This is a genomic window from Desulfosporosinus sp. HMP52, from assembly GCF_000765145.1.
GTDB lineage: Bacteria > Bacillota > Desulfitobacteriia > Desulfitobacteriales > Desulfitobacteriaceae > Desulfosporosinus.
Map to the genome: position 1 here is coordinate 1 of NZ_JMGA01000001.1, position 57,671 is coordinate 57,671.

Sequence of the window (57,671 nt, forward strand, 5' to 3'; positions counted from 1 at the left end):
ATTTTCATTGACAATCAACATAAGGACTCTACTCCTCAGCCGCTTTTTATATGTTTACGGTGCTTACTTAAACCTTGTGTATAGACAAAAGGGATAGTACGATTATAACCTCATTATTTGACATCAAACGATTGAATAATCGGTCCCTGCCAATTCTGTAGCCAGACTTGCCCCGTATATCCATTTACATTAAGTTCCACATAATCCTTGCCATTTTTTTGAACCATAAATTCATAATACCCCGGTGCTAGTTCTGGTTTTCCGATCGAGTATCCTTGTCCCATTTTGGTTACGAACTCTTGTGCGTTCTTAGTAGCCTGTTCTTCGCTAACTGTAACGGCTCCATCGTTTCCCCAATTCATATGTCCATATTTTGTGTTCCACATATTATTTGGCCCCATGTCAGTTATGATCCCTCCCCCATTCTTGAAAACCATAACTTCATAGGCTTTATCCCCTGTCTTACCCTCTTTAAACTCTACCCCATAAACATTTGTAAATTCGTGGAGTTGGGAAATAACAAGGTCCTGGTTAATCTTCTGTGCGTAAGCTTTTGCAATTGCCACGGCTTGATCAGATGAGGCAACTTTACCGTCAGTGAGATCAACTCCCAGGCTTTTAGCGTCATAGCCTCCGCCCATCATGCCATAGCCCCCCTGACCTCCCATCATACCGTAGCCCCCCTGACCTCCCATCATGCCGTAGCCACCCTGGCCTCCCATCATGCTGTAGCCACCGCCATATCCGTAAGCCCCCTGGCCTCCCATCATGCTGTAGCCACCGCCATATCCGTAAGCCCCCTGGCCCCCCATCATGCCGTAACCACCACTATATCCATCTGATTCAGGAGTAGCAATAGAATCCGGGTTATTGTTTGTTGTAGAGAGTGTTAATATTGAGGGCTTAAGAGTAGTTTCTTGAATCTGCGTTGTTGTCGCGGTCGGTATATAACCGAGGGCCTGTCCTATAGATTTTGCTTCACCCGAGCCTGAATTTAGGGCAAACGCCGTACCCGAAAGTGCCACTAAGCTTACAATTGAGAGTCCTACGATCCATTTTGTCTTTTTCATATTTTTACCTCCTTAAAGTTTACCCAAGACCACTTTCAAAGCAGCCTTGTCTTCATGTCTCAAAGTATAAGGGATCAATTCGATTATGCTGTGAATGAGTTGTGAATTTCTTATGAAAAGGAGAGCTCAAACCTTGAGCTCAGATGGAATCGTTGGTCCAATTACTGGTAAGCAACTTAACTCTCTTTATATTACTAAAGATGGCCAGTTGAATAATACCCAACCACGTCAAGAGAAGGTAAATGCTATTATCTCTACTGCAAAAAAGTATATGGGTGTTCCTTATTTATGGGGTGGAACTTCTCTCGAGGCAGGTTTTGACTGTTCAGGTTATGTCCAGTATACGTTGGTGCCAAGCGAGTATTTTAGTCATTTTAAGCAAGTTTGGCTGGCTTTTCAAATTTAGAGAGATGTCTAAGAGGCTCAGACCCTAAATATCGGTCTGAGCCTTCTTTTATCCTAAGTAGGCGAAGACCACTCCTACCCTTGGGCATGTTCTTGATATCGAGATACCTGTTCATAAACCTTTAAGTCAGATGCCCGATTCGATGGGAAATCCGATGACCGGTGAGAGTACCCATTCAAACGATTCTTCCAATTCGGGAGGATCAAAGCAAAGCTTACCCAACAAAGCAAATGATTCAATATCCTCAGGATACACTATGCCTGGCAGCCAACATAAAAGCAGTAATCCTTCAGAATCTATCCCGATGCCCATGAAAAGTAACCCAGTACGATTAACTCATGAAAAAGTTGTGAATATCTCATGAAGAAGGGACTCTGAAATGTCAGAGCCCCTTCTCAAAGATTTGTGTATTTCTCCTATATAATCAGCTAACATAAAACAGTACAATTCTTTCCTCTTTGTTTCGCCCTTAAGAGTGCTTGATCAGAAGCCACAATAAGATCGTGAATACTCTCTCCATCGTCTGGATAATTTGAAACGCCTAAAGAAATCGTGATTTGAGGGTATGATCCATTATCAAGCCCACTTATTTCGGAACGGATCGTTTCGGCCATCTTCCAAGCGTTCGTTTTATCATAGTCCCTTAAAAGCAAAACTATCTCTTCTCCACCGTACCTATATACTCGATCACCCGCTCGAACACAAGCCTGAATTGTTTGTCCTACTTTAACCAGTACGCCATCCCCAACGTCGTGACCAAAACGATTATTGAAGTCTCGAAAATTGTCTATGTCAATAAAAATTAATGAATATGAACCATTATGTTCTTCTAGGTTCTTTATATCTTCGTCAAAAGCTCTACGATTAAGTATGCCTGTTAACTTATCAGTATTAAGTTTTACCCTTAGTTGCATGTTCACCTTCTTAAGCTTATCGAGTCTCCGGACAAATAGTTCCGCTGCGATGTAATTTATTAATCCGAAAACAATACCTAATATCAAGCATTTAACTATAATACTGTTAAAGAAAGGTACAAGCATGAAGTGCGTAAGTGCTGAATGAATAATTCCTATAAGTACCATAGCAAATAACAACAAGACTCGGATCATAACCAATAATACTCCCTTAACTTTTATTTTGTTATTTATGTTATCATTGCGTTATAAAAAAGTATATAGTGCTAACGGCATTTTGAAATGTTATGGAAAGCTTAAGGTTAGGAGTAGAGGATTTTATTTTGTTTGCAACTAAGGGGGAGCATACCACAATATTATTTCATAATCCTAAAAAAGCCGGTTTACTGGAACCATACATTCAGGTTCATCGTTGTGTGGAGAATTCACCAGTGGTGATACCTCGTAAGCAGCCATTCCTTCCGCTGGAAAAGGTGTTAGCAAACCTTTGACTTCACGGCTAGGGATAGCCCCATCCAGCCAAAGCGACTCCATGCCCTGTGGCAATATTACAGGCATTCGGTTGTGTATAGGCTCCATCAACTTATTAGGTGTAGTGGTGATAATTACACATGAGTTTATAGTTTGGCCTGTAGGTGACAACCAAGAATCCCACAGACCTGCGAAAGCAAATGGTCTACCGTCTTGAAGAGTGATTCTATAGGGTTTTTTAATTCTACCTTCTTTTTTCCACTCGTAGAAACCGTCTGCCAAGACCAGACATCGTTTTTGCTCAAAAGACTTGCGAAAACTTGGCTTTTCATCCACGGTCTCTGCTCGGGCATTAATTAATTTGTTTCCAATGCTCTCATCTTTAGCCCAATACGGAATAAGCCCCCACCGAAGCATTAGTAGGTGGTTACTTCCATTTTTATGGATCACCACAGGAACTTGTTGAGATGGTGCAATGTTATAGCGTGGACCAAACTCAAACTCAAGTTGGACTATACCAAAACGTTCCATAATGTTTTTTGGCTTGGAAAAGGAATATCGGCCACACATCTTCCGTATCCTCCATATTTCGAATATTATGCTAAAGCAAACAATTACCTTTATTTTACTTCTTGGGTTCGATAAAGATTATGATAATAGCACCAGTGTTCTAATCACAAAACGCTGGTGCTATTAAAATCTTCCTAGGTGGTATCAGGATAATGTTTAACAAAAAGTCCTTTATAATTTCTTCTCAAGTAAATAAAATAATCCTTTTCTCCACTTTACTTCCCCAACCTTTTGATATCCAAGAGTCTGATACATTTTTAAGGCATATGGATTTAGAGAATACGTGTCTAATCTTATAGATTGAATTCCCTCTGTCTTCAATATCTCTTCTATCTTTACCATAGTGTCGTTCCCGATTTTTTTATTTTGGTAGATTGGGTTAACACACAGTCGATGTACAACAGCAAACTTGTCATTGTCATATCTCCAGTTGCCATTCTTATACTCTTCTTCACATTCATTATTAATCACTAAAGCTGAAGCTATTTCGCCATCTTTAATTCCAACATACATTTGTCCATTTAATACGTCTTGTTCGAGATCTGTAGAAGTCGGGTAAAGGTCATCCCATTGATTAATATTGTTGTCGTTCATTACCTTAATAGCATTCTTAAATGTTTCTGTAATTATATCTAAATCCTCATACTCTGCTTTTCTGATTAGCAAACCAACACTCCCTCTCATATATAGAAAACAAGCAATCTTTCCTACGCTTAATCCTACTAATAGTCAGATTATTATTCGCCTAACAATATGTATTTACCTTTATTTTGCTCCTTAAGTCCGATAACTGTTGATCATTCCCTCGATATCGAGATGAATTGTGCCTGTTAATCCTTTGGGATAACTAATAGAGGCACCGCCTGGCTATGGTTTAATTCAGATACGGATTTGAATCTGAATATGAATATGAACTTTCTTAGACCAACAATTAGTAGAGTTTTGTCGAAATAACGACAAGAAATTTGTCAAATTAACGACAGTAATACAGAAAGTAATGTGCTATTTTTTATTATAGAGTCAAGCCTTATAATTGGGCGGTTTATGTGGATTCAGTTGTTAGGTTTGCGGATATTTGCTGGTCCCAGATAGGAAATTCAAATAGAGATTCAAATACACGTAGGATTAATACTGATCAAATTATCAGTGTTAGGATTAGCTTACTGGAAGGGAGATCATATTTATGGATGAACGCTTACTTATATTTCAAGAAGTAGCTAAAACTAACAATATTTCGTTATCTGCTAGGAAACTTCACATAAGTCAACCATCCGTTACTTTACAAATCAAGAGTCTTGAAAAAGAATATGGAGCAGAATTTTTTCACAGATCAAATAAAGGCGTAAGTCTAACAAAAGAGGGCAAAATCTTCTACGGTTATGTTCAAAGTGTTCTGGATATCTTAGCCTCTGCCAAAGAGGAAATAGAAGCTCTATCTAAGAATCAGAAAAAAATAATTAGTCTCGGCGCAACCTTGACCATCGGCGAATATATACTTCCGCATCTTATAACATTTTTGCACAGAATTCATCCGGAAGTTGAGTTTAAGGTTAAAATCGCCAATACTGAATCCATATCCCAAGATATCTTAGAGAAAAAAATGCATATTGGCTTAATTGAGGGGCCTGTGGGCAAGAACAAAAATCTAAATGTTGAAAGTTTCTGGGAAGATCAGTTGGTAGTTGTTATTCCTAATTTCCATCCCTGGGCAGCGAGAAAAACTATTAGACTCGATGAACTCATGAACGAGCGCATCTTGACCCGAGAAGAGGGTTCCGGAACTCGTAAGGTGATGGAGATTATGCTAAAGCAGAGCGGACTTGATCCTGCGCAGTTAAATATAGCAATGGAGTTAGGAAGTACTCAAGCGATCAAACATGCCGTAGCTGCCGGACTAGGTATAACCATCATTTCCGCCTTAACTGTCAGCAAAGAAAGTGATCAAAAAGTTTTTAAGACATTACAAATAGAAGACAGCCCCCTTTATCGCCCTCTTAATATACTAACAGATGCCCGCATTAAGAAAACTAAAGAGGAGAATATCTTAATCAACCTGTTAACAAATTGTGATTTGATTCAGAGAATTTTAGGTAAAGATGATTGTGACATAGCGGAACCAGCCATTATGCCACATTTAATTGCGTCTAAATAGATAATGTAAATTGTTAAAATAAACTAGCTTTGAATCATAAATAGTTTAATCTGACCAGGCTCTATATGCCTGGTCTATATGCCTGGTCTATTATTGTTGTTTCGGACTTAATCCTCTATGAGTGTTCCAATATGTCTGATACAGTTTATTGAGCAGTTGCAGGATTTAGTAAGGCGAACTGGCTGCGATACGAGATATTAGGGTGGTTGAGATGACTACGAACGATCTCTATGATCCGCCGGTGACGTAAGCAATTTTTGAGTGATTCATCTTAACACTACTTCAAGAAATTTGTTTTTAACTTCTTCCCATTTATTTTCTGGTATAGACGTATTATACATTTTTGTTATTCTATCTTTGAGATTGGTCAATTCGATAGCAGACGTTAAATTATAACCTTTCTTACTGTTTAAGCCTTTCATTACGTAATTTAAATTTGGTAAGATATAAATTGAATATTCATTTTGTGCTCTCCAAGCGGCCCTCATTTCATGGATACAATGGATATTTTTAAAATAATTATTGGACAACATATAAAATACATTCAATCTTTGTTTAATATGCTTATTTAGATATTCGAATATATCTTCATCTCCAGGTAAACCATGCCTTTCTGAAGATGTATACAGTATGTCAGCTTCAGGAACACCTAATTGTTCTAAAACATCTACAAATGCATCACACATCTCCTTATCTACTGATGAGTGACTGATAAAAATCTTCTTCATTTTGAACTTTACCTCTTTTCTCCAAAATCTTGGCTAAAAAAATGTTCTAAACTTAGAAACCACACCATCAGATAGATGAGAACGAGAGCTAAAATAAAATCACAAATGTTGCAACTCATACCTGATTTCACTGCAGTTAACTGGGAAATAGAACTCCTACATCCGGTCCAGAGCCAGCATTAACCCATGAATAATAGCCTGCGGCCGCGGAGGGCAGCCAGGCACGTAGATATCAACGGGAACAAAGGCATCAACAGCCCCTCTAATGGCATAGCTCTCACCGAAAATCTGATCGCCGCTGCAGGCACAGGCCCCCAAGGCCATGACCAGTTTGGGAGTAGGTGTAGCCTCATAGGTCATCAAGAGCGCTTGGGTAGAATTACGGGTGACAGGCCCGGTGACCATCAACAAATCAGCGTGGCGAGGAGAGGCCACAAAGTCAATACCATATTGCTGGATATCATAAACAGGGTTGCAAAGGTGGTTCATTTCAAAATCACAGCCGTTACAAGAACCAATGTCCAAATGCCTGATATGCAGGGACCGGCCCAGGACACGGCGGATTTTATTTTTCAGTTCTGACCCGGTATTGTCAACCAGTGAACCACCTAAGGTTGCCAGTTTGTAATTAGAAGTTTGTTTTAAACAGCCGTCTTGGCAAGACTCTACACATAGTCCACAAAAGACACAAGCCTTCTGGTTAATCATTGGAGAACCTTCGTACAATGTTATGGCCTTGGTAGGACAAACATTAACGCAGAGATTGCAGCCCGTACAGGCTACATTTTGCTCTACGACCACTTCACCCCTGGAACGTTCCGGGGGTACTGACTTTTCCCAGGGTTCTGTTACATTACCGGTAACGATAACTTTTTTCCAAACCTTTAACAATGCCGCACCCTCCTATCTGTCAACACAGGCGTATGATAACTCATAGCTCTTATTAATGAGCGGGAAGTCGGGGATAATGTTACCGGGTGCTGCTACGGTTAGGGCCGGCCAGTTAGGATAAGCGGCAGACCGAGCATACAGGCGGTAAACAGTATTGTTTTCCCCCACCATCAGCCAGTGAATGTTATTGCCCTGTGGTGATTCGCACCAGCCAAACCCGCTGCTGTAAGGTTTAATAGCGGGGATAGTTGCCTTCAGGGGTCCCTGGGGCATTTTCGCTAAAATCTGGCGGATCAGGTTCACAGTCTGAGCCACTTCATCGACACGAACCCACAGGCGTGCTGCGACATCACCGTCGGTGTAGACAGGAACGTCAAATTTCAGAGCTGAATAACAGCCATAGGGGAAATCCCGCCGGATATCTACATCAACCCCGGAGGCCCTGGCGCTAACCCCTACTACCCCTAAATCCAGAGCTGCCTGCCGGGGCACAATGCCGGTAGTCTCGACACGGTTCAGGAAGGCATCGTTTCCTCTAAAGAGTTCAATCATTTCATTGAAGTCAGGCATCAGTCTGTCTAGCATTGACCTGATCTCAGCGCTTAACTGATCGTTAATGTCAAGGCGCACACCACCGGGGACAACCATGCCCCGCAGGAAACGGTGACCGGTAAGTGCTTCGTTAACCCTCATAATATCTTCTTTCAGACGGGCACCTGCCATAATTCCTACAGCAAATCCCATCCCGGCACACAGGTTGCCGATATCGCCCACATGGTTGTAAAGGCGCTCCATTTCACCCACCAGAGCTCTTAAATACTGAGCTCTCGGCGGAACAGTTACGACCGCAATGTTTTCAATAGCCTGGCAGTAGGACAAAGAGTGGGCTACGGTGCAGATACCTGAGATGCGTTCGACCTGGTAAAAAGCTCTTTCAATGGGCGCCCCTTCAATGGCTTTTTCAATACCCCGGTGCAGGAAGAATAACTTGGCATCCAAGCGGATAATGTCCTCACCTGCCTGGCTGAAGCGGAAGTGACCGGGTTCAATGATACCGGCGTGGATTGGACCTACCGGTACCGTAAACACACCCTCCCCTTCTACCCCGGCCATCGGGAACTCTTTCTTAGCAGTGGGTACAGGTGTTTTGATGTTAAAGTCTTTGCGCAGCGGGAAGATCCCCTGGGGCCAGTTCTCATGCAAGGCCAGCGGTCTTAAATCCGGGTGGCCCACAGGCTTTAGGCCAAACATGTCGTAAATCTCACGCTCATACCAGGCCGCGGCTGAGATCTTAGGTGTAATTGAAGGAAACTCCAATTTCCCTTTTTCTTTCAAGACAGCTTTTATGACCTGCATACTTTTGCCTACTGAAAACAGGCAGTAGATAGCATAATTTCCGTTTAATTGCCGTTCGTCATTGGCGAACATGGACATTAGACCATTTTGTCCGTCAGCATAGAGCTGGTAGGCAGTCTCCCTTAACTCGGCAGCCGGAATCATTTTGTAATCCTTCATGTTTCCTAACCTCCTATCACAATCTCTGCTGCCTTAGTTAAGATTTCACTCAAAACGGTTGGCAGGTAAAATCCACCGACTATCATCAGACAGATGGAAAGACCAATGGCGGTTAGAGCGAGGTACGAAACATTGGCCTGCTTCATTTTTTCAGGGACGCTGCTAAAGGTCATTTTTAAGGCGTAGTTCATCAAACCGGCAAAGACGCCGACCAGCAACAGGAGTGTTAAACCACCCAGGAGCCACATTTTGTTCTCGAACATGGCATTGATCAGCAGGAACTTACTAATAAAGATGTTCAGTGGAGGTGTACCTGTGATGGCTAATATGCCAATCATGAACATCGTGGCTACGGCGGGCATCACCCGGGCAATACCTTGGATCTCTTTAAGGTGTCTGGTTTTATACTCCTGGCTGATGATACCGACCAGGTAGAACAGAGCAGACTTGGCTATGGCGTGGTTAATGATGTGTAATAGGGCTGCATACACTGCCAGGGGGGTACCGACACCGAAACCGATGGCGATAATGCCCATGTGTTCGACGGAAGAATAAGCCAGTAATCGTTTGACATCATGCTGTCCCAAGACAAAGGGTATGGCCAGCAAGACAGATAGGATACCAAGTCCGAGAAGCACCGTATGAATAAACTCTGTACCAATGGTTCCTTGGATAATAATGATGTTGCGAATCAGAGCGTAGAAAGCACAGCTCAGAAGCGCACCAGATAAAAGCCCGCTGACTGGCGAGGGGGCCTGACTGTGGGCATCCGGCAGCCAGGTATGCATGGGGGCCAGACCGGCCTTGGTGCCGTAACCAATCAGGATGAAGACAAAGGCTAATTTAACAATGGTAGGATTAAGGGTGGCGCTGATTTGCTTTAGGTAGAGCCAATTCAGAGCCTGGGTCTCGCCACCGGCATTAACCTGGGCGTAATAAAGAATCATAGTACCCAGCAAGGCTAAACAAATACCCACTGTGCAAATCATGACGTATTTCCAGGCTGCCTCCAGGGCAGAACGGTTGAAATAGAAGGCCACCAGCAGCGCGGAAGCCAGGGTTGTGCCTTCCACAGCCACCCACATCAGACCCAGGTTTCCTACAACCAGAACGCTCACCATGGCAAAGGTAAACAAGTTAAGCAGGGCGTAGTAGCGGGGAATCATCTTTTCCGTTGCATGTCCTTCTTTTACTTCCTTCTCCATATAAGGCAGTGAAAATAAGGTGGCGGTAAAGGTAAGCAGAGCTACCACTAAAAGCAGTACAGCACTTAGGTAGTCCACATACAGAAACTCGCTGCTAAATACTTTATTTTCCGTAATCTTGCAGATTATCGCCAGTATGACACCGCTTGTCAAGGTGCTCCCTGCCAGATTGGTATAGCGGATTGTGGTAAGATTCTTTTGCGGCAGGGTAATTAACCCAATGACAATAGGCAGCACTAAGGCCGCTAAGATCAACTCGAACATAAATATCACCCCTTTAACTCGTTTAAGATGCTGGTGTCTGTGGTCTCAAAGGAGTACTTAAGTCTATGAGTGAGAATTACCAACACAACCACAGCAACCAGGATATCAAAGAAGATACCCATCTCGATAATCAGCGGTAAACCTTTGGTGATGGATAAACCTAGAAGGTACAGTCCGTTCTCCATCGTTATTAGACCGACAACCTGCATAATGGCCTGAGACCGGGCGATGATCATCAAGAGACCAATCATCGTTAAGGCGATGGCTGCTCCTAAGGTTTCTCCAGCCATATGGGGCAATACTTTATTCACAAAGCCGTAGGAAACGATGATCGCCAGAATGGCCAGGAGGAAAGAGACGTTGAAGTTAGCAATTTCTCTTTCCTGTTTTAATTGCAAGGTAACCTTCCAAAGAGAATAGACGATTAAACCAACTTTAATGACTGCCGTCAGAACGGCAGCAATATACATATGAAATTCCCCGGTCTTAAGTCCGAATATCAAACAAGCCAGAGCCACAATCACCGACTGGAACCCTAAGATACCCACTGCAGTCCGCAGAGAGGATACCCTGGTTAAAATGACCGCAGCGGCTAAGAGCAGGACCGTCAATAGTGTCATTAATCTTTCCCTCCTTGCTACATGGCAATGATCGCCAGCAGTGATAAGCAGCCGGTTGCGATCAACAAACCTGGCAATCTGAACAGACGCATCTTGTTGGTACCGGTTTCAATACCCGCCAGGACAACAGCAATTACCAAGACCTTAAGGATCAGCCAAACAACGGGCGGCAGAATACCAGCAGGGTTCCAGGGCAGAAAGAAGTTGACCATCAGTATGATGGTAACCAGCTGCTTAATCGCGGAACCCCAAAAGATTAAACCCACCGAGCGTCCGCAATACTCTAAGACCATCCCTTCGTGAACCATTGTTAATTCCAGGTGTGTATCCGGGTTGTCTACCGGGATACGTCCGGTTTCAGCCACAGTAAGAATCAGAAATGCGATAGCCGCCAGGATGGCCGACAAGGAAATTCCGGAAGATGCCGCGGCACCAGCCATTTGAGACATGACCGTGCCATTGGCCCTCAGGGCCACAGTAAGCAAGGTCAGCATCATCACAGGCTCAACCAGAACATTGATAAACATTTCCCGGGAACCACCCATCCCGCCAAAAGTACTGCCTGCATCCAGGGAGGCCAGGGCCAAAAAGAACCTGCCCAGTCCCAGCATGTAGATCAAGACAAAGATGCTGTCATAGTGCAAACCCCGGTCAAACAGGAGAGTTGGGGCCAAGGCTGCCGCTCCCAGGGCTGTGGCAAAATAAATATAGGGGGCTGCCTTGAAAATCCAGGAAACTGTCGGAGAAAATACATTATCTTTTTTGAAGAATTTTCGTAGATCGTAGTAAACCTGAAAGTAACCGGGTCCCTTTCTGCTTTGCATTTTGCCCTTGGTGTTTTTGATCACACCGGCTACCAAAGGAGCCAGCATTGCCAGCACGACCACCTGTATGAGCATGAACAATACTGACATGCTTACCACCTCACTCCCAGAATTAGAATAACTACCGTTACAAGCAGGACATAACCAATGTAATGTTGCAAATTACCGGATTGCAGGGGTTTGACACGGTTGACCAAGAACAAGATCCCTTTTTTAACCGGTTGATAAAGCCAGCTGTTAATTAAATAGCTGATCCTCACTGTCATTTTCATCTTAACCCCGTGGTAGGGATTAAGGGATTTATCGGTAGTAACATTGTCTTTTGTACGGAGAACAGTCTTATAGGCCCGGCGAACCGGTTGGGCAAAACCGGTGGCAGTGTATTCCATCCGGGCATTAGGAATAATACCGCAGGTCCAGGTTTCTCCTTCAACATTTTTCGGTTTACCATTGAAGTTGTAGACCAGCACAGCGGCGATCAGACCAACAACCAGCATACCCACGACTACCGGCATGGCGATGATGCCATTGGCCTGTGGGATGTTGAATGCCGCGGCATACCAATGATTGTTGAACAGACTGCTGACCTCAAGTCCGGCAGATTGGGATACAACAGCCTGTAAAAGGTTGAGCATCCATTGGGGCCAGACACCCAGAGCCAAGCACATTAGGGACAGAAGGCCCATCCCGGTCAGCATTGTGCCGGGAACTTCTTGGGCCAGTTCCGCGTGTTTACTGCGGGGCTTGGCCAGGAAGGTTACCCCAAAGGCTTTAACAAAACAATTCGCTGCCAGGGCACCCGTTAAGCCCAGCAATCCAATCAATATAACAGACCCTAATCGAGGAATGACACCTGTTACTGCCTGGGGCAGATAGAAAAGTGACTGGTAAGTCAGCCATTCACTGACGAAACCATTCAGTATCGGCAAAGCTGAGATTGCAGCGGCACCGGTTAAAAAGAAAACTGCGGTGTAAGGCATTTTTTTTATCAGTCCGCCCAGGTCCTCAATGTTTTTAGTATGGGTTGAATAGAGTACCGAACCGGCACCCAGGAAGAGCAGGGATTTAAAGACGGCGTGGTTAAAAACGTGGTAAAGTCCTGCTATAAAAGCCAGTCCCGCCAGGACAGGCTGATTGTTACTCATGAAGACCATACCCGCGCCAATACCCAGCAAGATGATACCGATGTTTTCTACCGAGCTATACGCCAGCAGGCGCTTTAGGTCGTTCTGCATCAGGGCATATAAAACACCAAGGACTGAGGAGATAATGGCTAAGAAAAGAACCACCTCACCCCACCAGGCAGGTCCGACACCCAAGAACTCCAGGTAGAACCGGCACAGGCCATAAATCGCAGTTTTGATCATAATACCGGACATCAGTGCCGAGACATGGCTGGGTGCCGCAGGGTGTGCTTCAGGCAGCCAAATGTGCAGGGGGATCACACCTGCCTTGGTACCGAAACCAATTAAGGCACAGAAAAAAACAATGTTACGCATGGTATTTGTTAAGGAAGCACCTTTGAACATTTGGAAGTCCAAACTGTGCACCGTCATACTAAGGATTAATAATGCCGTTGTAATAAAGACTGTACCCAGGGTGGTCATCAAAATGTACTTAAAGGCAGCACGGGTGTTAGCTGTCTTTTCATATTCATGGTTGACCAGGAAGAAAGAAACTACGGTCATGAGCTCCCAGGCGATCAGGAAATAGGCCACATGGCTGACGGTGAGTACCAGAGCCATGGATAAGATAAAACAGTTATAAAGTGCGGCCATTAATCCTAATCGCTGCTTGTAATACTCCCGGCTGTAGCCGAGAGCGTAAATACTGGCCGCTGTCCCTACAGCTCCTAAGGCCAGCAGAAAAAAAGCAGCTAAATTATCAATTCGGATGATTAATGGTCCAACCGGCAGGCCCATAGCATAAGTGAAAGTCATGCCACCGGCAATAAATACTTCAACTGAACAGGCCACAATGGCTAAACAACCTAACACTGATAAACCGTGAGCTAAAATATTCGTTACTTTTGGGCTGCTGTTCGTTAGGATGGGCATTAAAATGCCTGCGGTAAACAGCAGCAGCATTACCAGATAGATTTTTTCTATCACGAAATTCACCACCTACTTATCGGTTTGTTAAAAAATAATGAGACCAACTTGGTAATTATTTCACTAGTTTGCCAGCTCCTTCCCCTGACAAATATTTAGTTGCTTCATGGTTGTGCGATTTGACATTATACAGCATTAATTAGCAAGAACTATGCCTACAATATTAGCTTCATATGGTTTATGCCAACTACGGGCTAAACCAGCATGATTACTGGAATAGATGGGACTTTGCAGTCAGATAAAAACTTATCATTTTCTGGGCTGACTATAAATGAACGTATACGTTATTGTTATAGGTATGAAAATATTGCATGGTTTAATATGAAAAAATCCCCCGCACCACCATTCATAAGTGAACACTTACAATGATGGATCGGGGGAAGATAATTAATTCTTTCTGGCAAGGTTTTTCTGCATTCTTTCAAGACGGTAGTAAAGGGCTCGCACTGAAATTCCCAAATGTTGAGCGGCTTTTGTCTTGTTGCCCTTGTATATTCTCAGGGCTTCCTCAACCAGATCATCTATGTGCTTGTCAAGATTAATTGGGTCAGGCGGTAAAGATTTGGTTTCTTTTTTCTCCCCTGTACCCTTGGGCGTAGGATTACCCGTAGCTTTTGGAGTAAGATTGCTTAGATGCTCTAATTTTAACTCTTCATCATCAAACATAAAAGATACCCATTCCATTGCGTTGCGAAGTTCCCGCACATTGCCCGGCCATTGATAGGACAAGAGAAACTTGGCAGCCGGTTCACTGATCCTGCTGAAATGTTTACCCCGGCGTTGGGAAAAGTCCTTTAAGAACATTAGGGTATGAGGCAGTATGTCGTCTACTCTTTCACGCAAGGGAGGGATTAAGATCCGCCCTACTTTGAGCCTATAGTATAAATCTATACGGAACATGCCTGCCTCAATTTGCTTTTCAAAGTCCAAGTTTGCGGTACAAATAATTCGCACATCCGTTTTAATCTTTTTCAAGCCGCCAACACGATAGAAACTTTTTTCTTCTAATACGCGGAGAAGTTTAGCCTGCAGTTCCAAAGGCAATTCGACTATTTCATCCAAAAACAGAGTGCCGCCGGCTGCAATGTCAAATTTGCCTTTTTGCCCTTTGTTCACCCCCCCGGTAAAAGAACCGCCTTCGTAACCAAACAGCTCACTTTCAAATAAGGTTGGGGAAATGGCAGCACAGTTTATATCCACAAAGGGACCCGGGGTTTCCATGTTTCCATAGTGTATGATTCGAGCGATAACCTCTTTCCCCACTCCCGTTTCGCCTTGAATCAAGACAGGAACCGTTCGATCCGTATGGTATTGCTGGGCATGCTTGACCAGGCTTTTCATCACCTCAGAAAAAACCCCAATATTTTCAATCCCGGCCTGTTTAGCAACCAGTTGCTTAAGTTGGGTTAATTGATGTTCAGCCTCCTTAGTGGCCTCTTGTAACTTCTCATCAAAGTGCTCAGTAAGCACTTTATTTTCATACAAGAGATTCTGGTGTTCCTCAACTCGTTCCAGGATCGACGTTAATTCCTCAAAGTTAATGGGCTTGGTCAAATAATCATAGGCTCCTGCCCTTAAAGCGGAAATAGCCAGAGATACGTCGACAAAACCTGTATAAAGTACCAGGTCTGCTTTTGGTTCCATGTCTAAGGACTTAATTGCCTCAATCAGTTCTATACCTGACATACCGGACATTTTTATGTCTGATAATACCATCTGAAAGCGGTTCTCTTTGTAAACTTCCAAAGCTTCTTCGCCGGAATCACACTCGATTATAGTATGACCCTGGAGAGCTAAGTAGTTGGCTAAAAATGACCTACTCTCCCGTTCATCATCTACAAGTAAAATCTTCACAGCTTCTCGCCTCCATGATGCTTAACAACTAGGAAAGGTAATATGAATACTAGCTCCGCCACTGGGGTTATTAGCCACTGAAATCGTTCCGTTACTTGACATTACAATCGAATGAACAATCGACATTCCCAGGCCCATGGAACTGCCGGCATCCTTGGTACTAAAAAATGGTTCAAATATTTTTTGGGCAATCTCCGGGTCAATCCCTGGTCCATTATCCCTAACTGTTAGGTGGATTTTATGGTCTGCTACCCAGGTACTGATGACGATTTCTTTTTGTTCCTGTATATAGGGTTCTAAGGCCTGTACTGCATTCATTAGTAAGTTTAACACAACTTCCTCAAAACGAACAAAGCAGCCGCAGACAGGTAAAACAGCCTCTAGTTTTTTGCTTACTTTAATACGCCGTGATAAAATCTGGTTATTTACCAGGGACAAGGAATTTTCCACCACTTCGTTGATATCACAGGGTACATAATCAAAACTCTGGCTGTGTTTAAGGAAGGAACGCAGGTGGTTTACGATGGAATCGATGCGGTCAACCTGTCGGGATATATTCGTGACACTTTTTATAATTTCTTCTCCAGGCACCTCTTTCCTGGAGTTATAGAGATATAGGATTGTTTCTGCCAAAACCTTAATGGCATTTAAGGGTTGGTTAATTTCGTGAGCAATTCCTCCGCCGATAACGGCCAGGGTGGCAACCCTGGAAGCCCTTTCAGTTGCTTCTCTGGCTTCGGCAATTTTTAATTCTGCTTGTTTTTGGGCAGTTATATCTCGTCCCACAGACTGGTATTCCACGATTTTACCATGCTCATTTAGGATAGCCCGGTTCACCCACTGGGTCCAATGTACTTTGCCTTGATTGTCAACAAATCTCGGTTCCGTAACGACAACAGGGTTTTCCGGGGTCAAAGAGTAAACTTTTTTCCTTATTTCCTCCCGGTCGTCGGCCCGAATAAAAGTAGTAAAATTTTGCCCAATAATTTCTTCGACGGGTTGTCCGATAAATTTGCCAAAGGACCCATTTACAAAAGTAAGGGTTCCATCAGTGTTAAACCGCCTGATCAGTTCAACCTGATCCTCCACAATTGCCCTGTACCTGGCTTCACTTCTTTTGAGCTGCTCCTCTACTTGTTTTTGGTTGGTAATATCCCTACCCACGGATTGATACTCAACTATTTGCCCGCTCTCGTTAAAGACAGCTCTATTTGTCCACTGCTGCCAAACAACTTCCCCATTTGGTCTGATAAAGCGGCGCTCAGCGATAGCCACCGGATTCTCTTTGTTAAGGGAGAAAATCTGGCTATGGACAGTTTCTCGATCCTCCGCCGGGAATAAATTCATGAAGTTTTGGCCCAGTAATTCATCCATGGCCTTACCATAATACTTGCAGAAGGCACTATTGAGAAAGGTCAGCGTACCGTCCGGTCGAAAACGCCTGATCAGTTCAATCTGATCTTCCACCACTGCCTGGTAGCGGGCCATACTTTCTTTTAAAGCCAGTTCAGTCTGCCTGTACTTGGTAATATCCCGGGCAATCCCTTGCAGTCTGCCGTCGGAAAGTATATTAATTGTTAATTCACACAAGAAAACAGAGTTATCTTTTCGCCGGCACCATAATTCTTCAATAATTTTCTTACCTTCTTTAATTTTAGAAACAAGTTCATACCCGTTATTCAGGCCTTCCGAAGCAATTAACTCAACGAAGTTTTTCTCTCTAAGTTCCTCCTTAGCATAGCCAAACATTGAGCAAAGCCAGGAATTTATGTTTATTAGGCGGTATTCCCAATCAGTTACAAAGATGCCTACACCGGCTTGATCGACTAATACCCGGTATAATTCATTGCTTTGACGATAGGATTCCATTTTTCGAGAGATATCTATAGATTGATTCGCAGCGAGTTTAAGATTGATTTTTCTTCTGTATTGTCTCGACATTTACATAAACTCCTTTGACATGACAGTACTGTCGTTGCACGGGTTAGCCGTCTCACACCTTATCACATGCGGCTAGTCGAATGCTAACAAAATCACCAATTGATAGTGTAAGCCATTATTTCTGCCTTTTCGGGCTCATTGTGAAAGGCTAACCGGCATGGCCAGTTTATTCTTATGAACATTCCCTTTCCTCTCGCTTATGTAACCGGGAGCCTGTTTGAGGACTAGATTAAAGATATGAAAAGGATATAGTATATTAATCTTCTTTGAAAAACTGCACCGCAGTCTTAATTACCTGGTTCAATCCGTCCGGAGTCCTAATACGGTGATCTGCACCTTTGACCTCGGTTAATCTCGCTCCGAACTGCTTGGCAAAGCGCCGCGCGTCCACCACAGACGCGGTCTCATCGGCATCACCGTGGATCATAGCTAACTCTGCCTGACCCCGCTGGTAGAGTTGGAACACATTATTCGCGTCTAGGTCGGCGTAGAATTCCCTTGTGATCTTCAAAGGGCGAATATAGTCAACATCCAGCATAATGTAGCCCTGCTCCCTTAGCTTAGTATACTGCTCCGGAGAAGTAGCGTTTTTAAACAGCCCCTGCATATCCACTGCCGCACAGCGCAATAACGATCTCTTGCCTGTGTGGGTGCGCGTTGCCAGATAGATCAAATTGATGTACGCTCCGAAGCTGGAGGAGAAATAGGCGATATCCGCCTCAGGCCTGAGCTCAAGGATATAGGCTTCCACCGCAGAAAGGTCGTTCAGACAGTTAGATATTCTAAACATCTCGCCGTCTACCGTGCTATCGCCATGAGCGGGAAAATCAAAGCTATAAGTCCCAATGCCGTGTTCCGAAAGTGCTGCTGCAATAGACTTAGCCGTCGGACTTTCCTTGCTGCTGCCAAGTCCATGGCTAATGATGACAATCCTCTTCTCGTCACCGCTTAGATTGTTCACGCACGGGATATTGTAACCGTTTAATCCACGAATGCTTTCTTTTTGCATGACAGCCTCCTTCATTCGCCCAATAAGTATTTGAATACTTAAACCTCATTATAAAATATTTCGACAAGCAAATGACATATCCTCTCTTTGACACATTTCATAAGATGTTAGTCACGACCCAATATTCATACAGTGAAAACCTATCCAAGCCAATATAAAAAAATCCTTGCAACGCTAATAGAAGCACCGCCTGGCAGTTTATTGAGCAGTTGCAGGATTTAGTAAGGCGAACTGGCTGCGATACGGGATATTAGGGTGGTTGAGATGACCACAAACGATCTCTATGATCCGCCGGTGACGTAAGCAATTTCCCATAGAAAAGGAGCGCCTTTAAACTGCACTCAGTTCTTTAGGCGCCTCCTTCTTTTACTTATTCCTAGACATTGGAATATATGATTTCCCTTTATTAACTGGAACCAGGCATTAGACAAAGAAAGCTATAGTGTTCGGTTTTTTAAGGTAATATTATCGTTAACAATTCTTCAAAACAATCAATCACATAATCATACTCTTCAACCTTACCAAAGCCATATCTGGCATATACAAAGGGAATTTCCGCCACTTTGGCTGACTGAGCATCTCCCATGGTATCTCCTACATAAATAGGTTTTTTTAGTTCATTTCTTGCTATGAGGATTTTATTGGTTTCCCCTTTTGACAGCCCGGTTACACCCCAACATTCAAAATCACTGAAGTATTTATTTAAGCTATGGGCCTTAAAGAAGGCCTGGATATAGCCATCCTGACAATTACTGACTATGAACAATTTGTATTTTTCAGCTAACTTTACAAGGGTTTCTTCTAATTTAGGGTATAATATTCCGCCATGTTTCTCTAAATGAGCTTGTTCTGTTTCACAGAATTCTTTCATTAATTTCTTTTGACTAGGTTCATCTAATTCCGGGAACAACTTTTTGCCTATTTCATCCATTGGCAGCCCCATGCAGCCCTGCATATCTTCAGGGGTTACTCCCTTTATAATGTTAGGATAATTGGCTAAGACCGTTTCCCAGGCCTCACAAATTCCTGCCATGGAATTCCAAAGTGTGCCGTCTAAATCAAAAATAATACTATCAATCTCCATTTTCTTACCATCCTTTAAATTGCTACCGATCCAATATGTTTGCTTCGCAGGAGAATAATAATAAGAGAAACAATCTATCGATTATGAAAATGCGTTGTCTCCCTTTTAAATAGAAGGAAACACCGCACTCAAATCTACCATTAAATCTGGAAATATTGATACATTTATTGTTTCATCTTCTGTGTATATTTCTGGCCTACCATACCTACCGTTACTTTGCAATATGAATACACTTACAAGCTTACCTTCTGGCTCAACAATCCAGTATTCCACAACTCCAGCTTTTTCATATTGATTAAACTTGGTAACCCTGTCATGTTTAATCGAAGATGGAGAAATAATTTCAATTATCAAGTCGGGTATACCCTTACAGCCTTGTTTATCAATTTTAGATTGGTCACATACAACAGTAATGTCAGCTCCTTTCTGCAAATCCATGTAGCCGAGATAATAATGGGTACTGGAACTTTTCGGGCAGTACTTCCTCTATAAAACTACCTTCTAACAGACTTAGAAACATCGGTGATCATTCTAATTATAGTGATACTTGAATCAACTGTGGTATACTATAAGCAAAGAGGAGCCATGTTGCTCGCATGACTCCAATATAACAACCGCTTCTAGAGCGGTCGGCGTCAAAAGTGCGGAATAGACCGAACCTTTGTTGTGAGGCGGTCTATTTCCGTTTATGGAATGAAAGTATTAACACTCGCCCGGCAAGCCTTTTTCTGTTATAGGTAAATTATAGCATACAAGCACTCGATTTGGGTGCTTTTAACTATATCTAAACCAGGTTTGTATCATCTGTATACCATCTCCACTCTGCTGGGCATATATCTATCACAATATTGATATGGTTGATAGTACTTTGACTTCACCATCAAATGTTAACATCAATATCCCCCCATAAGTGCACAAGCTTAATCCTTTTTCCTCTTTACTAAATTTAATCCCTTGATCCCCCAATGAATAAGCCCAGTCAACTGCTTCATAGCCGGGTATTCCAGCGTCCTTACAACATCCTGCAAATGACTCCGGATCTTTAGATGCTGGGGACAAACTTTCTCACACTTTCCACAACCGCTGCAGAGTGAGGCATGGCTGGGTACACCCCCGACTAAACCGCTTGTCATGAGAAAATAATGAATTTTTGTCCGTTTGGTCTGAAAAAGATGCTTATCATTATAAATCCCCAGGCAGTTTGGAATATCGACGCCCGACGGGCAAGGTAGACAATATCGGCAGCCTGTGCAGCCAATCTTGAGCAGTTTTTGATAAGCATCCTTAACTCTTTCCACGACAGCCAGTTCTTCCTGTGCTAAGGAATTCGGATAAGCCTCCCCTGCTGTGCGGATATTTTCCCTAATCTGTGCTTCTTCGTTCATCCCTGACAACAACATGGTTACCTCAGGGTGGTTCCACACCCAGCGCAAGGCCCATTCGGCAGGTGTCCTTTCTAATTCGGCCTTACTCCAGATTTTTTCAACCTCCGCAGGTATCCTGCCCACTAATCTCCCTCCTCGGAGAGGTTCCATGACAACGACACCCAGCCCTTTGGCAGCTGCATACTGAAGGCCTTCAGTTCCTGCCTGGTAATATTCATCAAGATAATTGTACTGGATTTGGCACATGTCCCAGTCATAGTCATCGACAATCAGCTTAAAGTTTTCTCTGTCCCCGTGAAAGGAAAAACCAGTATGAATGATCTTGCCGTCCCTCCGGGCGCTTTGCAGAAAATTCAGAATCCCGAGGCGTTTCATTTTTTCCCAGGAAGCAAAATCCGTTAGCATATGCAGGAGGTAATAGTCGATCCGATCCGTCTTAAGCCTCTTCAACTGGGTTTCCAGAACCTCTTCCATTCCTCGCCGGGACTGGATCAGATAGGTTGGCAGCTTGGTGGCAATTTTCACTTTGTTTCTAATCCCCTTGGAAAACACCTCACCCAAAAAGCTTTCACTTTTCCCGCCATGATAGACATAAGCCGTATCAAAATAATTGACACCATTGTCTATCGCCTGAAGCAGCTGCCTTTCTGTGCGTTGGGCATCGATTCTCCCGTTGATTTCCTGAAAACGCATGCAGCCATAACCTAGAATTGAAACCTTGTCGCCTGTATTGCCCATTTCTCTATAAAGCATATCTATTTTCCTGTCCTCTCATCTCAATTCAGCATGAGTTGCAACGATCCCTTTGATACAAATAGTTCGCTAAAATAACCATATAGAAAGGATTGCTGTCGGGATTAACAGGTATAAGGACTTAACCAGCAGTCCATTTTTGTTGCACTGCAAAGGGGCAATCATCAAAACAGCTAAAGCGCTAAAAAACAGGAGCAAAACATAATGCAAATGCAGGAGATTGAATAGTTCGAGCAAAGAAAGAGTAATCAAAAACCAGCTCGCTGCCAGGGTAGTGGGAATACCTGAAAAATACTTTTTGCCCTCAATTTCCTCCATCCCCTCCAGATTAAAATGGGCCAGTCGGCTTACCCCCGAGAGGATATAAGCGATGAGAATCAGAACTGACCCTAGGGAATTCAACCCCAGGAAATAGGCAATAAGCGCAGGCACGATGCAAAAGTTGAAAAAGTCTGCCAAACTGTCCAGTTCTTTGCCAAAGTCTGATTCCATCCCGAATTTCCGGGCGGCAATCCCATCAAGCCGGTCAAGCAAGAGGGTGAAGGCGTAAAGGGTTAAAGCAAACTTAAGCTCTTGCTGGAAAATCAGGGTCAAGGTGATAAAGCCGATAGCCAAAGAGCATCCGGTGATGGTATTGGGGATATTCAGGTACTTTAGATAAACAGATTTTCTCTTCAAGCCAACCCCTCCCTCTCCCTTAGCTTAGAACTTTTTGGTGAGTCTTTTGGTCTAGGTATTCTAAGATATCCCTTATTGTTTTGAATTGGCTGATATGGGCATCGGGAATCTCGATTCCAAAGGATTCTTCAAGATCACAGACCATTTCCACTATCTCTAAGGAGTTTAAGGATAAATCATGGATTAAATGACTGTCCTGATGGATTTTCTCAAGGTTTGCATCATGGTATTTCGTGATGATTGCCACGACTTGATTAAACATAGCTTAATTCCCCTCATTTCCTGATAATCTTCTTGGTGGTGGTCTTCTCGAATTCAGTTTGCCTGATTCTAAATTGGCTGATGTTTTTGTAAGCCGGCAGGGCCTTATTAAGCAGGTTAATTTCCTTAGCTAGTTCTTGCTTAATATTCTCCAGGGGCTGACCTTCCCTGTATTCTTCAGCTAAATAGACCTCGGCAACTATATAAAGCTCTTGATCTTCTTGATTACTATCGGCATAAACTAAGGCTTCGTTAACAGAGGGAATATTCATTAAGAGCATTTCCAGTTCTTCAGGATAGATGTTTTTCCCATTACTGAAGATGATGATGTTCTTAGTCCTGCCAGTGATAAATAAAAATCCATCTGCATCCAGTTTGCCAATATCTCCTGTCCTAAACCACCCATCCAGGAAAGCTCTGTCAGTTTCTTGCTCGTTTTTGAAATAGCCCCTCATAACACAATCTCCGCTGACCAGGATCTCCCCTTCCCCATCTTCATTGAGGTTGTGGAGCTTTACTCGGCAACAGGATAAGACCCTTCCAACACTGCCGTCTCTGTAATACTCGTTGCGGTTGACAGCAACAATAGGTGAGCATTCTGTTATGCCGTAGCCGTTGAGTACATTAATGCCAAAGCTTCTAAATCCCTTGACATACTTTGGATCCAGGGGTGCCCCGCCACAGACTATCAGCTTCAATTCTCCGCCAAAGGCAGCAATAACATTTCTAAAGAGGATTTTTCTAAGGTCAATTCCTACGGCCAATAAAGTATCACTTATTCTGCAAACTCTTTTTAGGAGCTTTTCCTTATGGGTTGATTTAGCAATCTGCCAGATTTTTTTGTACAGAGTTTCCACATAGAGTGGTACCAAAAAGAGATGTTCCGGTTTATAATCCTGCAAATCACCGGCTAGTTTCTTCTGACTGCTGTTGATGCAGATACAAGTCCCGGCATGGAGCATACTCAACACTCCTGCTGTGAAACCAAAGGTATGATGGATAGGCAAAATTAGTAAGGATGTAGTATAAACTTGAACATTATTCAGAGCACCGATGGTATTGGAGATAAGATTCCTATGGGTTAACATGACCCCTTTACTTAAGCCTGTTGTCCCTGAAGTGTAGTTTATGGCTGCCAGCTGGTCTCTCTCCAGCTTGAGGCTTGCAAAATCTATATCTTCCAGCACATAGTTTTTTCCCTGATCAATCAGCTGCCAGAAATTTAGGGAATTAGTAGTTTGAGGATTCTTTTCCGTCTCAATTAAGATTAAGTCCCTATCTAGGGCATTGATTGCGGCTTGAGCAATTTCTTGATACTGCGCTGAATAAACCAAGGCTTTGGCTTTGGTTTCCCTTAAAATTCCAGCGATTACCTTGGGGCCTAGTTCCTTGTCCAGAGGCACAATAACATTCCCGCTATTGACAGTCGCAAGATAGGTCACAATCCACTCGTAACTATTTTCCCCTATCACGGCAACTTTGTGATTTTTCACTCCTAATTTAAGCAGAGAAATCCCCAGAAATTTCACATCGTCATAAAAATCCTGATAGGTTCTTTTAATCTCCAGGCCTTTTTCTTTATACCTAAAGGCAATGCTCTCTGCATACTTAGTTAGGCAATTTTCCATGAACTCTCTCAAGTCCAGGACTTGATCCGCTTGATATAATGGGTAATTATTCACACAGCCAGCCCCCCTTCTATTTCTTTGATTTACGGTCAATATCCCGATCTGTAAAGCCTTTATTCAAGCCCAACCCTGCTATTTTTGGGGGTTTGTCTAACCGCTGTATCATTAGGACAGGTTTAGTTTTAATCCTCATTAAATATAAGGTTATTAAGGCCATCACGAAGAAACCCCAGACAATCTTGAGCATTAGCTTACTGAAATCCAGTCCGTAAGTTTTTGCTGCCAGGGATACGGAGAGAGTCAGCAGGTAGCAGGCCAAGGAGGCATAGTTAGGCAGGTTGTTGTAGATGGAGATCAATCCCGTGTTAATCTTCGTATTAGCAGAGGCTCTGCTGGCATAATTTCGGGTACAGAAAAGAAATATTCCGTAGGAGATTCCGGCCAAAGAACACCCACCAAGCAAAAAGGCAAAGGACCTGGAAATCTTTAAATAAAAGAGCAGCGTTATCAGGATCAATACCAATGTGGCGATACCGTTAGAGTTAGCAGAAAAGTTCGGGTTGTCTGTCAGCTTGATGGGCTGCTTGGAGAAAAAACCGAACCTTAAGACTGTGAGCACTGCAAAGATACTGATAACTCCAATAATCGTTCCTCCCTTAGCTGTTGGGTTGCTGAACTGATAATAATCACTCAAAATATAGATCATCATGGAAATCAGCATGGTTACTGCCGTTAAAATCAGGGCTGAATAGGCAACAAATAACCGATCATATAAATTCAACTTACTTTTGGGAAGCGACCCTTCGTCTGCTCGAAAATCAGGCCTGATTTCTTGGGGATCTTGGCTAAGAAAAAGCAGGCTCAGCAGGGCAATCGTCCAGATTAAGATAATATTCTGGATTGGGTTGGCAGCGAAGCAGGAGAAATAGAGGGGTGCCAGCATAATACCCAGCAGTTGAAAAAAAAGATTGGAGCGAACATGGATTTCCAACTGCTCCCGCTCAGACTCTGCGACAAAAAAGCGATCCAGACAGTTATAAAAAAAATTCGAGATAAATTTCAGGAGCACAAAGCAGGCAAAATAGAGCCATAAATTTTTAACTGCCAAAAGTCCGGAAAAGGATGCTGTCATGGTAAAAATACAGCAGGCAGTCAGAAAGTTTCTGCGGCGGACAGGAGCGATTAGCGAGGAATAGAACTTATCCTTTTGGGAGGTAAGAATTCCCCCAATGGAAGCCAAGGTTCCTAACAACAGAAATAAGCTCAGGAAGGTATTCTTCTGTTCCGGATAATTGGACATAAAATATGCTTGCGGTAAAACACTTAAGGTTGCCGTCCAAATAAATGAAGTAAAGAAGTAGATTGTATTTCTCTTGAATATTAAAGTGTTTAGCACAGCTTGACCGGCCTCCCTCTAGTTCAGGTAGTATAAAAACATGAACAGCAGCGGTGAGACTGTGAAAGTGCTGTCAAACCTGTCCAGAATCCCGCCATGACCCGGGAGAAAATTGCTGAAATCCTTAATGCCTACACTTCGTTTAATCTTGGAAAACACTAAATCACCGGCATTTCCAAAGATAAAAATGGTGATGAGCAGAATTGCGTTCTGGATGAGTGTCGTTTCGGCTAAAACAGGGATGATGGTGTGAAACAAAATGAGGCCTGCCAGTAACCCACCCAATCCTCCGAGATAACCTTCCAGGGTTTTCTTGGGGCTCAGAACTTTAAAGACAAAGGTTTTGCCGAACTTTCGGCCGGCGAAGTATCCGGTCACATCGTTAAAGGCCAGCATAGCGATCAGAAACCAAAGAGTATCAGGATTTAGTGAGTATAGAGCCACTAGGCTGGCAGCGGAAACAGCCAGGGACATTACCCCGAAAGAATAGACGTAGAAGGGATTTCTGATCATCTTTAAGGTTCCGGCGAAGGTCAGTGCCACCAGGAGAAGAAATGGGGGGATAAAATAAATCAGATAGGAATCGAAGGATAGCATCAGCCAATAGCATCCTGCTACGATCAGAGCTAAGAGTATGGGGTATTTAATTTGGTAGTTTTTCCCCAATTCATAGATGCTTAAGAGAAGGATCAGGGAAACCAAGCTAAAAACAGCCTTAACCCCCAGGATAGAAGCAAGGGAAATGACATTCAAAATCCCAAAAAATGAGGCTACTCGTAAGACTGTCTCTCGACTCTTCTTCACATAGGCAAGGGAGAAAATAAGGATAATCACGCAGAGAAAAAAGAGATAGGCCCGTAGAATCATGGCTAAACCCCCAGAACGTATTTCTTATTCATCTTCAGCAATGAAAGGGTATTTTTTTCGTTTGATCATATCCGTAAAGGCTTCAAGCCGGGTTTGAAAACCCGCTTCCCCCGTATGCTCATCCAGACAGATGCTTAAAATGGGAATCCCCCAATCAGCGCTGACCCTAGGCACAATTGAACTCGCCACAACTTCCGGCATGCAGGAAAAAGGATAGAGGTGGATAACCCCATCATAGCCTTTCTGCTTAAAAACAATTGCCTCTCCGACAGACTCTCTGCCGTGCCCGCCAATTGGCCGGGTGATATACTTTTGAGCGTATTTATAGACTTGGTTATTATGGGTTGGCAGATAGTTATCCAGAAATCTTTTTTGCTTCAAAGACCCTACAAAGAATTCGGAAAAGCTTAGGGAATACTTAAGCAAGACACCGTTATTCCCGAGGAATTCCTCCATGTTCAGGGTGGAAAATTGATCAATCAGCAGAAAAAACTCCCCCACCAAACCGAGTTTGATGATCTTTCTCTCCTTGTCAATGGGGATGGCAGCAAAGCCCTGGATAATTTCCTGCTTCAGCGCTTTCAATTCAGTAGCATTGGTGGTTTGCTCTAATTGGCGGAGGAATCTCCCTTTCATTCTGGTAGAGTCCCCTCGGTTAATTTCATAAGGCCGAATTGCCAAGGATTTTTCTCTGATCAATTCAAAGATTACTAATTTTCGCCAGAAGTCTCTGATGGTCTGCATAAATTGGCGAAGTGTCAGGGTCGGATGATGTTTTTTGACACTCAGCCAGAATTCCTTTTTGGCTTTGACCGCTAATAACTCCACAGGATAGCCATTATCGGCCAAAATTTTCTGATACATGTCACTATAGTAAGCCAAGCGGCAAATTCCGGTTTTGCCACCGATCATGCCTACCAAATTGGCCCCCTTTTCAATCCCCTGGACTAAATTACCCAAGGTAATCTTAAAGGGCAGGCAAGCCTGAGCCGGAGCCAATTTGATCCCGATATCCAGGGTTTTCTGACTGGTGGACGGAGGAACGACGACTTCATAGCCCAGGTTGGTGAATAAATCCTTAAACACAACGTAATACTCTCCGGCATGGGGAAAGGTAATTTTAGTCTGCATGGCGGTTTTTTCCCTCTTTTCGAATCATCATGTCTAAAAATGCTTCGATTCTGGTCATCAAACCAGCTTCACCTGAATGTTCGTCTAAAGTCAGGCCTAAATAGGGCTTTTGGTCACATACTTGATCTTTGAAGATTTCCTCCAGAAAGGCGTCAATCCCGCAGCCAAAATAAGTGATAAATATAATCCCCCGGATGTCCTTATCCAGCAGCATCCCTTGAACAGCATGGAGGATGTTCTGACCAAAATCCCAATGGGGTGCTCTCCGGTTAAAATACCCCGGATTGGCTGGCGACTCTGGTCTGGGATAGTGCTCAGAGGTAACATAAGCAAAACCGTATTCCCCCAGTCGATTCATGATTCCCATATTCAGCAGAGAATCCTGCAAAGCATATTGATGGGCGACAACCCCTATCAAGCCGTTCTTGCCCTGGTCCCGGCTAGGGCCAACAAACTTTTCTCCTTCAGGTATTTTCGAAGGCAATCTTTTGCTGTTTTGCCCAAAATAAGTTAAAGCTCTGGAGATTCTAAGGGGATTCCAAGTCAATTGCCTGGCCAAGGAAAGTATATTACCCTTGGTAAATTTTTCTCTTCCCAGGTCAATCTCCGCCGTGAGCAAATTGAATTCCTGAGGAATGGTATTTTTGATGAGCTGAGGCAAGCCGATTACTTTTGGGCAGCAATAGGTCCCTTGCTCTAAACTGGTATACTGGGGAATAAAGAGATTCGTCGTTTTCTGCAATAAAGAAACCACGTGCCCGTAGTAAACTTTGACCGGAAAGCACTGCTCACTCCCCGCCAACTGATTCCCCGCAGCAAAGGTTTCTGCCGAAGAATCCTCAGAGTATTCAACCCGATAGCCAAGAATCTCAAAAAACTCTTCCCAGGAGAAATTGTCTAAATAGTAACTTAATCCCCGAGGAATACCGATGATTTTCGCAGCTAACAATTCCTTATTTTTGCCATTTCCCACATCTGTCTCCCCACTTTGCTACAATCTCACCGGCCACAGTTACTTCTGTAAGCTCACAGGCGTTGGAACAATCCCGGCACTCCACTCGCTTTAGTAGATGGTTTCTCTGCATAATCTCGAACCCTTTGAAGAGAGTCGGTTTATTGGTTTCGTGAATCGCTTCTTTTGCTAAAATTGCACTACCTAAGGCCCCCATAACATTGAAATGATCAGGAATGACCAGCTGAACCCCCAATTCCTTCTCAAAGGCATTTTTAATCCCTTGATTGAAGGCTACTCCGCCCTGGAAGAGTACCGGCTCTTCAATGCTTTTACCCTTCGCTACATTGTTTAAATAATTCCTTACTAAAGCCTCACACAGCCCGGCAACAATTTGCTCTTTCGTTGCCCCCTCCTGCTGTTTATGGACCATGTCCGTTTCCGCAAATACGGTACACCGCCCCGCAATGCGAACCGGCTCAACGGTTCTTAAGGCAAACTCGCCAAACTCTTCAATGGGAATGTTTAAACGAAAAGCTTGCTGGTCCAGAAAAGAACCCGTTCCGGCGGCGCAAATGGTATTCATGGCAAAATCCACCACCACACCCTCGCGCAGAATAATCATTTTAGAATCCTGTCCGCCTATTTCAATCACTGTTTTCACCTGGGGATAACGATTAATGGCTGCAACTGCGTGGGCGGTAATTTCGTTTTTGATAGAGTCTGCCCCAATAATATGGCCAATTAAGACCCGGGCACTTCCGGTTACCCCCACCCCCAGAATATCCTCTGAGCTATAACCCTTGTCTTGGAGAATTTTAAAACCTTCTCTTAAACTCTCCATGGGCTGTCCCTTAGTTCTGATGTACAAGGCCTCAGAGAGTTTCTGATTATCCTTACTGTCCAGCAAAACGATGTTTGTACTCACGGAGCCAACATCAACCCCGACGTAGTATTGGTTCAAATTACTGTCCCTCCCCAAATGCTGCCTGCTAAAAGTTATATTCCTGATGGGTCAAATGACCGATCTGAGTCATGATTAAGCGGGTAAGGCTTTCGATTTCCTGTTCCGTGAGCCTTTTGCCATAGTATTGATCAAGATAAATCGGCTCCCCAATCTCAATCACCAGCTTATTGATTCTGGGGAACTTTTTGCCCTTGGGCAGAATATTGTAAAATCCGTTTAATCCCACCGGAACAACCGGAACCCGGTTCATTATGGCCAGTTGGGTTATCCCCGGCTGTCCTTTTAATAACTTTCCATCCTCTGAACGTGTCCCTTCCGGAAATATCCCCAAGATATTCCCTTCTTTCAAGCTCTTTCTCACCTGACAGATAAAGGTTTTGTTCACGTTTTCCTGGTCCACACAAATAACCCGGGCATATTCCATAAAGTGTTTAAATAAGGGATGTTCGAAAAGCCTCTTTTTGCCTATAAAAACTATTTGTTGCTTTTTTATTTTATTAAAGAAGGGAAACAGGATCAGCCAGTCCAGATAGCTTACATGGTTAAAAGCCATGATATAAGGTTTAGCCGGTAAATGATCGTAGTTCCTTAATTCTAATTGGCATAACCAAAGAAAAGGCCGCATAAAACACCAGAGCACATATTCCATGAATAGCCATTTTGTTTTCCTGATTATCTCCCTCATCTTATCTCCCATCATTTCAGTGTCAGAGTTATTTTTGAGCCAGTTGAAAAACCTCACTGACCGATATTTCTACCTCATCTCCCCAGGAGACAAATCTGCCGTCAGTGGTCACCTTCCGAAAAAACTCCTTATCTGCCAGCATCCTGAAGCGTACTGTATTAAGCCTGCTTTTCATGTTCAGGCTGATACTGCTGCCATTACTCAGGATGATTTCCAGCAGGTAGTCCTCTTGGGGGATGACCTCTTTTATTTGAACCACTTCCTCACCTCCTCCAAAAACGTTAAAACCACTATACAAATCATTGTATAGTGGTTCTTTTTACAGTTACACCACCCACCGGGTGATCCTAGGCGGCGTTAGGAGAATTAAGTGGAAGTAAAATGCTGCTTCAACAGTACACGGTTATTAATCGACAGCTTGCTGAAAACGCTTTTTAAAGTAGTTTTTACCGTATTAACCGTGATGAATAAACGCTCTCCGATTTCCTTGTTAGTCAGCCCCTTGACGACAAGTTGCACAATCTCCATTTCCCGTTCTGTCAGTGTAGGTCTGTTCTCCTGAAAGTGTTCTCTCCTAATTTGTAGTATCGAAGGTTGGTAAACCCTTGCAATCTCTAATATCCTTCGGATAGCTTCACGAAAACTACCTTTCCGAACTAGTTCTTCCAACAGAGTCTGAATAAAATCACAGTTTTCCACAAAAGGCATATAAACTTCGTCCATTGCAGCAAGATCCAGCCCTTTCTCGAGGACCTCCAGGGCAGCGGTACGCCGGTATATCTTCTCATTAGCGGCTGCAATATAGATGTAGGTGTAAATCTCTCCCAGTAAGTTTGGAAAAACCCCTGCCTCACCGAGAAATTCCTCCGCAGTGCCTAAAATTTTCAGATATTCACCCTTAACCAACATTACCCTGCCACAAACGATATTCAAGAATACTTTGGCCGGAAAATACAGCCCGCTGGAATCCAAGTCCCGCTCTTTAATCCATAAGGGAATGCGTTCCTCCCTCTTCAGGCAGGCCTGTAGAAAAGAGTCACAAACCTCCGCGGTGTGCATCAGATTATACCACCGTTTTCCGTGGAGTTCTTCCTGCATTTTCTGGAGAATATTAAGGGTCTGGGAATAATCCCCCCTGATAATGGCCAATCTGGCTTGAAGAAACAGAGCACAACAGAGAATGTCTCCCTGACTCCAGCGCTTAGCCGCGTATAAACCCTTTTGTACTTCAATCTCTGCGCTGACAAAATCTCCCCGGTTGAAATGCCACTCTGCCTCCAGCACATATTCACTGCCTGAGCCATGCCCGTTGGTAATTCGGCTATATACCGGCATAGCTTCCTTCAGGTTCTGCACCTCTTGCCTCAGGGTTCCCGGTTCTCTGTAAAACATATACAGGACTGATGGTGAGCCAAAAGTCCAACTGCCTTTGGTGTCCAGAAACTCAGCCGGTTGTTTTAATAGTTCCTCCGCTCTTTTGATGTGTTCGTACATTTTTTGGATGTTGTTGTATTCCGTGAAAGATAAGAGCAGTTCAAACTCGCCCATCAACTGGGCCAGACTCTCCGACCCAAGATCCTCATTGCAACGGACTGCTTCAGCAAACTCTCCACATACCTGTTGGAAACGCTCCATTTCGTTAAAGGAAAAAAGGCAAAGGGCGTAAATCAGCACAGCCGTGGGGTGCCTGAGAAGCACGGTTTTCGGGCAGTTTTCGAAGAATTGAATAAAAGCCCCGCGCTGTTCGTTGTGAATACTGTGTCCCCGGTCCGCTTCCACCGCTAAAAGCAGGCTTTCAAATTCTTCGGCCCGATAGAAGTTTTCCATGGCTTCAATATAGTCTTCATTTTTCAGGGAAAACTCAGCGATCTTTCGGTAAAGCTGCCTTTGAAAGCCCTCTTCTCTGACTTCAAGCAAGTGTCGCAGATATCTGGTGAATATTTTATGCATGTGATAGGTTTTCAAATGTTCATCATATTTAACAAAAGCGTTTTTGGCAATAATCTCTGCCAAAAGCGCCTCTGAATTTTTATTGTTGCTTAAATAGATGGCCTGTTCAAGACTGAAGCTGTCTAAGAGGCAGAGGGACTGGAGAAGCTCCTTAATTTCATTTGGAAAATGCTGATATATTGTACTTTCCAGCAGCTTATTAATATCCTGGGAGGTTTCCAGGATTCCATTCTCCCTATATTGAAGCATAATAAGGTAGAGGGCGCTGATCCAGCCCTCTGTAAGTGCATACAGCCTTGCTGCTTCATTATCTTTCAGGGTAATACCACAAAGACGGTAATATCCTTTGATATCTTGCTCTGAAAACTCAAAGGCTTCTTTTTCGATAGGCAGCAGATAGCCTTTCAAGCTTAATTCCTCTGTTCTCTGTAACTCTGTATGACGGGCAGTAAGCAAGAGATGCAAATCTGTGCTTTCGTTCATAACCAGAAATTCCAGGAAGCTGTTTAGTTCAGGACATTCCACAAGATGATAATCGTCTATGACCAGCACCGTAGTGCTTTTTAGGTGCATATCCTCAAAGAGGTTCAGAGCTTCCTGCCTGGATGTGCTGTTACTGGGAAAGCCCAAGGCTGCAAGGCTTAGTGATCGGTCATGATCCACCTCCCCCAGCTGTCGGCAAAGCCTCTGCCAGAAAATACTCAAGGAACAGTCCTGAACTCTCAGCCAGATTAAATTTACCTTATCCCTGCTCAACAGCTCCCTCACAGCCGTCGTTTTTCCATAGCCCATGGGCGCTTCGACAATTGTCAGAGGGTAGTTGGTTACTTCCTTGAGGGCATCCGTTATCCGCTTAGGAAAATAGAGATTTCTCGTTATGTTCTTTTTTGGTTTCGGCATCTTCAATTCTCCAACTTTCAGTTTCTAATAAAGCAAACCTACACCGATTACAACCGTTGAAAATATCCAGTCTGTTCTTCTAGTGATATTCTCTATAGTTTGTTTATTTCCTCCAAAGATGGAAAATACCAAAAGCCTGTATGCGGAGGTGTAGCTTCGCATACAGGCCAAAAACTTACTTTTGATGTTTTATGTGGGCTTAGAAAATCTCTTTACGCCTTTTCCCTCTATTAAATAAAACAACTGCAAATACCATCAATAATATCCCGATTGTAAAGAAACTCCAGAGATAGAGTGGTATTTGCTGACAGGCCTGGACTTAGACAAAAACAAGATTTTCTTATATCGAAGAGTCTAAACCAGCGAGGATTTCTTCCTCTTGCGCAGCCATTTCCTCAACTGTCGCTAGCATTTCAGCAACAGAATCGGAGATATGTTGCATGTTTTCCTCTAAGGTAGAAGATCCTTCTGCAATTCCTGACAATACGTCGAGCATGGCCCGTTCCTCGGATATAGTATTGCTAACCACGGTCTTCGATTGTTCTGCCAGTTTTTTCACTTCTTGAGCTACAACCGAAAATCCACGACCGCCTTCCCCTGCCCGAGCCGCTTCAATGGAGGCATTTAGAGACAGAAGGTTTGTCTGGCTAGATATCTCGACAAGTTCACCGGAAGCCGAGGCAAAATTGTTTAATTTCTGGGTCATTGAGTTAACGCTATCCTTAAGCAATGTAGCTGTATCTAAGGTTTGGGAGATGTAATTAGAAATGTTGTTTAAGCTTAAAACACTTTCCTCATTGCCCTTCGCCATTTGCAAAACCGTGGATTTAATGGAGTCAACATATTTCTGACGTTTAATAATGCTTTTTTCCTTCTCGATATCGGCAGCTTTAAGTTGGTCGACTAAGGTATTCATCTCGTCTATACTATCTGATTTAGCAAATATAATTTCTGCCCTACTATAGTCAATACAGCTTTGAACGATATTTGAGCCATGATAGATAGAGACTGCCATATCTCGACAGGTTGCGTGCCCGCAGGCTGTGCAGTTTAATTCTTTTGCCTCCTGGGTTGTTTTGTGCATTTTAGTATAGATGCTGTTCAGTTCCGATTCAGAAGGATTGCTAAGGGGCTTCAGCTTTCGGCTTCTATCGTAAGTGCGAAAGAAGTCACTCAGTCTAAGGTTTTTAGTGAAATATTCGTCAAGCCAATTTAGACGAGACATCTTGCTAAAATGCTTATTCCTAACCCTTTCGTCTCGTTTAACAACCTTTAAGGTGTTTAATGTATCATCGATATCATCAAGAACTGACTTGTCTAAACTTGTTCCTGTTCCAATATTGCAACCGTGAGTACAGTTTAAAATGTCGACAAGTAAAGGTGCAGATTTGCCCTGCTTCAGCCTAGAAGAATATGTTTTTAGATAGTCACAAACTTCCTGCGGACCTTCTACTTGCCGAACCCATGCGTCAGGGTTTCTAGCTTCGACATTTTCCCGAAGACCGCCGGGGCGACTGAACAGCAGTCCTAACGAACAATCTAAGTCATTGAATTCAACTTCTTCGTAATTATTGAGGTTGACATTCTGGGCTTCGAGGTACTTTGCCAGGTTATTATAGGTTACGTTATAGCTTATTGTATTGTCAGTACTTTCGAATTCCGTTTTCTTAGCGATACATGGAGAAAGCATTGCTAACGCAGAAGTGTCTTTTACGTACTGCTTAATATATATAGCCGAGCACATCATAGGGCTGTGAACGGGGGAAAGTTGCTCAAGTAATTCCGGAACGTATTTTTCAATATAATTGACGACTACAGGGCAAGGTTGAGCAATGAGTGTTTTTAGATTTTTTTCGTTTATTGTCTTTAGATACGCCCAGGTACAGATATCTGCTCCCAGCGATACGTCATAGAAGGCATGAGCTCCAAGGGATTTAAGATAGCCAAAAAGCCGTTTGTAATTCGGAAAATTTACACGTATTGCCGGAGCTGATAGTATTGATACTTTGCTGCCACCTTTTAATTCTGCAAAAAAAGAGGTAATATCGTCTTGATAGTACCGAGCACTATGGCTGCACACTTTTAAGCATTCTCCGCATTCAATACAATCCTCTTCGTTGATTTTTACTTTTACATTTCCATTTGTGTCTAAATATGCGATATTCCCATGAACTGGGCAATGTCTGATACAATTATTACACCCCTGGCACTTATCGATATCCGTATGAATGTGACACGCTGCTGACAATTCTTGCTCCACCTTTCACAATCTAACTGTTATGTAAGCCATTACCTTAAACTGCTTTGCCATAAAGTTATACTTCTTGCTTTAATTGCAAGTTCTTTGTTCTTAATTAAATAATGTCATCGGATAATGAAGATGAATATTAATTCATGATCTATTATTTAAGTATTTTAGTTTTATAGTATCTCCTTATAGGTATACTAAAGTTTTAAATCTATTATATGTTATATCATTTAAAGATTCTAGCAAATGTTTTATTTCGTTTGAAAATAATTAGTTTCCAATATGCAATTAGTCCTTACAAGGTGTAAATAGCGATAATTTTGAGTGATTTTTATTATATAGAGTTTTATAGCAAGCTCTGGCTGGATGCAGAACCAATCCATAAGAACAGCGCTCTGAGCTTCTTCATGAAAACTGACGAACCCATAGGCAAACTGGGAATGAAACTGAAAGCCGCTATGATACAGGAGCCAATGATGGCGAATACCGTAAACATTGAAGCAGAGCTGTTCCAATATAGTCAGATTGCTAAAGCCGAGGATATCGTGGTAGCTAAGAATGTCTATATTTAAATTTTCAATTCAAATAAGGCAACCGTTCTTCCTTTAATGCTCGATGGCACTTCACCAATATAGTTTGCGCCCACTTTATCATAAAAGCCTTTTGCGTAAGGATCGGACAATATAGATAAGCCGTCTATATTCCCTTTAACGCATATGCTTTTTGCTGCGCCAATTAACTGTGTCCCAATTCCCAGACCAATAAACTCCGGCAAAATAAAAATATGTTCCAGCCAAAAGCCCTTTCTAAGCAGTACCTTACCAGCCATAAAATCCTCTTGAACTTCCAAGACTGAGAAATACCCAATTATTTGGCCATTATCCTCAGCCACGTAGACATAATTATCCTTAATATAATCAGCGGTAATGGTCAGCTCTGTTTTCCAGATATCTATATAGGCTTCTGGATAATTCCAATATCTCTTTGCCGCAAACGAAATCTTTGTTAAGACATCGCAATCACTCTTTTCAGCAGGCCTGATCGCTATTTTTACCATTTTGTCTACTCCTTTCACGGCGAGAACTAATTAAAGTATCAATTTATAAAGCCCTTTTACTTCATCCCAAAAATAATTATTATACGCTAGTACTTTCCTTGAAACCCTATTACCTTCAAGGGGATCTGCAATGATTCCCCCATCTAACCCAGGGCAGTCATGGACGGCGGCTCCTTTGATACGTACATGATTCACATGAGCTATACTGAATACTTCACAGCCCGATTTAGTCCAGAATTTTTGAGAAGTCTTCTTCATATCGTTTAAAAAACTCATAGTATGTCCGTACATTTTCCAATTTAGTCCACCGTTTAACATCCACGGGATTCTCATCAAGATCATATATTTTTGCTCCCCGCAAGGCAAGTAAAAATGGCGAATGGGTTGAGATAATAAACTGGCAGTTCCAAAATCGCGCGGCATCCTCAATGAATTTCATTAATTCCATTTGCCTTTTAGGAGCCAGACTGTTTTCAGGCTCGTCTAATATATAAAGTCCATTTTCAGTAATTTTTTCTGTAAAGTACAGGAATGCACTTTCCCCATTGGAATATTCCCGTACATTAGACATCAGTTTCTTTCTCACAAATCGAGACTGTGTTTTACTTCTAGCCATATTTGTTGTTTTAAGCAGCTCATAATCGGATAGGGACTTCATCTGAAACTGAGAATACTTGGCATCCAAATATTCTTCGAAAAGTTTATCCCGTTTTTGGTCAATACCTTCGTTGAGATTACGGACATTCAGCATATAGTCAAATACATCATCACTGGTAATAATTCTGCTGTTTTCGGGAATGTCTGCCTCCAGCTGCATCCCGCACATATTAGTATAGTCGGGATAAAAATTAGATTTATTATAAATGGAATCTCGATTGATCCCTGTTTTTTCGGCAATCACATTTAAGGCCGTGGATTTTCCCGAACCGTTTCCTCCATATAAAATCGTAACCGGCTCAAAATCAATTCTTTCAAAGTTATGTCTGGATAAAACCCTAAATGGATAAAACACGTCATAGCATGTTCTTTTTACTTTTAGGAAGAAGTCGAATTCCATCTCGTCATTGGGAAATGTAAAAACACTTAAGTAAACCATTGTTCCCTTCCTTCCACATAATAACAATAAAAGGCTAACAATCCTGTCAGCCCCATGATGCAACATAATTTATAGTTAAGTCATTCCCTCTCCGGTCATGTCTGTAAAGTTACTTAATTATAGCATATTATCTAAGCAGGAATTAACTCCGGGGAGATTTCCAACGGTTTTTTCGAAAGGGGTATATAATTCCCTCCGAGAGCTTAAAGAAAAACACAGGAAAATGCGATGCTCAGTTTTTCTGTACTTCGGGGTTATAGGGAGGGATAGTGAGCAGAAGCAATAAACCGCTTTATACCATCAACTCAACAATAAAGACTGATAAACAAGCCACGATAGAAACCTTGAACAGACTGCCACCGCGATAGGCCAAGATTAAGGCCGTGCCGAATCCTGCCAGGGCGGACCACAGGTTTGCCGTCGCGCTTAAGATCGCGGGAAAGGTCATCACTGCCAGAGTGACATAGGGAACATAATATAGAAAGGATTTGAGATAAACATTCCTGATTTCCTTACGCATGAAAATCAAGGGAATGAGTCTGATCAAATATGTAACACCCGCCATGACCAGAATATAGAGATAGATATTACCCCTCATGGGCAGCCTCCTTCACCGGAAACAGGAGAGCAGCAATTCCTGCTATCGCTACTGTTAAGATAATGATTTTAAATCCCTGGGAGATTTGACTAAGGATGGGTAGTTGGGCAAACAGCAAACTCAGCAGCATGGATGAGATAATGATTCCAGTCAATAGTTTGTTTCCTTTTGCCGGCGGGACAATCACAGCAATAAACATCCCATACAAGGCGACACTTAAGGCGCTGATGATTCTTGCGGGCAAAATCTCCCCTGAAACAACACCGCAAAAGGTACCCAGCATCCAGCCCGGTATACTAACGCTCATCAGACCGTAATTGTAGAAAGGGTTCAGTTTACCCGCTTTGCAAACGGATACCCCGAATATTTCATCCGTAACGCCGAAGGCCACCAGAAAGCGATGAGGCCAGCCTGCTCCTGCCTCGAACTTTTGAGATAATGAACAGGACATCAAACAATATCTTAAATTAATGATTAGTTGGGTCAGGGCCATTTCCAGATAAGTCGCGGAAGTCCCGATTAAAGCCAATGCTCCGAATTGTCCGGCTGAGGTCAGGTTGACTGCGGACATGAAGACGGCCTGAAAGGGCGTCAGCCCGGACTTCTTTGCCACAATGCCAAAGGTAAAAGAAACCGCAAAGTAGCCGAGAGCGATGGGGATACCGTCTTTGATTCCGTTTTTCCAGGGGATAATCTTGTTGCTCATGAAACTTACCTCTGATCTATCATTATATTTGTTTCATCATACTCTCCCCTCTTGACATAAGTAAAACGAATTTCCATAATGAATATATAAGTTTTTCTAATGTAAATGAGGTGAACAATGAATCGCTATCAAGCTTTTATGAAAATCATCGAAACAGGAAGTTTTACTAAAGCTGCTGAGGAACTCGGTTACACTCAATCCGCTATCAGCCAGATGGTACGCTCCCTAGAGGAGGAACTATCCACCATACTCTTTTTGCGTTCTCGGAAAGGGATCTCTCTGACGCCTGATGCCGAGGAATTCCTGCCCTACATTAAAGGGGTACATAATTCCCTCCGAGAGCTTGAGGAAAAACACCGGGAAATGCAAGGACTGCAAACAGGGATTATTCGCATTGGCACCTTCTCCAGTATTTCCAGCAATTGGCTGCCTGATTTAATCAGGGATTTTAAAGCCAGGTACCCTTCGGTATGCTTTGAACTTCACCAGGGAGAGTACACTAGCATTGCCCAGTTGATTAAAGAAGGAAGCGTCGATTTCGGCTTTGTCAATCCCGATGCTCAAGCTGTATCCGAACTCAAGACTATCCCCCTTCAACAAGATGAAATGCTGGTGGTGGTGCCCAAAAACCACCCCTTAACCCTCAAAAAGAAAACATTACTTCAGGACCTGGTCAATGAAGCCTTTATCCTCTTAGATGAAGGTCAATTAAGTGTGCCCTTGGAGTTTTTTAAACGGGAAAATCTCCATCCCAACGTCCAATACCGTGTTCATGATGACTATACGATTATGTCCATGATTGAAAGCGGCTTGGGAATATCTATTCTCCCGAAATTAATTATCAGCAGGTCCCCTTATCATATCTCAACCTTGGAGCTGTACCCGCCTATTGTCCGTACCATCTCCCTGGCCTTTAAAAACAAGAAGGTATTGCCCATTGCCAGCCGGTACTTTATGGATTTCATTGTTGAGCAATATGGAAGTTCTTCTTGAGTCGTCTTTTTGTTCAATTGTACAATAAATTAGGAGTATCTCGATGACTTCATTGCTGTTGTAGTTACTCATTAGCCTTAATTGCTTCACTTAATTCCTTTACTATTACTTCTAAATTGTCTCGTCTACCAAGTGCCCAATTATAAATTTTAAACGATTTGTCTTTAACTTCTATAACAAGTCCTTCCTTATTAAAAGTTAATGAAGAAATTGAATCGTAGGAGAACATTCTTTGTCCAATTGCTATACTTTTACTTCCGACTATTAGAGATTGTTTCTGGAGAAAAGAACACCACAATAGATAAACAAGTGTGAATAAAAATAATGGCAATAGATTGATTGTTTTTAGAGTATACACTTCAGTCACGCCAATGCCGATTAGTATTACAATCTGGATTGTTACGTGAAATCTTTCTAGTAATGATTTAAAAAGTATTTTTTCATATAATTTCATAGCCTGTCTCGGGAATGCGTAAGCATATTCATTACCAATAACTATAACTAGCAAGACGATAATGGAATGCTGGTACTTTGGTTCAAATAACAAAAATAATGGAAATAATACAATTAACATTGCACAAAAAGCAAACCTATTGCTTACTTCGGGCTTGTAATCCATTAAAATCTCCTTACCTTTACTCCACTATTATGTAAACATGATTAAAAACCGGCAAACCGTTGCTCCACCATTTCAAGAAATAATCCTCTGTCATTGTCCTATTCCCTGTAAGCTCAGCATTTTCATCATTATCCCTGCCGGAATCAAAAAAATACAACTCTTTTTTTTCATCATCATAGCCTAAAAAAGTCATGTAATGCTGCCAGAAAAGTCCATTACCGACTAGAACAATAATTGGCTTATTCCCTTGCACAAGCCTATTCTTTAATGAATTAAGATCTCCTCTATAAATAGCTGGTCTAAATCCCTGAGACTGAAAATAACTGACTACTCCCTTGGGTAAAACATATCCTGAAATAGGAATCTTATAGGGGATTTTCGCATAAATCTCTGCACCTTGAAGATTTTGCCCAAAGTTCCTCAGAACGAAAGCAGTCGAAAAGGCCGCACATTGATTTTTACCCTGACGTTCAAATCCGGTATTAATAGATATTTCGTACCGATTGGGGGGGCTCTCGGCTTTAAATTCTCCTGTGGGAAAAGGTGATAGCAGGTGAATTAACCCACCAAGAAGAAAAACAAAAATCATACCCATTAACAACCACTGGATTTTTACTTTCTCCTTTTTAAATCCCATATCAACCTCCAATACCTTCAATAATAAAGCAACAATCCCTCTGATCTAATAATTCAAAATCACAACTATTTATTTTAGATAATTCTATTTTTTTATATAACATTTCCTCAAATTCATGCCATCCGAACCAAATTGACCAAAGCTCAATAGGCTTACCCTCTTGGATTTTAGTATTTAAATACTCTTGAAGTTGGTTTGTCCAGTTAATACTAAAGCTCCCACCAAGCCAATAAGTATATCTTTTCTTAATGTACTCCTCTATTCCATAGGGCGGATTAGTACATCTTGATATTGTTAATCCACCAGTATCAACACCATCAGGAATAAAGATTGCTTTAACATCATCGCGAAGTTTATCAAGGTTAAAGGATAATTCCGGTCGAGGATTAAGATTCATTTCCTTTAATTCCTTAACCGTCCCCTTGATAATACCGGACAAATCTATTTCCGGTAATTCGTAATCAGACGCAATAAAAGTAAATCTACTCAAATAATCACTCCCTTGTCATTTTCATCGACAATAACTCATGATAATTATTCTCTTTCATCCCTAATAAGTTCATATACAACAGTTTTCTCCATCAAGCTACCAAAACCCTTCTTTTACCAATAGTGTTCCACTTTGGACAGAGCTTATCCTGAGAAATTATCCTAGCCAAAAATAAGGATTTAAGTCTATAATCAGGACAAGAGAATCTATCTTTAACTTAGTTTCAGATGGATGACTACCGCCTAAAATCAGAGATATATCAGTATTTGACTATAAATTTAGGATATAGAAAATGAGAGGATTGTAAGGCTGTATGGATCTTAAACCAAAGAGTCTCTTCCATCTGATTGAAGAAGACAAGCTGGTTCGAATCATTGAAACCTTCACTAAGGCTACAGACATCACCATTGATATCAATGATGCCCTGGGGTTTCCGGTGGTCCAGCATGATTATTTCTATGGATTTTGCCGGAGTATTCGTTCCAAAGAAGTTGGACTCAAGCGTTGTATTAATTCCAATGCCGAATTAGGTTTTAATACCCTGACCCAGGGTAACTCAAGCATAGGCAAATGCCATGCCGGCGTGATGTTAATGGCGGTACCTATCATCGTTGATGATAAGTTCTACGGTTCCATAACCTGCGGTCAGATGCTGCTGGAAAAACCCGGAGCAAAAGAAATTGAGGATATGCTTGCCGCAACTGCCGACCTAGGACTGGATCCCCAAGATCTCAGTAAAACCTTTCAAGAAATCCAGGTTATCAGTATGGAAAAATGCCAGGCAGCCGGCGGCCTGATCCAATTTGTCGTAAGTTATATTGTTGAGCTGATCTATCGCGCTAATCGTCAAGAAGCCTTAAGCAAAGAAAAGCTTAAAGCAGCTGAGGACGCCCGGATTATTATCGAGTTGGAGCATACCTTGCATAGAGCAGAGCTGAAAAACCTCCAAGCTCAAATCAAACCCCACTTTTTATTCAACACCCTTAATACTATCATCAGTTTAGTCACCCTTGGTGATAATGCCAAGGGGTTAAATACTCTTTTTGCCCTTTCTAATTTACTGAGGCATAATCTTGATCACCCGGAGGAACTGGTTCCCTTGCGAGAGGAACTGCATTATGTAGAAAGCTATCTTCTGATTCAAAAAAATCGCTTTGGAGATCGTTTGGAGTTAACCATTCAAGTGCCGGAAGACCTCCATGATTTACAGATTCCCTTCTTAAGCCTGCAGCCTCTGGTTGAAAATGCCTGTATACATGGCTTAGAACCTAAAGAAGGTCTGGGTCACCTCCGAATTGTGGCTAAAAAGCTGAATAACGATGTAGAGATTTCTGTGATAGACGATGGGGTTGGTATGTCTCAGCACTATTACACTCTCGATTTAAGCCAGGAACATCCCCTTCAGGCCGGGATAGGCCTGCGCAATGTCCATAAACGCTTACAGCTTCAATTTGGCCCTGGGTATGGGATCAGGCTGCTGCCTGAACAAGGGCTAACGACGGTTCGCCTCCTTATTCCCCTGCAGGAAGGGTGAAAAGAACTCGAAATTTACTGACTAAATTCGAAAGGATCATAACCAGAAAATCCTGGCTAATGATCCTTTTTCACGTCTTAATTGTTCTTAATTGCCTCTAAAAACCGGCGGGAACATCGGTTACATCACCTAACGGTGTATACTCACGATTGAGGGCTTCGGCAACTGCTTTATAAGTGAGTTTACCGTGGATAACATTAACACCACGGGCTAAAGCGAGATCCGTTCTGATAGCCTCCGCGTACCCCAGATTCGCCAATTTAAGAGCATAAGGCATTGTAGCATTCGTCAAAGCAAAGGTGGCAGTGCGAGCTACAGCTCCGGGCATATTGGCCACACTATAGTGTACCACGCCATACTTTTCATAGGTGGGCTCGGCATGGGTTGTCACATGATCAATGGTTTCCACGCTGCCACCCTGATCAATGGCCACGTCAACAATCACTGACCCTGGTTTCATTCCTCGAACCATTTCCTCGGTTACGAGTTTAGGAGCTTTAGCACCGGGGATTAGAACAGCTCCAACCAAGAGATCAGCTTGTTCTACTGCCTGTTGAATATTATAGCTGTTAGACATCAAGGTTTTAATCCTTGAACCAAAGATATCATCCAAATAGCGGAGTCGGCTATTACAGACATCCAGGATGGTTACATCCGCGCCAAAACCAATAGCCATTTTAGCAGCGTTGATACCAACGATACCACCTCCCACAATGGCAACTTTAGCGGGGGGGACTCCCGGCACTCCACCTAAGAGTATTCCCGTACCACCATACTGTTTTTCTAAGAATTGAGCACCGATTTGAATTGACATACGTCCGGCTACCTCACTCATAGGGATTAATAGAGGCAAGCTGCCGTCGGCAGGTTGTACCGTTTCGTAGGCAATTCCTACTACATTTTTTTTGAGTAAGGCAGCAGTTAAGGCCGGTTCTGGAGCAAGATGCAAATAAGTAAACAATAGTTGACCATCTTTGAACAGCTCATATTCTGAAGCCAAAGGTTCTTTAACTTTCATAATCATATCTGCACTGGCATATACGTCTGAGGGAGTAGCCAAGATATTGGCACCGGCAGCAATGTATTCTTCATTGCTTATACCGCTGCCTACACCTGCATTCGTTTCGACGACTACTTGATGACCGGCTTTGCCAAAGGCTACAACACCTGCGGGAGTGAGAGCTACACGATTTTCATTGTTTTTAATTTCTTTCGGTACCCCGATAATCATTTGAATTTGCGCTCCTTTCGACTGGTGGCTGTTTATACCCTTATCATCTCATAATAAGGTTTGCCAACCAGATTAAACCATTGCCCAAAAACAAAAAAATAATGTCAGATTGTTCAAATAAGTTGTAAATATTTTTACCTTTGATATTAAGATATTGTAATTCTAAAACGAATAGGCATTGTGCTTAAATAAACGTATAATTGACTTAAAATCCTATGGTTATAAACTTTTCGAGGAATGGATGATAAGAGGATGTATAAAGTATTGCTGGTTGATGATGAGGAATTAGAGCGCAAGATTTTGCGGTTGACTTTACAAAATTCTGACCTGCCTATTTCAACAATCGATGAGGCTGTCAATGGACGGGATGCTTTAGAAAAAGTTCATCTCCTCCAACCGGATCTGATCATTATGGATATCAAAATGCCTGGGATTGACGGGATTGAAGCCACCAAACAAATAAAGTCATTTTACCCCTCTACCGAAGTGATTATTTTAACCGCCTACGGAAAATTCTCCTATTCTCAACAAGCTATTAAAGCCCAAGCTACAGACTATTTACTTAAGCCAATTCAACCTCAACTACTCATTGAGGCTGTAAGACAGGCCATAAATAGGTTTTCTCTTAAAAAATTTCAGCCCGGGCCGGCCATGGATTTTTCAAAACTAGAGGAACTGGTTAAAGACGGCGATCTTAGCGAGGGAAAGCGGCAATTAGCCCTGATTTTTGCCCATCTGACTAAAGTTGAACCTGTTCCCTCCACCGCCCTGCTTTATTCTTTCGGTTTACGACTTATGGTCATCGTTCTCCAGGCTGCCTTATCTGGAGGTGCCGATCCTGGGGAGGTGACTTCTACAGAAAATGATCTAGTGCAAGACTTATCCCATATTACCTCTCATGCGGGCCTCAAGGCCTGGGGGGATGGAATGTTGGAAAAGTGCATTAGTTTATTAAATTCAGCCATTCAACAGCATAACCAAGGGTTAACTCTCATCCGCAAAGCTATGGAGTACATTGACCAGAACTATGCTGAGAATATCTCCCTCAACATGGTGGCGAAACATGTCCATCTCAGTCCGGCTTATCTGAGTAGGATCTTTAATAAGAACACCGGCGTGGGTTTTACGGATTACCTGACCCAAGTGCGTCTGAAAAAAGCCAAACACCGATTGCGCAGGTCTGCTGAGACAATAGATCAAATTGCCATCGCTACCGGTTTTAATTCCAGCAGCTACTTCTCGGCGATTTTCAAAAAATCCGAAGGCCTCACCCCCTCGGAATATCGAGGAAAGCATATAGGAGGCTCTTAATATATGCTTTCCTTACTGAAACCACTTGTATTTCGCAAATATGTGTTCCCAATTAATTGCTTACTCAGGATTTTTCTATATATCTTCTTTTGCAAAAGAAATCAACCCGCATCGTCACAATGAGGGTTGATTTCTCGCTTGCATCATTAATATCTATTTGGTGGTCTTCACAAATACAAAGGTGTTGTCATCTGACAGATCATCCATATATAGGAACCCAAGTCGATTAAACCTTTTGATTTCAGCCAAATCTTCAACAGCGTTTTCAGCCAGGAAACGTACCATTTCGCCGCGAGCCATTTTCACATAAACCCCTTTTTCGATAACCTTACCGTCGATCAGCTCGCCAAATTTGCAGGTAACATAGTTGATGTCGGCAGTTAAGTATTTTTCAACAGTTTTACTGTATTCAGCGGAAGCAAGATTCAAAATCCTGGTATCATTCTGGGTTAACTCCCGATAGATATCATCTTTCCAATAGTCATATAGATTATGACAGAAAGGGGTTTTCAGCTTTGCCTGCATTTCCAAGCGATAGGGTACAACTCCATCAAAAGGTTTCAATATCCCGTAAAATCCCGAGAGAATCCGCAGATGGTCTTCAATGTAGTCAAAGTAGCCATCCTCAAATACCTGCGGGGCCATGTACATGTACTGAATGCCATCGTAGGATAAAATGGCCGGGTTTGTATACCTGCATAAATCCATTCTTTGATAGCGTTCATAGTTCAGCCTGGCAATCTCATCGTTACAACAAAGCAGCTTTTTAAGTTCAATATAGGTTAGGTTTTGGAGATATTCCTTGAGCTGTTGAGTTTTTTCAAGATAGACAGGGGCTTGGCGAGAGGGAAGAAAATCCCCATCCATATTCATCTTCTTAGCCGGAGAGATTATGATCTTCAATATATATCATCCTTAAGTTAAGATAACCTAGTCAGAACCATATTCTGGATTCTCCACGAGAATATTACCTTATCACTTAACTTGTCTCATCGTCTACAACGAGCATTCTTGAATTCCAAATCACCTCTTTGCAAAGAGTTTACACCCTTTCCTCCACAAATCCTCAAAGAATCCCACAAAATCCACACCAAATTGATTAATGATATTCATAAAAACTCTCAAAATCAGTGTAGTCAATAATAGAGCAATTACAATACCCACAATACCGTTATTCATATCAACTCCACCTCCCTAGACAAGCTAAAAATTAAAGGCTAACAACTCTTGTCAGCCTCATGTTGCAATAATTTGGTTTCTTACTTCGGATAAAGACTTTATATTTGGAAATTGAAGTATCTACCACGGTGTTACAAACCCTTGTAATTTATTATACCCTAAATTTCCTAGGATGAAAATAATTCCAGGTTCTGAATAGTTCTAGAGGCTATGGCACATATTAGTCAAAAATCAATGCTTTGGGGAGGAACTTATGAAAGAACATCACATAAGCTTAACAACTCCTGAGATTGCAGGTTTATGGAAAACATACATGCAAAATACCTCTAATTTATGTGTCTTTAAGCATTTTGAGCCCTATATTCAGGACTCCGAAATCAAGCCCTTAGTTATTGAACAAATAAACCTTTTGCAAAAGTTCACGGCTAAAATCACAGAGATTTTCTCAAACGAAAATTTCCCTGTACCACAAGGTTTTTCTGATGAGGATATAAATTTGTCTGCCCCTGCCCTTTACACAGACTTATATGGACTTAGCTATGTCTACAGATTTAATCAAATAGTATTTAGTGATTATGCTGTGACAATAACCAAAGTAGCCCGGACTGATGTGGTTGAATTTTTTTATGAATGCTTAAATTTGAGTGGTGCCTTATTTAAAAAAGCATTAACCCTTATGTTGTCTAAAGGGATTTATGATAGACCTCCCAAAATGCCTTATCCTCACCAGGTAGAGTTTATTAAAAAAAGAGATTCTCTCATCGAAACCTGGTTTGGTGAGCATAGACCCTTAAATGCTATGGAATTAGGCGAAATATTTTATATCATTGAGAGAAATTATATTGGCATTCTTATGTTAATGGGTTTTATTCAAGTGATGCAAGACCGAGAAATTAAAGATTATCTGCTGAAAGGAAAAGATCTAGCTGAAAAACAAATTGATATCTTTAATAAAATTCTCAAAGATGAAGAACATTTGGGTAATATGCCTGTAAGTATGGAGGTAACTGATTCAACCGTCTCCCCTTTTTCGGATAAGTTGATTATGTTCCTGATTTCAACATCCGCTTCGGCAGGAATCTATTTATGCGCATATGCAATGTCGCTCTCGATGAGAAAAGATTTAGCTGTTCATTATGCAGCTTTGATGGTGGAAATATCCCGATATGGCGAGGAAGGCATGAAGCTCATGATTGAACGAGGCTGGATGGAACAGCCGCCGGAGTCCTTTGATAGGGCAGCTTTTCAGCATTAGAATAAACAGAGCCAGTGATAGATTTAACAAAAAGGCAGAAGAAAGAATAGCAATAAAGTATTCTTTCTTCTGCCTTTCTCCCAGCCGCATTCCGTGCAGAGGGAGCAGGGTCCAGCCCAGAGAGCAAAGGCTTTGTAGTAGCCCGCCACAAAGGCCTCCCCTTCCGCCTTCAGGATCAGCCGCTGAAAATCCGCCGTAGGCGGTGTCCCTTCGATGAGCAGGCAATCCCTATAGTCCCGGAGCATCTCCCGGGTCTTTTCGGCAGGAAGGCTGTCCGGCGGACAGTGAGGTTTACCGTATTCAGTACAGCCAAACCGGCAGTGCAAATCGACCCAGCCTGGAACCACAATATCTCCCGCTGAAATCAGACGTATACTGCTGAAGCCAAACCTTCTAAGCCTGGCCATAAGCTGAGCCTTACGGTCTAGGCAAAGATTTTCAAGGCATAAAGCATCTTTGGCGGCGAAGATCAGCGCTGTATCTGAAGCAGGGGGCAAAAGCTCAGAGACTGGGGATCATTGTTTGGATATACTAAAGTGTTTTTCATCATACCTTGCCTCTTTACGCGATCCCAAAATATTCGGCAGCGACCTGGGCGGCACAGCCGGTTCCGCAGACAACACAACCGTGATCATCACCGACTGCCGCAGTAGCCTTTAATTGTTCAGGATAAAGAGCCGCCTTAATTTGCCTGTCCAGGTTCTGGGCAACGCGGGCCTTAGCCATTTCCAGATCTCTAGCCCAGGCTTGTTGATTGCCTTTGGCAATATCCGCAATGTGGGCCGCCATTCGGGTAGTAATCACTCCGGTTCGGACGTCTTCCTCAGTGGGCAGACCCAAGTGCTCGGCCGGGGTCAGATAGCAGAGGAAATCTGCACCACAGGCTCCGATCAGCGCCCCACCGATGGCTCCGCTGATGTGATCATAACCTGGCGTTACATCCGTTGCCAAAGTGCCCAGGATATAGTAAGGGGCGTTATTGCATAGTCTTTTCTGCACTTGCATGGTTGCCTCCACATGATTGAGGGGTACATGCCCGGGTCCTTCCACCATGACTTGAACACCGGCCTCCTGGGCTCGCCTGGTAAGTTCCCCCTGGATGATCATGCCCTGGAGCTGAGCACCGTCCAAGGAATCTGCAATACTGCCGGGCCGGATGGCATCCCCCAGGCTTAAGGTAACATCATAAGCCTTTAATATTTCCAGCACCCGGTCAAATTTTTCGTAGAGGGGATTCTCTTTCTGATTGTGCAGCATCCAGCCGGTGAGGAAAGCACCACCCCGGCTGACCACGTCCGTTACCCGTCCGGTAGCCTGCATTCTTTTAATGACGTCCATATTCAGAGCACAATGAATCGCCATAAAATCCAGCCCGTCCGCCGCTTGTCTTTCAATAACCTCAAAAATATCCTCTTCTCTCATACTGACAACACTGCCGTATTTTTCAATAGCCTCAATCCCGGCCTGGTAAATCATGGTGCTCCCCACGGCCACATGAGCCAGGGACAAGGACTGCTTCCTCATGCCGTCAATATCTTTTCCAGTACTTAAATCCATAAAGCTGTCGCAGCCGGCTTCTTCTGCAATGGCCAGCTTGCGAGCTTCCATTTCCATGTCATCGCGATCGCTGGAGGTGCCAATCAGGGCATTAACTTTAATTCGCAAGCCTGCCCCTATTCCACAGTATTTGAATTCCTTGCGGTTTTTGTTTCTGGGAATGACGATTCTCCCTTCGGCAACTTCCTGGCGGATAAATTCCGCCTCAAGATTCTCATCAGCCGCCACAACTTCCATTTCCTCGGTAATGATCCCGGCCCGGGCTTTTAAAACCTGTGTCATATTAACCACCTTTCCCTTCTTAACAGCTATGCTTGGTTGTGTTCAGATACTTAGAAACAATTTCCATAGCACAATACTTCCCGCACATGGCGCAGGCCGTAGATTCCCCGCTGTTACGGGTTTTCCTGATCTCTTCCGCTCTGGGCGGGTCTATGGCCAGTTCCAATTGTCTTTTCCAGTCCAGTTGCTTGCGGGCCAGAGACATTTCCAAATCCCACTGCCAGGCTTCTTTACTCCCTTTGGCCAGATCGCCGGCATGGGCAGCAATCCGGGCGGCTATAACTCCCTCCCGCACCTGATCAGCACTGGGTACTCCGATATGTTCAGCAGGGGTGACATAACAAAGAAATTCCGCCCCTGCCCAGGCACTGAGGGCACCTCCTATTGCAGCATTGATATGGTCATAACCGGCAGCAATATCCGTCAGCAATGGCCCGAAGACAAAATAGGGAGCACCCTGACAAAGACTCTTCTGCAAAGTAACCGTGGCCTTCACATGCTCAAGAGGCATATGCCCGGGACCTTTAATCATAATTTGGACCCCCGCTGCCCTGGCCCGTCTGACCAGTTCTCCTAGGATAACCAATTCCTGAACCTGGGCTCCGTCCAGGGAATCTGCCAGACACCCCGGCCTCATCCCATCAGCCAGGCTGAGAGTAACATTATATTTCCGGGCAATTGCCAAGACCCGGTCATATTGTTGATAAAGAGGATTTTCACATTCATTGGCAACCATCCAGCCGATCAAATGAGCACCTCCGTAACTCACCAGGGGATCAATGCGGCCATCTTTCTTGGCTCGTTCCACAACATCCATGGTCGTTGCACAGTGTAAGGCCAAGAAGTCAACGCCGTCTGCCGCCTGCCGTTCAATAACCTCAAACATTTCCTCGGCTGTCATTTTCACTGTGGAACCGTACTTTTTCCCAGCTTCAGCGATGGCCTGATAAACAGGGAGTGTGCCAACGGGTACGGAAGCAGAATTCAGGGTTTCTAGGCGCATGGCATCAATATCGCCGCTGACGCTCAGATCCATGAGAGCATCTGTACCTGCCAACAAGGCTGTTTTGACCTTGCCGACTTCTTCACTAATGGAAGCTTCACTGCCGTAAAGACCGATACTGGCACTAACCTTTGTCCGCAGCCCCTTGCCAATACCTACAGGAATAAGCGTCTTATGGTTGATATTTCCGGGGATGACAATTGTACCCGCTGCAACTCCCTGCCTGATAAATTCCGGGGAGACTTTCTCCCGAGCTGCTACCTGCTCCATTTCAGAAGTAATTGTTCCTTCCAAGGCCCTTGTTAATAAACTCATCATTATCCTCCTTTGAACCTCTTATTGCTCACAATAATTCCTATTAATTGTCTGTTATCTGCCTACCCTCCCTTTTTTTAACCGGTTTCCTGCTCAACAACCGGAACGGGATAAATCCCGTCGAAACACGCTGTACAAAACTCCTTAGGACGCCGCAAAACTTGAAGCATGCCTTTTAAACTAAGGTATTGCAGGCTGTCCGCCCCCACATATTGCCTGATTTCTTCGAGAGTCCGCCGGGCAGCAACAAGTTCAGCAGCTGAAGGAATATCTATGCCATAATAACAGGGAAAGCTTAAGGGAGGAGAAGCCACCAGAAGATGAACCTCTTTTGCCCCTGCTTCTCTGAGCATTCGGATAATTTGACAACTGGTGGTTCCCCGGACAAGAGAATCGTCCACGACTACTACCCTTTGCCCTTGAATTACATCGCTGATAACATCAAATTTCATCCTGACAGCCAGTTCCCGATTCTTCTGTCCAGGCTTGATGAAAGTCCTCCCTATGTACCTGTTTCTAAGCAAACCTTCCCGGAAGGGCAAACCGCATTCCTCGGCGTATCCCATGGCCATTGCCGTCCCGGACTCGGGAATTGAAATCACCAGGTCTCCAGCCACCGGATGCTCTCTGGCCAACTCACTGCCAAACTTTCTGCGAACTGAATTCACGGAACTGCCGTCCATCACACTATCTGAACGTGCCAAGTAAATGTATTCAAAAATACACAGGCGTCTGCACCCTCCCGGAAAGCTCTGTCTGAAATTAACCCCGTTTTTATCAATAATTACACCCTCTCCGGGATCAATTTCCCTGACTAACTCTCCGCCGGCAGCCTTAAGGGCACAGGTTTCTGAAGCCAGTATATAACCTGATTCCATCCCTTTCAGTTTCCCCAGGCATAATGGCCTCATTCCGTAAGGGTCCCTCAGGCCAATGAGACTGTTTTCTGTCATTAGCACCAAGGAATAAGAACCGGATATTTCCTTCAGAAAGAGTTCAAGGAGTTGCTCCAGGGAGAAATTTCTGTAATGGGCCAGAAATCTCAAAAAGATTTCACTATCCAGGTTTGGATAACCGAATGATCCGGTTTGGTCCAGCCGTTTTTTTAATTGACAGGCATTCGTTATATTCCCATTATGGGCTACTGCCACACTGCCCTTGTCATCTTTATACAATAAAGGCTGAGCATTAGCTTCCGAACTGTCGCCGCCGGTGGAATACCTGACATGTCCGATTGCTATATTCCCCTTTAATACAGATAAACTAGCTTTATTGAAGACTTCCGTAACCAGACCCATTTTTTTGTGCACTTTGATTTGCTTCCCGTCTGAAACCGCTATACCGGCACTTTCCTCTCCCCTATGCTGCAGTGCGTTGAGACCATAGTAGGTTTTCAGGGACACATTATTTCCCGGAGCATAAATACCCAATACACCACATTCATCCCGAGGTTTATCATGAAATTCCCAAGGGCACATTATCCTCTCCTCCTTAGAAAAAATAAAAAACAAAAAAACCCGCAACTCAATAGAGCGCGGATTTTTCCATCATCCTCACCTAAACCGGCTTATAACGCGAAGCCGATGCTAAGTATTTTACAGGCAGGTCTCCTGACTCAGGCTCACAGCTTTCTTGCCTCCTTCCTCCTTACAGAGTGGTCATGGCCAAAGCTCCCCTTTACAGTGGCGGGTCCGTCCGGGACTTGCACCCGGTTCCCTATTCTCCCTCATTGGGCACCTGTAAAATTATGTTTATTTACTAATGTCAATATTACTTAAGAAAATCGGGCCTGTCAAGTACAACTTCACTGAATTGTCAGAAAAACTACTAAGCCAATTTTTTAATTCCCTGGGTTTCCTTTCTTCCTGGCATTGCCAGGGAATGAATCAAAGATCTCGCATACGGACAATCATCAAGCTGACCCCAGATTCGAATGGTATTCGAATCTGGGGTCAGCTCCTCTTTAGCGGTTTCATCCTCAACTTGCGGTTACTTAGAAAAGTCCAGTTGATACTGAGCCTCGGGTAGCCATTCATGTTTGAGAAAGTCACGTCCCTTTACATTAACCACACCATCTTTAACATCAACAACTAAGCCCTGACTGGCCTCTGGGGCTTGGCGTACTCGACTGGCAGAAGCATCATTGAACATTGTAAAGGTGTCATTAACAACAGAATCAGGTGAACCTAACTTAATGTGTAAATGACCGACGAAGAGGACGACATTGGGAACCGATTGAAGGATTTTTGCCAGTTCTTTCTGTTGTACCACTAAATTGTACTTTCTTTGGGCTTTGCTATTGGCGGAAAATATGGGTTGATGTAAAAAGACAAACACAGGTTTTTCTGGTGTAAGGTTTTCAGAGATTTTTGATTTCAACCATGTTAATTGGGTTTCCGAAAGATAGGCAGCATCACCTATAGTTAGATCAGACATTCTCGACTTTTCGGAGCCAAGAAATATGAAATGAAAACCACTAATATAGTGATCAGTATATACCTGACTTCTCCCGGCAAAGTCTAAAAAACGCTGTATTGCCAGAGGATCTGTATCTTGATTTGGGAAAGTATCGGAATTCCATGCATTACTGTTTGGATCATGATAGGCTTTGTAGAATTCGTGATTTCCAATGGTGGGCACTATCGGAGTTGTCTTACCTGTATTCGTCCGGACAGACCGAAGTATTTGGTTAAGAGTCAGATAGTCTTCAGGTGTACCGTCGCCAAGATCACCATTTAATACTACTAAATTAAGCGGCGGTTGTTGATTTACAAAAAGATCTTCCAAGGCTGTTCTAAACTTCATTGGAGCAGTTTCGCTGGAAAGAATATGAATATCACTAATAACCGCAAAGCTTACATTATTTTGACTCGATTTCAGTGCATCGGTTGGTTCGGAAGCTGATGATAAAGCAAGTCCCAGCAAGGGGATTGCTTCTTTTGGATCGGCAGATGTATTAGCAGACTGAAGCCTCTCCTCAGGAGTAGTAACTGAGTTAAATTCAATTTTTAGACTTAGTGATATGACAGCCAGCAAAAACAAACCAATTATCCATAACTTTTTAGCTTTAATGAGTATCCCTCGCTTCTGATGTGATGTCTATAGTGTTGCCATCATTGCCTCAGAACAAATCTCCCACATTATTGTCACTTGCTGTATTCTTCACCCACCTGTTTTATCTTTCCTTTCTAGCGGGAAACTGAGGAGTCACATCAAAGGTCGCCGAAACATCTTTTAAATGCTCCGTTATCTTTAAATGCTGAGGGCAGGCTTGTTCACATTGTTTACAGTCTATACAGTCACTTGCCTTACCATGATTTGCCGCCAGGTTCAAATAATAGACAAACTGACTGGAAAAGCCATCAGTCATAGCACGTTTTGTACTGTTATATAAGGCGAAGTAGTCTGGTATAGCTATCTTTTTCGGGCAGCCCTTTTCACAATATCTGCAGATTGTACAGGGAATTGCCGTATTTTCATTGATAATTTCGCTGACCTGATTGATAATCTTGTACTCCTCTAGATTCAGAGGTTGGAAGTCTGCCATATAGGACGTATTGTCAAGCACCTGTTCTAAGGTATTCATGCCACTCAGAACCATGTTTACTCCTTCTTGACTGGCGGCAAATCGTATTGCCCAGGATGGAATGGATGCTTTCGGATCATATTCCTTCATTATTATATCTGCTTTTTCAGGAACTAATGCCAGAGAGCCTCCTTTACAGGGTTCCATGACAATAATTGGTTTGTTATGTTTTCTGGCTATCTCATAGCACCTTCTGGACTGAATGCTTGGATTTTCCCAGTCAATATAATTTATCTGTAACTGAACGAAATCCAATTCCGGATGAGCTGTTAAAATCTCATCTAGTAATTCCGGTGTATCGTGGAATGACATACCAAAGCTCTTTATTTTGCCTTCTTTCTTTTTATTAATTCCAAAACTAAAACTGTCAAGTTCACAAGCTTTCTTGTATGATATAACACCAATATTGTGGAGCAGATAATAATCGAAATATTCCACTCCGCAATTTTCAAGCTGTTCATTAAAGACTGTTTCTTGATCTGCCACAGTTTTTACATCTCTCATAGGCAGCTTTGTCGCAAGTGCAAAACTATCCCTGTGATGTCTTTTTACGAGAGCTTCTCTCATTATTTCTTCACTCAGATAGCCATGATAGACATAAGCAGTATCAAAATAAGTAAATCCTCTCTCAATAAAGGTATCTACCAGTTTATTTAACGTTTCCAGATCGAAGGATGTCTGGTCATCTTTATCCAGAAGCGGTAACCTCATACATCCAAAACCCAATTTTTTGTCCATTGTATTCTCCTTCATGCTGATTAATTCATTATGGTTTAGAAGCCTAAATTTTTCAGCTTTCTATATTAATACTATAACACTTCGAGTTAACTCTAAGTCAAGAGTTGATATATAACAGAACCATCGCAATTTCCTGAATTTTGTCTAAGGATATTTCCTTATATGAGAAGAATTTCTTCTGCCGGGAAAGAAAATGTAGCGAAATAGTTTTAATTATTCTCTATCCATTTGATCGGAAATTAATGCTTCTAGTAGTATCTCCCCGTAGGCTTGCACACCCGATTCGGTCAGGTGAACACCATCCGGATAAAAATATTCCTCATGGCCACTACTGAGCAAATGCCAATCGATCAGCTTGATATTTGAGTATGACTCCGCTACCTTTGTCAGGGTCTCATTTACTTCTCTTTCCCAGGGCTTCGGAACCCGGGTATTCACCAGCAAGATTTCCTCGGCTCTTTCCAGGGAGTCCAAGGTTTTCCTTAACTGTTTCTCCGTAAAGGAACCGTTTGTTCCAAGTTCAAGCATTACAATTTTTCTGAGCTTAGCCTCATCTTCAAGCCTGGAAATGAGATCCGGAGCCTGATACATCTGCCTGCCCAGTTGTGCGTCGATTATAATACCAGGTAAACGTTTTTGCAAAACAGGCTCTAGATTGATCATTAAGGAATCTCCAATGATCGTAATTTCATTCCCCTGGATATCTGTTTTTTTATCCGTTGCCTTAGATCCCTTGGTGGCAGCAATCTCTTCCTGGTCAGCTGTTTGAGCTAGATTTTGCGACACCTGACTCTTCGCCAAAGCTTTTTCTGAAATATGCATGCCTCCATTGAGGGTTACAAACAATAATAAAAACATCAGCAAGATACTCAATGAAATTTTGGTAATGGGGGCCAATGGCCTTTGCCACCATTTAAGGTTAGACCTCCGCCTCCGCAGATATTTCTGTCGTCCGTACCGGATCGGTTCCTCGATTAAGTAGCGAGACAGCGCGGCCAGGATAATGCTCACCCCAATTTGCCAGAGTGTGCGGGGAAAATTCAAGCCTTCAGTATTCACAACCGGATTTGTCAGAATGATGACCGGGTAATGCCATAAGTAAATTCCATAGGAACATTCTCCTACCCAGCGCAAAGGTCCCCATCCGAATATTCTGCCCAAATAGCTGGCCGGGTGAGCCAGAGCTGCCACCAAACCTGCCGCTGCGACGGAGTAAAGCAAGAGTCCGCCCTGATAGAGAGAGGGTTGGTATTGATCTGTTGTTCCGATCATCAATAGTACGACCAATAGCCCTAAGCTTCCTCCTAAATCCAGGGCCAGTCTCTTTTTGCCGGTGAGGCCTGCGTTCATCTTCCAGTTGGGCCATACCATGGCAAGTGCTGCCCCGACAAGCAATGCAAAAGCACGAGTATCCGTTCCATAGTATACCCTGCTGGGGTCATGGCCCGGTATGTAAATCATCGCCATTGCCGCAGCGGAAGTCAAGGCTAAAGCCATTGTTCCCCCGATAATCCATTTTCGCTGCAGGCAATAACGTAACCCTATTACTAAAAGAAGGGGCCAGAAAAGATAAAACTGTTCTTCTACCGCCAAAGACCAGAGGTGTCCCAAGGGAGACGGCGGACCAAAGCTTTCAAAATAGGATACCTGATGGAAGATCAGATACCAGTTGCTGGTGTAAAACAGCGCTGCCAACGCTTCCTGCTTCAAGGCTGCCAGACGCTCGGGTGCCCAAAGCAAAACCCAGGACATCACGCCTGCCAGCATCACAAAAAGAGCCGGCAGCAGCCTACGGGCCCGGCGCAGCCAGAAATCTTTCAAGTCAATTCCTCCGGATAGCTCCCATTGCTTCAAAAGAATACCGGTGATCAAATATCCGGATAACACAAAGAACAGGCTTACCCCTAAGAGCCCTCCCGGTATCCAAGTCAAATTTAGATGGTAAGCAATCACGGCAAACACCGCTAAAGCTCTTAGTCCGTCTAATCCCGGCATGTAGCCGATGGACTTCTTCTGCAATCCCCTTGGATGTAAATTCACTTGATTTGTCTTCT

53 protein-coding genes, 1 pseudogene and 1 riboswitch (1 of these 55 running past the window's edge) are annotated in these 57,671 nt (G+C 43.1%); of the genes and pseudogenes, 7 read left to right on the forward strand and 47 right to left on the reverse strand.

Annotated features, from left to right (window positions below; all coding sequences use genetic code 11):
- Positions 1-113: 113 nt before the first annotated feature.
- Positions 114-1,070, reverse strand: coding sequence for a PepSY domain-containing protein (locus DP73_RS00005; protein WP_034596458.1), 957 nt, complete (start codon positions 1,068-1,070; stop codon positions 114-116).
- 133 nt (positions 1,071-1,203) lie between these two features.
- Here DP73_RS00005 and DP73_RS00010 point away from each other — a divergent pair, with 133 nt between their 5' ends.
- Complete coding sequence (locus DP73_RS00010; RefSeq protein WP_034596459.1) at positions 1,204-1,476, forward strand: NlpC/P60 family protein; 273 nt, start codon at positions 1,204-1,206, stop codon at positions 1,474-1,476.
- A gap of 126 nt (positions 1,477-1,602) precedes the next feature.
- On the opposite strand, the gene DP73_RS00015 is transcribed toward DP73_RS00010, so the two are convergent.
- The 4 genes from DP73_RS00015 to DP73_RS00030 form a co-directional block, all read right to left on the reverse strand.
- A complete protein-coding gene (locus DP73_RS00015) occupies positions 1,603-1,788 on the reverse strand; it encodes a hypothetical protein (protein ID WP_034596460.1) in 186 nt (61 codons plus the stop codon).
- A 116-nt stretch (positions 1,789-1,904) separates the two neighbouring features.
- Positions 1,905-2,585: a GGDEF domain-containing protein gene (locus DP73_RS00020; protein ID WP_034596461.1), complete on the reverse strand. Its 681-nt coding sequence runs from the start codon at positions 2,583-2,585 to the stop codon at positions 1,905-1,907.
- A 174-nt stretch (positions 2,586-2,759) separates the two neighbouring features.
- Complete coding sequence (locus tag DP73_RS00025) at positions 2,760-3,431, reverse strand: SOS response-associated peptidase (protein WP_034596462.1); 672 nt, start codon at positions 3,429-3,431, stop codon at positions 2,760-2,762.
- Between the two features lie 171 nt (positions 3,432-3,602).
- Complete coding sequence (locus tag DP73_RS00030; RefSeq protein ID WP_128751353.1) at positions 3,603-4,097, reverse strand: GNAT family N-acetyltransferase; 495 nt, start codon at positions 4,095-4,097, stop codon at positions 3,603-3,605.
- 517 nt (positions 4,098-4,614) lie between these two features.
- Here DP73_RS00030 and DP73_RS00035 point away from each other — a divergent pair.
- Entirely contained in the window at positions 4,615-5,583 is a 969-nt protein-coding gene (locus DP73_RS00035) for a LysR family transcriptional regulator (RefSeq protein ID WP_034596464.1), read from the forward strand.
- Positions 5,584-5,849: 266 nt separating this feature from the next.
- Here the strand turns inward: DP73_RS00035 and DP73_RS00040 are convergent, their stop codons facing one another.
- The 25 genes and pseudogenes from DP73_RS00040 to DP73_RS00160 all read right to left on the reverse strand — a co-directional run bounded on the left by DP73_RS00040 (position 5,850) and on the right by DP73_RS00160 (position 35,430).
- A complete protein-coding gene (locus DP73_RS00040; protein ID WP_034596466.1) occupies positions 5,850-6,311 on the reverse strand; it encodes a toll/interleukin-1 receptor domain-containing protein in 462 nt (153 codons plus the stop codon).
- 156 nt (positions 6,312-6,467) lie between these two features.
- The gene (nuoB, locus tag DP73_RS00045; protein ID WP_034596467.1) at positions 6,468-7,202 is read right to left on the reverse strand and encodes an NADH-quinone oxidoreductase subunit NuoB; all 735 of its coding nucleotides are present in this window, start codon (positions 7,200-7,202) and stop codon (positions 6,468-6,470) included.
- A 12-nt stretch (positions 7,203-7,214) separates the two neighbouring features.
- Positions 7,215-8,717 (reverse strand): NADH-quinone oxidoreductase subunit C, encoded by a 1,503-nt coding sequence (locus DP73_RS00050; RefSeq protein WP_034596469.1) that lies wholly within the window; start codon positions 8,715-8,717, stop codon positions 7,215-7,217.
- A 5-nt stretch (positions 8,718-8,722) separates the two neighbouring features.
- Positions 8,723-10,186 carry a hydrogenase 4 subunit F gene (locus DP73_RS00055; protein WP_034596470.1) on the reverse strand — a complete coding sequence of 488 codons (1,464 nt, stop codon included), beginning with the start codon at positions 10,184-10,186 and terminating at the stop codon, positions 8,723-8,725.
- Between the two features lie 5 nt (positions 10,187-10,191).
- Positions 10,192-10,806, reverse strand: a complete 615-nt coding sequence (locus tag DP73_RS00060; protein ID WP_034596472.1) for a hydrogenase — start codon at positions 10,804-10,806, stop codon at positions 10,192-10,194.
- Between the two features lie 17 nt (positions 10,807-10,823).
- A complete protein-coding gene (locus tag DP73_RS00065; RefSeq protein WP_242865647.1) occupies positions 10,824-11,705 on the reverse strand; it encodes an NADH-quinone oxidoreductase subunit H in 882 nt (293 codons plus the stop codon).
- A 17-nt stretch (positions 11,706-11,722) separates the two neighbouring features.
- Positions 11,723-13,741 (reverse strand): hydrogenase 4 subunit B, encoded by a 2,019-nt coding sequence (gene hyfB, locus DP73_RS00070; RefSeq protein ID WP_034596475.1) that lies wholly within the window; start codon positions 13,739-13,741, stop codon positions 11,723-11,725.
- Positions 13,742-14,128: 387 nt separating this feature from the next.
- Complete coding sequence (locus DP73_RS00075) at positions 14,129-15,595, reverse strand: sigma-54 dependent transcriptional regulator (RefSeq protein ID WP_034596476.1); 1,467 nt, start codon at positions 15,593-15,595, stop codon at positions 14,129-14,131.
- Between the two features lie 21 nt (positions 15,596-15,616).
- Positions 15,617-17,536, reverse strand: coding sequence for a PAS domain-containing sensor histidine kinase (locus DP73_RS00080; RefSeq protein WP_034596477.1), 1,920 nt, complete (start codon positions 17,534-17,536; stop codon positions 15,617-15,619).
- Positions 17,537-17,792: 256 nt separating this feature from the next.
- The gene (locus tag DP73_RS00085; protein ID WP_034596478.1) at positions 17,793-18,545 is read right to left on the reverse strand and encodes an alpha/beta hydrolase; all 753 of its coding nucleotides are present in this window, start codon (positions 18,543-18,545) and stop codon (positions 17,793-17,795) included.
- A 454-nt stretch (positions 18,546-18,999) separates the two neighbouring features.
- Positions 19,000-19,629 carry an HAD family hydrolase gene (locus DP73_RS00090; RefSeq protein WP_034596479.1) on the reverse strand — a complete coding sequence of 210 codons (630 nt, stop codon included), beginning with the start codon at positions 19,627-19,629 and terminating at the stop codon, positions 19,000-19,002.
- A gap of 105 nt (positions 19,630-19,734) precedes the next feature.
- A pseudogene (locus tag DP73_RS00095) lies at positions 19,735-20,046 on the reverse strand (Uma2 family endonuclease); the annotation flags it as partial.
- Positions 20,047-20,549: 503 nt separating this feature from the next.
- Positions 20,550-21,767: an aldo/keto reductase gene (locus tag DP73_RS00100; RefSeq protein ID WP_034596481.1), complete on the reverse strand. Its 1,218-nt coding sequence runs from the start codon at positions 21,765-21,767 to the stop codon at positions 20,550-20,552.
- 69 nt (positions 21,768-21,836) lie between these two features.
- Positions 21,837-22,445, reverse strand: coding sequence for a CDP-alcohol phosphatidyltransferase family protein (locus DP73_RS00105; RefSeq protein ID WP_034596482.1), 609 nt, complete (start codon positions 22,443-22,445; stop codon positions 21,837-21,839).
- Between the two features lie 19 nt (positions 22,446-22,464).
- On the reverse strand, positions 22,465-22,707 hold the full coding sequence (locus DP73_RS00110; RefSeq protein ID WP_052090316.1) for a phosphopantetheine-binding protein: 243 nt from the start codon (positions 22,705-22,707) through the stop codon (positions 22,465-22,467).
- A gap of 13 nt (positions 22,708-22,720) precedes the next feature.
- A complete protein-coding gene (locus tag DP73_RS00115; RefSeq protein WP_034596484.1) occupies positions 22,721-24,388 on the reverse strand; it encodes an AMP-binding protein in 1,668 nt (555 codons plus the stop codon).
- Positions 24,389-24,404: 16 nt separating this feature from the next.
- On the reverse strand, positions 24,405-25,730 hold the full coding sequence (locus tag DP73_RS00120; RefSeq protein ID WP_242865645.1) for a hypothetical protein: 1,326 nt from the start codon (positions 25,728-25,730) through the stop codon (positions 24,405-24,407).
- Positions 25,731-25,748: 18 nt separating this feature from the next.
- On the reverse strand, positions 25,749-26,597 hold the full coding sequence (locus DP73_RS00125) for a phosphatidate cytidylyltransferase (protein ID WP_034596485.1): 849 nt from the start codon (positions 26,595-26,597) through the stop codon (positions 25,749-25,751).
- Positions 26,598-26,621: 24 nt separating this feature from the next.
- Positions 26,622-27,728, reverse strand: a complete 1,107-nt coding sequence (locus DP73_RS00130; protein WP_034596487.1) for an acyl-CoA dehydratase activase-related protein — start codon at positions 27,726-27,728, stop codon at positions 26,622-26,624.
- Positions 27,718-28,701 carry an acyl-CoA dehydratase activase-related protein gene (locus DP73_RS00135; protein WP_034596488.1) on the reverse strand — a complete coding sequence of 328 codons (984 nt, stop codon included), beginning with the start codon at positions 28,699-28,701 and terminating at the stop codon, positions 27,718-27,720. Before DP73_RS00135 ends, DP73_RS00130 begins: the two co-directional genes overlap by 11 nt.
- Positions 28,682-29,644 carry an acyl-CoA dehydratase activase gene (locus tag DP73_RS00140; RefSeq protein ID WP_034596489.1) on the reverse strand — a complete coding sequence of 321 codons (963 nt, stop codon included), beginning with the start codon at positions 29,642-29,644 and terminating at the stop codon, positions 28,682-28,684. Before DP73_RS00140 ends, DP73_RS00135 begins: the two co-directional genes overlap by 20 nt.
- A gap of 28 nt (positions 29,645-29,672) precedes the next feature.
- Positions 29,673-30,332: a lysophospholipid acyltransferase family protein gene (locus DP73_RS00145; RefSeq protein WP_034596490.1), complete on the reverse strand. Its 660-nt coding sequence runs from the start codon at positions 30,330-30,332 to the stop codon at positions 29,673-29,675.
- A 28-nt stretch (positions 30,333-30,360) separates the two neighbouring features.
- Complete coding sequence (locus tag DP73_RS00150; protein WP_034596492.1) at positions 30,361-30,591, reverse strand: DUF2442 domain-containing protein; 231 nt, start codon at positions 30,589-30,591, stop codon at positions 30,361-30,363.
- Between the two features lie 107 nt (positions 30,592-30,698).
- Positions 30,699-33,182, reverse strand: coding sequence for a LuxR C-terminal-related transcriptional regulator (locus tag DP73_RS00155; protein ID WP_034596493.1), 2,484 nt, complete (start codon positions 33,180-33,182; stop codon positions 30,699-30,701).
- Positions 33,183-33,522: 340 nt separating this feature from the next.
- A complete protein-coding gene (locus tag DP73_RS00160) occupies positions 33,523-35,430 on the reverse strand; it encodes a [Fe-Fe] hydrogenase large subunit C-terminal domain-containing protein (RefSeq protein WP_034596495.1) in 1,908 nt (635 codons plus the stop codon).
- Positions 35,431-35,750: 320 nt separating this feature from the next.
- Here DP73_RS00160 and DP73_RS00165 point away from each other — a divergent pair, with 320 nt between their 5' ends.
- The gene (locus tag DP73_RS00165) at positions 35,751-36,002 is read left to right on the forward strand and encodes a hypothetical protein (RefSeq protein WP_034596496.1); all 252 of its coding nucleotides are present in this window, start codon (positions 35,751-35,753) and stop codon (positions 36,000-36,002) included.
- On the opposite strand, the gene DP73_RS00170 is transcribed toward DP73_RS00165, so the two are convergent.
- From DP73_RS00170 to DP73_RS00190, 4 genes are all read right to left on the reverse strand, one after another.
- On the reverse strand, positions 35,999-36,487 hold the full coding sequence (locus tag DP73_RS00170; protein WP_034596498.1) for a GNAT family N-acetyltransferase: 489 nt from the start codon (positions 36,485-36,487) through the stop codon (positions 35,999-36,001). The genes DP73_RS00165 and DP73_RS00170 overlap by 4 nt on opposite strands.
- 226 nt (positions 36,488-36,713) lie before the next feature.
- Entirely contained in the window at positions 36,714-37,583 is an 870-nt protein-coding gene (locus DP73_RS00180; RefSeq protein WP_034596501.1) for an AAA family ATPase, read from the reverse strand.
- 292 nt (positions 37,584-37,875) lie between these two features.
- Positions 37,876-38,181: an AzlD domain-containing protein gene (locus DP73_RS00185; RefSeq protein ID WP_034596503.1), complete on the reverse strand. Its 306-nt coding sequence runs from the start codon at positions 38,179-38,181 to the stop codon at positions 37,876-37,878.
- Positions 38,171-38,887, reverse strand: a complete 717-nt coding sequence (locus DP73_RS00190; protein WP_034596505.1) for an AzlC family ABC transporter permease — start codon at positions 38,885-38,887, stop codon at positions 38,171-38,173. The genes DP73_RS00185 and DP73_RS00190 overlap by 11 nt, the downstream gene beginning before the upstream one ends.
- Before the next feature lie 117 nt (positions 38,888-39,004).
- Between DP73_RS00190 and DP73_RS00195 the strand changes: the two genes are divergently transcribed.
- The gene (locus DP73_RS00195) at positions 39,005-39,880 is read left to right on the forward strand and encodes a LysR family transcriptional regulator (protein WP_034596507.1); all 876 of its coding nucleotides are present in this window, start codon (positions 39,005-39,007) and stop codon (positions 39,878-39,880) included.
- A gap of 64 nt (positions 39,881-39,944) precedes the next feature.
- Here the strand turns inward: DP73_RS00195 and DP73_RS00200 are convergent, their stop codons facing one another.
- From DP73_RS00200 to DP73_RS00210, 3 genes are read right to left on the reverse strand one after another with little or no spacing between them, the layout of a single operon-like run.
- Positions 39,945-40,499 (reverse strand): hypothetical protein, encoded by a 555-nt coding sequence (locus DP73_RS00200; protein ID WP_034596509.1) that lies wholly within the window; start codon positions 40,497-40,499, stop codon positions 39,945-39,947.
- A gap of 16 nt (positions 40,500-40,515) precedes the next feature.
- Complete coding sequence (locus tag DP73_RS00205; RefSeq protein ID WP_034596510.1) at positions 40,516-41,136, reverse strand: hypothetical protein; 621 nt, start codon at positions 41,134-41,136, stop codon at positions 40,516-40,518.
- A 1-nt stretch (position 41,137) separates the two neighbouring features.
- Positions 41,138-41,626, reverse strand: coding sequence for a hypothetical protein (locus DP73_RS00210; protein WP_034596511.1), 489 nt, complete (start codon positions 41,624-41,626; stop codon positions 41,138-41,140).
- A 313-nt stretch (positions 41,627-41,939) separates the two neighbouring features.
- On the opposite strand from DP73_RS00210, the gene DP73_RS00215 reads away from it, so the two are divergent.
- Complete coding sequence (locus DP73_RS00215; RefSeq protein WP_034596512.1) at positions 41,940-43,160, forward strand: PocR ligand-binding domain-containing protein; 1,221 nt, start codon at positions 41,940-41,942, stop codon at positions 43,158-43,160.
- 97 nt (positions 43,161-43,257) lie between these two features.
- On the opposite strand, the gene ald is transcribed toward DP73_RS00215, so the two are convergent.
- On the reverse strand, positions 43,258-44,391 hold the full coding sequence (ald, locus tag DP73_RS00220; RefSeq protein WP_034596513.1) for an alanine dehydrogenase: 1,134 nt from the start codon (positions 44,389-44,391) through the stop codon (positions 43,258-43,260).
- Between the two features lie 252 nt (positions 44,392-44,643).
- Here ald and DP73_RS00225 point away from each other — a divergent pair, with 252 nt between their 5' ends.
- Positions 44,644-45,702 carry a response regulator gene (locus DP73_RS00225; protein WP_034596514.1) on the forward strand — a complete coding sequence of 353 codons (1,059 nt, stop codon included), beginning with the start codon at positions 44,644-44,646 and terminating at the stop codon, positions 45,700-45,702.
- A 153-nt stretch (positions 45,703-45,855) separates the two neighbouring features.
- Here DP73_RS00225 and yaaA read toward each other — a convergent pair whose 3' ends face one another.
- Together yaaA and DP73_RS23250 are read right to left on the reverse strand one after the other, a co-directional pair.
- The gene (gene yaaA, locus DP73_RS00230; RefSeq protein WP_034596516.1) at positions 45,856-46,605 is read right to left on the reverse strand and encodes a peroxide stress protein YaaA; all 750 of its coding nucleotides are present in this window, start codon (positions 46,603-46,605) and stop codon (positions 45,856-45,858) included.
- 120 nt (positions 46,606-46,725) lie between these two features.
- Positions 46,726-46,881 carry a hypothetical protein gene (locus tag DP73_RS23250; protein ID WP_165574359.1) on the reverse strand — a complete coding sequence of 52 codons (156 nt, stop codon included), beginning with the start codon at positions 46,879-46,881 and terminating at the stop codon, positions 46,726-46,728.
- A gap of 253 nt (positions 46,882-47,134) precedes the next feature.
- Between DP73_RS23250 and DP73_RS00235 the strand changes: the two genes are divergently transcribed.
- Positions 47,135-48,136 carry a DUF3231 family protein gene (locus DP73_RS00235; RefSeq protein ID WP_034596518.1) on the forward strand — a complete coding sequence of 334 codons (1,002 nt, stop codon included), beginning with the start codon at positions 47,135-47,137 and terminating at the stop codon, positions 48,134-48,136.
- Between the two features lie 23 nt (positions 48,137-48,159).
- On the opposite strand, the gene DP73_RS00240 is transcribed toward DP73_RS00235, so the two are convergent.
- The 7 genes from DP73_RS00240 to DP73_RS00270 all read right to left on the reverse strand — a co-directional run.
- Positions 48,160-48,633, reverse strand: a complete 474-nt coding sequence (locus DP73_RS00240; protein ID WP_128751354.1) for a DUF2284 domain-containing protein — start codon at positions 48,631-48,633, stop codon at positions 48,160-48,162.
- A 64-nt stretch (positions 48,634-48,697) separates the two neighbouring features.
- Positions 48,698-49,975, reverse strand: coding sequence for a B12 lower ligand biosynthesis ThiC-like protein BzaB (gene bzaB / locus DP73_RS00245; RefSeq protein ID WP_034596521.1), 1,278 nt, complete (start codon positions 49,973-49,975; stop codon positions 48,698-48,700).
- A gap of 19 nt (positions 49,976-49,994) precedes the next feature.
- Positions 49,995-51,293, reverse strand: a complete 1,299-nt coding sequence (gene thiC / locus DP73_RS00250) for a phosphomethylpyrimidine synthase ThiC (protein ID WP_034596522.1) — start codon at positions 51,291-51,293, stop codon at positions 49,995-49,997.
- Positions 51,294-51,370: 77 nt separating this feature from the next.
- Positions 51,371-52,771: an amidophosphoribosyltransferase gene (gene purF / locus DP73_RS00255; protein WP_128751355.1), complete on the reverse strand. Its 1,401-nt coding sequence runs from the start codon at positions 52,769-52,771 to the stop codon at positions 51,371-51,373.
- A 104-nt stretch (positions 52,772-52,875) separates the two neighbouring features.
- Positions 52,876-53,049: riboswitch (cobalamin riboswitch) on the reverse strand.
- A 233-nt stretch (positions 53,050-53,282) separates the two neighbouring features.
- Positions 53,283-54,335, reverse strand: a complete 1,053-nt coding sequence (locus DP73_RS00260) for a metallophosphoesterase (RefSeq protein WP_034596523.1) — start codon at positions 54,333-54,335, stop codon at positions 53,283-53,285.
- Positions 54,336-54,468: 133 nt separating this feature from the next.
- A complete protein-coding gene (locus tag DP73_RS00265) occupies positions 54,469-55,617 on the reverse strand; it encodes an aldo/keto reductase (protein ID WP_034596524.1) in 1,149 nt (382 codons plus the stop codon).
- Between the two features lie 213 nt (positions 55,618-55,830).
- On the reverse strand, positions 55,831-57,671 hold the 3' portion of the coding sequence (locus tag DP73_RS00270; protein ID WP_034596527.1) for an acyltransferase family protein. 13 nt of this gene lie beyond the right edge of the window; 1,841 of the gene's 1,854 nt are visible here — the last part of the coding sequence; its start codon lies off the right edge, out of view; it ends in the stop codon at positions 55,831-55,833.

Excerpts from the sequence above, each read along its gene's own strand:
- DP73_RS00005 (WP_034596458.1), bottom strand. The coding sequence starts at position 1,070 with ATGAAAAAGACAAAATGGATCGTAGGACTCTCAATTGTAAGCTTAGTG.
- DP73_RS00015 (WP_034596460.1), bottom strand. The coding sequence starts at position 1,788 with ATGGGCATCGGGATAGATTCTGAAGGATTACTGCTTTTATGTTGGCTG.
- DP73_RS00020 (WP_034596461.1), bottom strand. The coding sequence starts at position 2,585 with ATGATCCGAGTCTTGTTGTTATTTGCTATGGTACTTATAGGAATTATT.
- DP73_RS00025 (WP_034596462.1), bottom strand. The coding sequence starts at position 3,431 with ATGTGTGGCCGATATTCCTTTTCCAAGCCAAAAAACATTATGGAACGT.
- DP73_RS00035 (WP_034596464.1), top strand. The coding sequence starts at position 4,615 with ATGGATGAACGCTTACTTATATTTCAAGAAGTAGCTAAAACTAACAAT.
- DP73_RS00040 (WP_034596466.1), bottom strand. The coding sequence starts at position 6,311 with ATGAAGAAGATTTTTATCAGTCACTCATCAGTAGATAAGGAGATGTGT.
- DP73_RS00050 (WP_034596469.1), bottom strand. The coding sequence starts at position 8,717 with ATGAAGGATTACAAAATGATTCCGGCTGCCGAGTTAAGGGAGACTGCC.
- DP73_RS00055 (WP_034596470.1), bottom strand. The coding sequence starts at position 10,186 with ATGTTCGAGTTGATCTTAGCGGCCTTAGTGCTGCCTATTGTCATTGGG.
- DP73_RS00060 (WP_034596472.1), bottom strand. The coding sequence starts at position 10,806 with ATGACACTATTGACGGTCCTGCTCTTAGCCGCTGCGGTCATTTTAACC.
- DP73_RS00065 (WP_242865647.1), bottom strand. The coding sequence starts at position 11,705 with ATGCTCATACAGGTGGTCGTGCTGGCAATGCTGGCTCCTTTGGTAGCC.
- DP73_RS00080 (WP_034596477.1), bottom strand. The coding sequence starts at position 17,536 with ATGTCGAGACAATACAGAAGAAAAATCAATCTTAAACTCGCTGCGAAT.
- DP73_RS00085 (WP_034596478.1), bottom strand. The coding sequence starts at position 18,545 with ATGCAAAAAGAAAGCATTCGTGGATTAAACGGTTACAATATCCCGTGC.
- DP73_RS00090 (WP_034596479.1), bottom strand. The coding sequence starts at position 19,629 with ATGGAGATTGATAGTATTATTTTTGATTTAGACGGCACACTTTGGAAT.
- DP73_RS00100 (WP_034596481.1), bottom strand. The coding sequence starts at position 21,767 with ATGCTTTATAGAGAAATGGGCAATACAGGCGACAAGGTTTCAATTCTA.
- DP73_RS00110 (WP_052090316.1), bottom strand. The coding sequence starts at position 22,707 with ATGTTTAATCAAGTCGTGGCAATCATCACGAAATACCATGATGCAAAC.
- DP73_RS00125 (WP_034596485.1), bottom strand. The coding sequence starts at position 26,597 with ATGATTCTACGGGCCTATCTCTTTTTTCTCTGCGTGATTATCCTTATT.
- DP73_RS00130 (WP_034596487.1), bottom strand. The coding sequence starts at position 27,728 with ATGCAGACTAAAATTACCTTTCCCCATGCCGGAGAGTATTACGTTGTG.
- DP73_RS00145 (WP_034596490.1), bottom strand. The coding sequence starts at position 30,332 with ATGAGGGAGATAATCAGGAAAACAAAATGGCTATTCATGGAATATGTG.
- DP73_RS00155 (WP_034596493.1), bottom strand. The coding sequence starts at position 33,182 with ATGCCGAAACCAAAAAAGAACATAACGAGAAATCTCTATTTTCCTAAG.
- DP73_RS00170 (WP_034596498.1), bottom strand. The coding sequence starts at position 36,487 with ATGGTAAAAATAGCGATCAGGCCTGCTGAAAAGAGTGATTGCGATGTC.
- DP73_RS00180 (WP_034596501.1), bottom strand. The coding sequence starts at position 37,583 with ATGGTTTACTTAAGTGTTTTTACATTTCCCAATGACGAGATGGAATTC.
- DP73_RS00185 (WP_034596503.1), bottom strand. The coding sequence starts at position 38,181 with ATGAGGGGTAATATCTATCTCTATATTCTGGTCATGGCGGGTGTTACA.
- DP73_RS00190 (WP_034596505.1), bottom strand. The coding sequence starts at position 38,887 with ATGAGCAACAAGATTATCCCCTGGAAAAACGGAATCAAAGACGGTATC.
- DP73_RS00195 (WP_034596507.1), top strand. The coding sequence starts at position 39,005 with ATGAATCGCTATCAAGCTTTTATGAAAATCATCGAAACAGGAAGTTTT.
- DP73_RS00200 (WP_034596509.1), bottom strand. The coding sequence starts at position 40,499 with ATGGATTACAAGCCCGAAGTAAGCAATAGGTTTGCTTTTTGTGCAATG.
- DP73_RS00205 (WP_034596510.1), bottom strand. The coding sequence starts at position 41,136 with ATGGGATTTAAAAAGGAGAAAGTAAAAATCCAGTGGTTGTTAATGGGT.
- DP73_RS00215 (WP_034596512.1), top strand. The coding sequence starts at position 41,940 with ATGGATCTTAAACCAAAGAGTCTCTTCCATCTGATTGAAGAAGACAAG.
- ald (WP_034596513.1), bottom strand. The coding sequence starts at position 44,391 with ATGATTATCGGGGTACCGAAAGAAATTAAAAACAATGAAAATCGTGTA.
- DP73_RS00225 (WP_034596514.1), top strand. The coding sequence starts at position 44,644 with ATGTATAAAGTATTGCTGGTTGATGATGAGGAATTAGAGCGCAAGATT.
- DP73_RS23250 (WP_165574359.1), bottom strand. The coding sequence starts at position 46,881 with ATGAATAACGGTATTGTGGGTATTGTAATTGCTCTATTATTGACTACA.
- DP73_RS00235 (WP_034596518.1), top strand. The coding sequence starts at position 47,135 with ATGAAAGAACATCACATAAGCTTAACAACTCCTGAGATTGCAGGTTTA.
- bzaB (WP_034596521.1), bottom strand. The coding sequence starts at position 49,975 with ATGACACAGGTTTTAAAAGCCCGGGCCGGGATCATTACCGAGGAAATG.
- thiC (WP_034596522.1), bottom strand. The coding sequence starts at position 51,293 with ATGAGTTTATTAACAAGGGCCTTGGAAGGAACAATTACTTCTGAAATG.
- purF (WP_128751355.1), bottom strand. The coding sequence starts at position 52,771 with ATGTGCCCTTGGGAATTTCATGATAAACCTCGGGATGAATGTGGTGTA.
- DP73_RS00265 (WP_034596524.1), bottom strand. The coding sequence starts at position 55,617 with ATGGACAAAAAATTGGGTTTTGGATGTATGAGGTTACCGCTTCTGGAT.